Source organism: Streptomyces albireticuli, assembly GCF_002192455.1.
Taxonomy (GTDB): domain Bacteria; phylum Actinomycetota; class Actinomycetes; order Streptomycetales; family Streptomycetaceae; genus Streptomyces; species Streptomyces albireticuli_B.
The window spans coordinates 6,063,027-6,119,039 of the sequence record NZ_CP021744.1 but is presented as its reverse complement, the minus strand read 5'-3'; the positions used below and the strand labels follow the sequence as shown (position 1 = coordinate 6,119,039).

Below are 56,013 nucleotides of genomic sequence, written 5' to 3'. Positions count from 1 at the left end.
AGGAGGCCGCGGCCACGTCGTCCGCGTACTGCTCCAGGCAGCGGCCGCGGAAGTAGGCGCGGGTGTCCTCCGGCGGCGCCGTGCGGGCCCGCTCCACCTCGGTCTCCTCCAGGAGCCGCTTCATCCTGCCGCGGGCCACGAGGCGGTTGTAGAGGCCCTTGTCCGGGCGCACGTCCGCGTACTGGAGGTCGACGAGGTGCAGCCGGGCCGCGTCCCAGTCCAGGCCGTCGCGGCGGCGGTAGCCCTCCAGGAGCTCGCGCTTGGCCACCCAGTCCAGCTCGCCCGCGAGGCTCATCGGGTCGTGCTCCAGCCGGCCCAGGACGTCCTCCCAGCGGGCCAGGACGTCCTTGGTCTGCTCGTCCGCGTCGGCGCCGAAGCGGTCCTCCACGTACTTGCGGGCCAGCTCGAAGTACTCCATCTGGAGCTGCACGGCCGTGAGCGTACGGCCGCTGCGGAGCGTGATGAGGCGCTTGAGCGTGGGGTCGTGGCTGACCTGGTGGAGCGTGCGGACCGGCTGCTCCACGGCGAGGTCGGAGGCGATGAAGCCGTCCTCGATCATGGAGAGCACCAGGGCCGTGGTGCCCAGCTTCAGGTAGGTGGAGATCTCCGAGAGGTTGGCGTCACCGATGATCACATGGAGCCGGCGGTACTTCTCGGCGTCCGCGTGGGGCTCGTCCCGGGTGTTGATGATGGGCCGCTTGAGGGTGGTCTCCAGGCCGACCTCGACCTCGAAGTAGTCGGCGCGCTGGCTGAGCTGGAAGCCGTGCTCGTGGCCGTCCTGGCCGATGCCCACCCGGCCGGCGCCGGTGACCACCTGCCGGCAGACGAAGAAGGGCGTCAGGTGGCGCACGATGTCCGAGAAGGGGGTCTCCCGCTTCATCAGGTAGTTCTCGTGGGTGCCGTAGGACGCGCCCTTGTTGTCGGTGTTGTTCTTGTAGAGGTGGATCGGCTGGGCTCCGGGCAGCTGGGCGGCGCGCTCGGCGGCCTCCGCCATGATCCGCTCTCCCGCCTTGTCCCAGAGGACGGCGTCGCGGGGGTTGGTGATCTCGGGGGAGCTGTACTCGGGGTGCGCGTGGTCGACGTACAGCCGCGCGCCGTTGGTGAGGATGACATTGGCCAGGCCGATGTCCTCGTCCGTGAGCTGGCTGGAGTCGGCGGCCTCACGGGCGAGGTCGAAGCCGCGGGCGTCCCGCAGCGGGTTCTCCTCCTCGAAGTCCCAGCGGGCTCGCCGCGCCCGGTGCATCGCCGCCGCGTAGGCGTTGACGATCTGGGACGAGGTGAGCATGGCATTGGCGTTCGGGTGACCGGGGACGGAGATCCCGTACTCCGTCTCAATGCCCATTACTCGCCGTACGGTCATGCGGCCCTCCTTGCCCGGCGCCGCCCCCTGGTGGGGTCGGCGCTCAAGTACCGCCGCGCGTCCGCTCGCTGTGCGGCCCCCGATCCCGCGCTGCGCATCGCGGCGGTATCGAAGAGCCTAGAACGGCTTTGCGGCGGTGGGGAGATCATTACAGTCATTGCTCCGGTTCGTGCCGTACCAGGGCGATCGATGTCCCCGTGGCGAAATCCTGGCGGAAACATGGCCGGGATCCCGGGAAAAACACGTCCGGCCGCGGACGCCCCGGGCGTCCCCCCACCGGGGCGGGAGGGACAGGGCATCCGCGGCCGGACGACGCGCTACAGATACTGACCGGTATTCGCCACCGTGTCGATCGAGCGACCGGTGTCGGCACCCTGCTTTCCGGTGACCAGGGTGCGGATGAAGACGATCCGCTCGCCCTTCTTGCCGGAGATCCGGGCCCAGTCGTCCGGGTTCGTGGTGTTGGGCAGGTCCTCGTTCTCCTTGAACTCGTCCACGCAGGCGGCGAGCAGGTGGGAGACGCGCAGACCCTTCTGGTTGTGGTCGAGGAAGGCCTTGATCGCCATCTTCTTGGCCCGGTCCACGATGTTCTGGATCATCGCGCCCGAGTTGAAGTCCTTGAAGTACAGGACCTCCTTGTCACCGTTGGCGTAGGTGACCTCCAGGAAGCGGTTCTCCTCGGACTCCGCGTACATCTGCTCGACGACCGACTGGATCATGCCCGCCACGGCGGCCTTGCCGTCGCCGCCGTGCTCCGAGAGGTCGTCCGCGTGGATGGGCAGGGTGGCCGTGAGGTACTTCGAGAAGATGTCCTTGGCGGCCTCCGCGTCCGGACGCTCGATCTTGATCTTCACATCGAGGCGGCCGGGGCGCAGGATCGCGGGGTCGATCATGTCCTCGCGGTTGGAGGCGCCGATGACGATGACGTTCTCCAGGCCCTCCACGCCGTCGATCTCGGAGAGCAGCTGGGGGACGATGGTGTTCTCCACGTCCGAGCTGACACCGGAGCCGCGGGTGCGGAAGAGGGAGTCCATCTCGTCGAAGAAGACGATGACGGGCGTGCCCTCGCTCGCCTTCTCCCGGGCGCGCTGGAAGATCAGCCGGATGTGCCGCTCGGTCTCGCCGACGTACTTGTTGAGCAGCTCGGGGCCCTTGATGTTGAGGAAGAAGCTCTTCCCGGCGGGCTGGCCGGTGACCTCGGCGACCTTCTTGGCAAGGGAGTTGGCGACGGCCTTGGCGATCAGCGTCTTACCGCAGCCGGGCGGGCCGTACAGCAGCACGCCCTTGGGCGGCCGCAGTTCGTGCTCCTTGAAGAGGTCGGGGTAGAGGTAGGGGAGCTCGACCGCGTCGCGGATCAGCTCGATCTGGTTCCCCAGGCCGCCGATCTTCGTGTAGTCGATGTCCGGGACCTCTTCGAGGACGAGCTCCTCGACCTCGCTCTTCGGGATGACCTCGTAGACATAGCCGGAGCGGGGTTCGAGCAGGAGGGCGTCGCCGGGGCGGATGGTGGTGTCCAGCAGCGGCTCGGCGAGCCTCACCACCCGCTCCTCGTCGGTGTGCCCGATGACCAGGGCCCGCTCGCCGTCCTCAAGGATCTCCTTGAGGGTGACGATGTCCCCGGCCCGCTCGTACTCCATGGCCTCGACCACGTTGAGCGCTTCGTTGAGCATGACCTCCTGGCCGCGCCGGAGGTCCTCCGGATCGATGCTCGGACTGACATTGACCCGGAGTTTGCGGCCTCCGGTGAAGATGTCGGCCGTGCCGTCGTCGTTCGCCTGTAGGAAGACCCCGAAGCCGGCCGGCGGCTGCGCGAGCCGGTCGACCTCCTCCTTGAGCGCGACGATCTGGTCGCGGGCCTCGCGGAGGGTATTGGCGAGCCGCTCGTTCTGGGCGGACACGCCGGCCAGGTTCGTCTGGAGCTCGACGATCCGCTCTTCGAGAATCCTCGTGTGACGCGGAGAGTCGGCGAGCTTGCGCCGCAGGACGGCGATCTCCTGCTCGAAATAGGCAACCTGGCTCGCGAGGTCGTCAGACCCTCGTCCCGGCCGGATGCCGCGGTTCATGTCGTCGTCGTGGGCTGCCACGGTCCTCACCTCCTCCAAGGGGAGCTGGACGCTTCCTGACCCTACCTGGGCCGGTGCAGGTTGAAACCCCTAGATCACAAACCCGGTCGGAGTGTGTCCGATCTTCACCCTTGCGCACGTCCTCACAGCAGGGGAATACCCACCCATCAACATCGGAAAGCGGGCGGTTGTATCGTCGAGTCGGTCAACACCCGTCAGGGCTGGCTCCAATTGGTTCACGTACGCAGGAAACGGCAGGCGAGATGACCGTGCAGGAAGAAGGACTCGGCGACCTGGAAGTCTGGATCGACCAGGACCTGTGTACCGGCGACGGTATCTGTGCCCAGTACGCCCCCGAGGTCTTCGAGCTGGACATCGACGGGCTGGCCTATGTGAAGAGCCCGGACGACGAGCTCCTCCAGGAGCAGGGCGCCACCACTCCGGTGCCGTTGCCGCTGCTCGCCGACGTCCGGGAGTCCGCGAAGGACTGCCCGGGCGACTGCATCCACGTCCGCAGGGTTTCGGACAAGGTCGAGGTCTACGGCCCCGACGCGGAGTGACGGCTCACACACTCCCCGCGACGGGCAGGGCGGTCAGTACGAACTTGCCGCCCTGCCACCGCCATTCGACGGCCCGGCTGAGGTCGGGGCAGCAACGCGGCACCCGTGGGGTGGAATAGCCGAGGAGAGTGGCCGAAACGGTGCCGCCGGTCACCGCGAAGCGGGTGACGCTCATCCGCTGGGCCGGGTCGACGAGGGTCGCCGTGATCCGGGGCGGCTCGCCGGGCGACGCGGCCGGGGCGAGGACGTAGAGGCCGCTGGGGGCCGTGCCGGCGCCGGAGCGGCAGCGGACGACGGCCGCGGTCTCGGGCCGCCCGTCGCCGTCGAGGTCGGCGGTGGCCCGCTGGACGACCTCGGGACCCGTGCCGCCGCCGCAGTCCAGGGGGTAGCGCGCGGCGGAGGGGTCGGGCGCGGCCGCGGAGGCGCGCGTGGGGGCCGCGGGCGCCTCCCGTGCGGGGCCGGCCAGGGTGGCCGCGGCGATCACGGCGGCCAGCGCGGCGGCGGTGACCGCCCAGTGCGCGGGGCGCGGGCGGGCGTGCGGGAGCGGACCCGCGGCGGTGGACGGTGTGGGTCCTGCCGGTGACTGCACGCGCGCTGACTCCTGTGGGCGGTGGCTGCGGGGGATGATCCGCATCGTGCCATACGGCGCCGCGCCGGGGAACAGGGGGTTTTGCCACATGTGAGGGGCCTGCCGCGCCGGGCCCGGGCGGGGTCAACGAACGGGCGCCGCCGCCGAGTTCCGCGGTGCGGTTCCCGGCGGCGGCGCCGTGGGTGGTGATGCGGCCGGAAGGCTCCGGCCGGCGGGGGCCGGACTAGCGCTCGGCGGAGCCGCTCTGGCTGCCGGGGCCGTCGTAGTCCTCGCCGTAGGCGCCCTTCGCGGGGCGGCGGCGGCGCAGCGGCGGCTCGACGCCGTCCGCGAGGCGGCGGGCGGTGAGCAGGAAGCCGGTGTGCCCGATCATGCGGTGGTCCGGGCGGACGGCCAGGCCCTCCACGTGCCAGGTGCGGACCATGGTCTCCCAGGCCGACGGCTCGGCGAAGCAGCCGATCTCGCGGATGGACTCGACGGTCCGGGCGAGCTGGGTGGTGGTGGCCACGTAGCAGCAGAGGATGCCGCCGGGGACGAGCGCCTTACGGACGACCTCGAGGCACTCCCAGGGGGCGAGCATGTCGAGGATGACGCGGTCGACGTCCGTGTCGGACAGGTTGTCCTGGAGGTCGCCGACGGTGAGCTGCCAGGCGGGGTGCGGGCCGCCGAAGTAGCGCTCCACGTTCTGCGTGGCGATCTCGGCGAAGTCGGCACGGCGCTCGTAGGAGTGCAGCATGCCCTGGTCGCCGATGGCGCGCAGCAGGAAGCTGCTCAGGGAGCCTGAGCCGACGCCGGCTTCCACGACGCGGGCGCCGGGGAAGATGTCGGCCATGGCCAGGATCTGCCCCGCGTCCTTGGGGTAGACCACCGCGGCACCGCGCGGCATGGACAGGACATAGTCGGGGAGCAGGGGGCGCAGCGCGAGGTAGGCGACGTTTCCCGTGGTACGGACAACACTGCCCTCGGGGGCACCGATCAGCTCGTCGTGCGGGAAGGCACCCTTGTGGGTGTGGAACTGCTTCCCGGCTTCGAGCGTGAAGGTGTAGTGGCGTCCCTTGGGGTCGGTGAGCTGGACCTGGTCCCCGACCTGGAAGGGGCCGCGACGACGGGCGGCACCGGTCGGTTCGGACATGTGACCAGCCTACCGGCCCTGAGGCTGGGGTCGCGCCATGGCGGCCACGAAGGCGCGCTCGACGTCGGTGGTGGAGAGCACTCCGTAGACCTCGCCGGTCTCCTCGACGACGAGGTACTCGGTGGCGGGGGTGGCGCGCAGGGTGTCGAGGAGTTCCTCGCCGCCGAGCTCGGCGGAGACGCGCATGCCGTCCTTGAGGTCCTGGGCGAGGGCGCTGACGGCGACCCAGGGGCGGCGGTGTTCGGGGACGCCGATGATGGCGGCCTCGCGGACGAGCGCGGTGGGGGTGCCGTGGGGGTCCACGACGACGAGGGCGCGGGCGCCGGCCTCGGCGGCGCGGCGCAGGGCCTCGGAGAGCGGGGTGGCGGGCTCCACGGGCACGGCCCGGCGGGTGAGGGTGCGGGCCCGGAGGTCGGGGAGGCGCTCGCGCAGCCGGGCCATGCGGAGGCTGTTGCCGGCGCCGGTCCAGATGATGGCGGCGAGGATCGCGGCGAGCAGGGCGTCGGTGAGGGAGTCGACGCCGCCGAGGTCCTCGGAGCCGCCCGCGGCGCGGGAGAGGAGCGGCAGGCCGACGAGGACGGCGACGGCGAGCGCGCGGCCGACCCAGGCGGCGGCGACGGTGCCGGTCATAGGGTTGCCGCTGATCTTCCAGACGACGGCCCGGAGCATCCGGCCGCCGTCCAGCGGGAGGCCGGGGAGCAGGTTGAAGATCGCGACCAGCAGGTTGGAGATCATCAGGCCGGCGAGCAGGACGCCGGGGACGGTGCCGGGCTCGACGGCCTGCATGCCGAGGTAGAAGAGGCCGGCGAGGACCAGCGAGAGCAGGGGGCCGACGAAGGCGAGGACGAACTCGCGGCCGGGGGTCTCGCTCTCCTTCTCGATCTCGGAGACGCCGCCGAAGAACTGGAGCTGGATGCGGCGCACGGGGAGCTTGAAGCGCAGGGCCGCGACCGTGTGCGCCAGCTCGTGGACGAGCACGGAGGCGTAGAAGGCGACGGCGAAGAAGAGGGAGACCAGATAGCGGATGCCGCCGAGCTCGGGCAGGACGCGGTCGAGCTGGCCGCCGAAGACCCAGGTGATGAGGGCGGCGACGAGGAACCAACTGGGTGCCACGTAGACGGGCACGCCGAAGGGGCGGCCCATGAGGATGCCGCCGCCCTCGCGCGGGCGCTTCGGCCTGCGGTTCCCGGGCTCGTCCTGGGTGCCGGCGCCCCCGCCGCCGGACCGGCCCTGCCCGCTGTTCTCCACGGTGTCCCCTCGTCGGATGCGGCCCTCGCACCGGCGGTGCGCTGTCTCGATCATGCAGTGCGAGGTGCTCTGTCGTCGATGGTATGCGTCCGACTGTCAGTGACGGGCCGTAGGGTTCCTGTCATGGGTATCGCCACTGAGGAGAACGCCGGGCAGCCGGCCGAGCCGTCCGTGCCGGGCGTTTCCGAGGGATCCACCGAGGCCACCGGGGCCGCCGGGGCCCCGGAGACCGGAGGGTGCGGGGAGGCCGCCGCGTCCGGTGAGGCGGCGCGGCGGCTGCGGGTACCCGCCCGCCCCGCCGCGCTGTCGCCCTCCCGGGCGGCCGATTTCATGCGGTGCCCGCTGCTCTACCGCTTCCGGGTGATCGACAAGCTGCCGGAGAAGCCGAGCGCGGCCGCGACCCGGGGCACCGTGGTGCACGCCGTGCTGGAGCGGCTCTTCGACGCCCCGGCGGCCGAGCGCACCCCGCCCCGGGCGAAGGGCCTGGTGCCCGGCGAGTGGGAGAAGCTGCTGGCGGCCCGGCCGGAGCTGGCCGAGCTCTTCACCGGTGAGGACGGCGCGCACGACGCGGACCGGCTGGCGGCCTGGCTGGCGGACGCGGAGCGGCTGGTCGAGCGCTGGTTCACCCTGGAGGACCCCACCCGTCTGGAGCCCGCGGACCGCGAGCTCTACGTGGAGACGGTGATCGAGGGCGCGGGCTCCTCGGCGCTGACGCTGCGGGGCTTCATCGACCGGGTGGACGTGGCCCCGTCCGGCGACGTCCGCATCGTGGACTACAAGACGGGCAAGGCCCCGTCCCCGCAGTTCCGGTCGGAGCCGCTGTTCCAGATGACCTTCTACGCCCTGGTGCTGTGGCGGCTGCGCGGCCGGGTGCCGCGCCGCCTCCAGCTCGTCTACCTGGGCAGTGGTGACGTGCTGACGTACGACCCGGTCGAGGCGGAGCTGCTGGCCGTGGAGCGCAAGCTGCGGGCGCTCTGGGAGGCCATCGAGCTGGCCACCGACACGGGCGAGTGGCGCCCCCGGCCGACGAAGCTGTGCGGCTGGTGCGACCACCAGGCCGTCTGCCCGGAATTCGGGGGCACTCCCCCGCCGTATCCGCTGCCGGTCGTGGCCCCGCGCGCGGGCGGATGACCCCTCGCGGGACCGGTCAGGGCAGAATGGACGCGGTCTAACGAAGGAGTTTCCGTGGCGATCCGCGTCCTACTGGTCGATGACCAGCCGCTGCTGCGTACCGGCTTCCGGATGATTCTCGAGGCGGAACAGGATCTGGCGGTCGTCGGTGAGGCCGGGGACGGTCTTCAGGCGCTCGACCAGGTGCGGGCGCTCCAGCCCGATGTGGTCCTGATGGACATCCGGATGCCGCGGATGGACGGTGTCGAGGCGACCCGGCAGATCACCGGTCCGGAGCGGAACGGCCCGGCGAAGGTGCTGGTGCTCACCACGTTCGACCTCGACGAGTACGTGGTGGAGGCGCTCCGGGCGGGGGCCAGCGGCTTCCTGCTGAAGGACGCGCCCGCCCATGAGCTGGTCCAGGCGATCCGGGTGGTGGCGGGCGGCGAGGCGATGCTGGCGCCGAGCATCACCCGCCGGCTGCTGGACAAGTACGCGGGTCATCTCCCCTCGGGCGAGGAGCCGCTGCCGGACACGCTGCACACGCTGACCGACCGCGAGGTCGAGGTGCTGAAGCTGGTGGCGCGCGGTCTGTCGAACGCCGAGATCGCGGCGGATCTGTTCGTGAGCGAGACCACGGTCAAGACGCACGTGGGTCATGTGCTGACGAAGCTGGGCCTGCGCGACCGGGTGCAGGCCGCGGTGTACGCCTACGAGAGCGGGCTGGTGCGCCCGGGCGCGCAGTAGGCCCGGCCCCTCCCTCGCCCGCCGCCGGGCGGGAGGCGAGCGGAAAAGCGGTCCGCCCCGTACCCGATGCCCGGGTACGGGGCGGACCGCTTCACGGCCGCGGGGGCCGGGTGGGTACCCACCCGGCCCGCCGGCGGCCCGCTACTCCTTGGCGGCCTTGGCGATCTCCCAGAACCGGAAGACGGTCGAGGCGTCGAGGGTCCACTGGAGACCGGAGATCCGGTCGCTCGCCACCGCGTACTGCTTGCCCTGCCACAGCGGGAGGATGGGCAGGTCCTGGGCGACGGTGGTCTGCACCTTGGCGAAGTCGCCGACGGTCGCCGGGCGGCTGCCCTCGGCGGCGGTGGCCAGGATGCGGTTGGTGATGTCCTTGGACTCGTAGTTGTTGAGGAGGACGTTGTCCTCGCCGAAGAACGGCGCGGTGAAGTTGTCCGGGTCCGGGTAGTCGGGCACCCAGCCCTTGACGTAGACGCCGTACTTGCCGGCGGCCACGCCCGCCTCGTACTCCTCCAGCGGGACGGACTTCACGTCCGCCTCGAAGAGGCCGCTCTTGTTGAGCTGCTTGGCTATCTCCTGGAACTCCGGCACGGTGCCCGGGCCGTAACGGACCGGGGTGGCCCACAGGGTGAGCTTGACCTTGTCCTTGATGCCGGCGGAGTTCAGGGCCGCGGAGGCCTTGTCGACCTGGGGGCGGTCGCCGTAGGCGTCGAAGAACGGGGTCTTGTGGCCGGTGACGCCGCTCGGGACGATCGAGTACAGCGGCTCCGCGGTGCGCTTGTAGACGTCGCGGACGAGCGCGCTGCGGTCCACCAGGTAGGCGATGGCCTTGCGGACGCCGAGCTTGCCGACCACCGGGTCCTTGGTGTTGAAGACCAGGTGCTGGACCTCGGCGCTGGTGCCCTCGACGACCTTGAGGTGCGTCTTGGCGCCCGCGGCGTCCAGGTCGGCGATGTCCTTCATGGGAAGGCCTCGGTAGGCGAGGTCGATGGAGCCCTTCTGGACGGCGGACTTCAGCTCCGCCTGGTCGCCGTGGAAGAACTTCATCGTGACGCCGCGGTTGTTCACCGCGGTGGCCGCGCCCTTGTAGGACGTGTTGACCGAGAACTTGGCCTCCTTCTTGTCGAAGGAGTCGAGCTTGTAGACACCCGAGCCGACGGCCTTGCCGTCGGTGCGGAGCTTGTCCGCCGGGTACTCCTCGTGGTCCACGATGGAACCGGCGCCCGAGGCGATCTTCTGCGGGAAGGTGGCGTCGGAGCGGTTGAGGTGGAAGACGACCGTCAGCTTGTCCGGGGTCTTGATGTCCTTGATGGAGGACAGCAGGGAGGACGCCGGACCCTTCTTGTCGTTGATCTTGATCGTGCGACGGAAGGAGTGGGCGACGTCCTCGGAGGTGAGGTCGTGGCCGTTGCTGAACTTCAGCCCGTCCTTCAGCTTGCACTGATAGGTCTGGCTGATGTCGTCCTGGAACTTGCAGTTCTCGGCGGCGTCCGGCTGGGGGGTGATGCCCCCCTTGGGGAAGCTCATCAGCGACTGGAAGACGTTGTTGAACAGGATCCAGGAACCCGGGTCGTAGCCGGAGGCCGGGTCGGTGGCCACGACCTCGTCGGACATCCCCATGACCACGGACTCACCGGTGCCGCCCGCCTTGCCGTCTTCCGAACCGCACCCGGTGAGCAGGGCGGCGGCGAGCCCAGCGCCGAGCGGGGCGGCAAGCCACTGGTCACGTTTCCTCACGTGCACGTTCCTCACAGTTTCCTTGATCGTCCGATGAGATCGTCGGCAGAACCGGTCTGACGAAACCTATTGCCTCACACGCCGCGGCCCAGTTCCCACGGCTGCATCTCGGAGGCGGAGTTGAGCGCCCACTCGGCGCCGGTGACATTGCTGCGGACGGCGACGTACTGCTTGCCCTGCCACAGAGGCAGCACGGGCACCTCGTCGGCCACGATGTCCTGGGCCTGCTGGAAGTACTTGGCCGCGGTGTCGCGCTGTGCCGCCTCGCGGGAGTCCGGGATCAGCTGCGAGCTGATCCTGGTGTTCTGGTAGGGCGAGCGGAGGAAGTTGTCCTTGCCGAAGAACGGGGCGACGAAGTTGTCCGGGTCCGGGAAGTCGGGGAACCAGCCCATGCCGTAGACGGCGTACTTGCCCTTGGCGGCCTCGGGACGGAAGTCCGCCCACTTCACGCCCTGGATCTTGGCACTGAACAGCCCGGTGTCGTTGAGCTGCTTCCGGATCGTCTGGAAGGCCTTGGCCGTGGCCTCACCGTAGTGGTCGTCGGTGTACGTGAGGGTCAGCGGCACCGGGGAGGTGATGTTCGCCGCCCGCAGGATGGAGCGGGCCTTCTCGGCGCTCGGCTCCCCGTACTTGTTGGAGAAGGAGTTCTGGTGGCCGGTGATGCCGCTGGGCACCAGCGAGTACAGCGGGTCGCTCGTCCGGTCGTAGCCGTCGCGGGCCAGCGCCTGGCGGTCGATCACCTGCGCCATGGCCTGGCGCACGGCCTTGTTCTTCACCGACGGGTCGTCGGTGTTGAAGGCGAGGAAGCTGATCTCCTGGCCCGGCGCCTCCAGCAGGCGGACGCCCTTGTCCGAGGCGCCCCGCATCCGGCTGAGCTGCTCGGGCGCCAGGGTGCGGTTCATGATGTCGATGTCGCCGTCCTTCAGCGCCTTCTCCATCGACTTCGCGTCGTCGTAGAAGCGCATCTCGACCTTGTCGTTCTGAAGCTTCACCGACCCCTGGTAGTCGGAGTTCTTCGAGAAGACGGCCTTGACGACGCGGCCGTCCTTCTCCTCCGTCTGGAGGGTGTACGGGCCGGAGCCGACGACCTTGAAGCCCTTGCCGAGCTCCTTCTTCCCGTAGGTCTCGCTGTCCACGATGGCCGCGGCCGGGGTGGCTATCTTCTGCGGGAAGGTCGCGTCGGGGGACTTCAGGTGGAAGACGACCTCGCGCTCGCTCGGGGTCTCCACCGAGTCGATGTTGCTGAGCAGCGACACCGGGCCGTTCTCGAAGTTGATGGCCCGGGCACGGTCGATGGAGAACTTCACGTCCTCCGAGGTGAGCGCGTGCCCGTTGCTGAACTTCAGGCCGCTGCGCAGGGTGCAGCGGTACTGCTCGTTCTTGCGGTCCCCGAAGGAGCAGGTGGACGCCGCGTCGGCGACCGGGGAGGTTCCGGAGCGGGGCAGCCGCAGGAGGGTCTGGAAGGTGCTGTGCAGCACGTTCCAGGCGCCGATGTCGTACGCGGCGGCCGGGTCGAACGGCGCCGGGGCGTCGGTCGTCTCCTCGAACCGGTCCGTGGTGCCGATGACGATGGCGCCGGAGCCCTTCCCCGCCTCGTCACTCCCACCACAGGCGGCGAGTACGGGGGCCAGGAGGACTGCCAGGGTCGGCAGCGCCAACGTCTTGCGGTTCATTGTGCGGGGTTCTCCCTGTGATGCGATCGGTTCCCGGGACGATACCGACGTCTGACGCGTCGGCCCACGGGCAGCCGTGAAGTTCTCGCGAAAAGATTAGTGCGCGGCACCACTGCCCCCGGGACACGGTGAAGTTGACGCGATATCACGCCCCGATAACGGCCCCCGATTCACCGATATCCGGACGCCGGAACGATTCACGCAGGAGATCATCAAATGGGACACAAGGGTGCGCTTCCGCCCCGCGAAGGGTGCTTCAGCGTGATCGATTCCCCACCCGCCGCCTCTTGACCCGGTGACGAAGCTCACTCACGCACTTCGGCGACCGCACCCGAATTAAACCGGGCCATTCGTCACGGAAAACAATCGGACCGACGCCCAGAGTTCCTTGAACATTCTCCGGCGCACGCTCAGTGTTCGCGTCGGTGCATTCCGGTCATCGGCCCACCGGCGGCGGCGTCATCAGGCCGCGGAGAAATCCGAGATCGACTTCCTCCAGCGACCGGACGACCGTACGCCCGTCGGCGGCCGGGATCGGCGCCACCGAGGGCACCGCGACGACCCGGCAGCCGGCCGCCTCCGCGGCCGTCACCCCGGTCATGGTGTCCTCGACGACGGCGCACCGGCCGGGCTCCACCCCGAGCCGGGCCGCGGCCAGCAGATAGGGGTCCGGGTGCGGCTTCGTCCGCTCGATCTCGTCGCCCGCGACGGTCAGCGTGAAGTTCTCCGGGCCCAGGGTGGCCAGCACCCGGTCGATGATCTCCCGGTGCGAGGCGGACACCAGGGCGGTCGGCACGGAGTGCGCGGCCAGCTCCGCGAGCAGCCGCCGGGCGCCCGGCATCAGCGGCACCCCGCGGCCGATCATCTGGGAGAAGCGGGTGTTGAGCAGCACCGTCAGCTCGGTGAGGGCGATCTTCGCGCCGGTGGCCTGGATCAGGAAGGCGGCGCTGCGCGTCATGGGGCCGCCGACGACCACCTCGCGGTACTCCTCCAGCAGCTGGTGACCCAGCTCGGCGAAGACGGCGACCTCCACCTCCCACCAGAAGCCCTCGGTGTCGACCAAGGTGCCGTCCATGTCGAGCAGGACCGCCTGAAGGGCCGAGCCCGCCGCGCTACGCGTGTCGACTACGGGGATGCTGCTGGTCATCCGGGCACACCTCCATGGGGGACGCGAAGGCCGGCCCGCCACTCCCGGTTCCGGGGGTGTGCGGACCGGCCTCCACCGGACCGACCAGTGTACGGCGGACGGGCTCCGGCGTCGCTCCGATATCCGGGGGACCCCGGCCCTGGGGGCCGGGAAGGGGTCCACTCCGTCAGGTGGCGGGCCCCTCCGTCAGGTGGGGTCCGCTCCGGGGCGGTGCGTCCGCGGCCGGCCCAAGGCGGCCGCGGCGGTGGCTCAGTCCTGCTCCGCGTTCTTCTCCTTGATGCGCGCCGCTTCCTTGCGGACCTCGGCCTGGGTGGCGCGCTCCTTCTGGAGCCACTCGGGGTTCTCCGCCTTCAGCTCCGCGATCTGCTCCGTGGTGAGGGCCTCCGTGACCCCGCCGCGCGCGAGGCCGGAGATGGAGACGCCCAGCTTGGCCGCGACCACCGGACGGGGGTGCGGGCCGTTGCGCCGCAGCTCCTGGAGCCACTCCGGCGGATCGGCCTGAAGTGCGTTCAGCTCGCCGCGCGAGACGACGCCCTCCTGGAACTCTGCGGGGGTGGCCTCGAGGTACACACCCAGCTTCTTCGCCGCGGTCGCGGGCTTCATCGTCTGGGTGTTCTGGTGCGACGTCATGGTGTCAAGAGTAGCGAGCGTGTGCGATACCTCCGACCACGACCGGTAATCTGGCCGGGTGACAGGCTCGGAAGCATCCCCTTCGTTCCGGCTCGCGTACGTCCCGGGCGTGACACCCAGCAAATGGGTGCGGATCTGGAACGAGCGGTTGCCCGACGTCCCCCTGACCCTCCTCCAGGTGTCCGCCGCGGAGGCGGCCGGAGTGCTGCGGGACGGCGGCGCCGACGCGGGCTTCCTGCGGCTCCCGGTCGACCGTACGGACCTCAGCGCGATCCCCCTCTACACCGAGACGACCGTGGTCGTGATCCCCAAGGACCACGTCATGGCGGCCGTCGAGGAGGTGTCCGCCGCGGAGCTGGCCGACGAGATCGTGCTGCACCCGCTCGACGACACCCTGGACTGGGAGCGCCCGCCGGGGCGGCCCGCCTTCGAGCGGCCCGCCACGACGGCGGACGCCGTCGAGCTGGTGGCCGCGGGGATCGGGCTGCTCGCCGTCCCGCAGTCGCTCGCCCGTCTGCACCACCGCAAGGACCTCACGTACCGGCCGCTGTCGGACGTGCCCGAGTCGCGGGTCGCGCTGTCGTGGCCCGAGGAGAAGACCACCGACCTGGTGGAGGACTTCATCGGGATCGTCCGGGGCCGGACGGTCAACAGCTCGCGGGGCCGCGCGCAGCCCCAGCCGGAGCGCAAGGACAAGCGGCCCGAGGCGGGCGGCGCGCGGCGCAAGCCCGCGGCCGGCAAGACGGCGGGCAAGGCCACGGGCAAGAGCCCGCGCGGCGGTGCCGGAGGCGCCGGCAAGAGCGCCCGGGGCGCCTCCTCCGGTGGGGCCAAGGGCGCCAAGCGCGGCAAGCCCCGCCGCCGGTCGTAGCCGGGCCGCCGGGGCGCGGTTCCGGCGCCACTGACGAAGGAACGGGCCCGGAGGCTGTCGCCACCGGGCCCGTCCGTCTTCTCAGCTCTCCCCGTCCCGGGGCTCCTCCGGCTCCCGGCCGGGCCCGGAGTCGCCACCGGTGTCCTTCCCCGTGCCGTTGCCGGTGTCCTTCCCGGCGTCCTTCTCCGGGGTGGTCTCCGGGGCGTCCTTCCGGGCGTCCCCCGGAGCGCCCGCCGCGTCCTCGTCCTTGGCGGCCGGGCGCGACGGCCGGGTCCGGCCGCTGGCCGTGTCCCGGAGGTAGGAGGCGTCGCGGCCCTCGGTGAGGCCCGGTTCGGCCGCCAGGCCGCCCGGCTGGCCGGGGGCGGGGGGCTGGCCGTCGCGACGGCGCAGGTAGCGCTCGAACTCACGGGCGATGGCCTCGCCGGACGCCTCCGGGAGGTCGGCGGTGTCCCGCGCCTCCTCCAGGGACTGCACGTACTCGGCGACCTCGCTGTCCTCGGCCGCCAGCTGGTCCACGCCCAGCTGCCAGGCCCGCGCGTCCTCGGGGAGCTCCCCCAGCGGGATGCGCACGTCGATCAGGTCCTCCAGGCGGTTGAGCAGCGCCAGGGTGGCCTTCGGGTTCGGCGGCTGGGAGACGTAGTGCGGGACGGCCGCCCACAGGCTCACCGCCGGGACGCCGGCGTGGGTGCAGGCCTCCTGGAGAATGCCGACGATTCCGGTCGGGCCTTCGTAGCGCGACTCCTCCAGATCCATGGTGCGGGCCAGGTCCGGGTCGGAGGTGATGCCGCTGACCGGCACGGGCCGGGTGTGCGGGGTGTCGCCGAGCAGCGCGCCCAGGACGACCACCATCTCCACGCCGAGCTCGTGGGCGAAGCCCAGGATCTCGTTGCAGAACGACCGCCAGCGCATGCTCGGTTCGATGCCGCGCACGAGGACCAGGTCGCGCTGCGGAGCGCCTTCCGCGCCGCCGCCCGTGCGCACCACGGACAGCCGGGTGGTGGGCCAGGTGACCTTGCGGACCCCGCCGTCCAGCCAGACCGTGGGCCGGTTGACCTGGAAGTCGTAGTAGTCCTCGGCGTCGAGCGCGCCGAAGACCTCGCCCTTCCACTCCCGGTCCAGGTGCGCGACGGCGCTGGAGGCGGCGTCCCCGGCGTCGTTCCATCCCTCGAAGGCACAGATCATGACCGGGTCGATCAGCTCGGGAACCCCCTCAAGCTCGATCACCCAGCGCCTCCTTCCGACCGGGGCGGACGTGTCCGGACCACCGGTTGCCGTTCTGTGCAGTGTTGTTCCTGGCAGCGTTCTTTCTGCCGTGCGACCCCAAGACTACGACTTCCGCGCCCCCTGTTCGCAGCCCCTGTACGGGCTCTTCCTCACCTGTTGGTCACCCTCTGGCGCCCCAGCCGTTGCGATAGGCCCGCCAGTCGGCGTCGGTGGCCGCGAAGTCGACGTAGAGCGCCAGTCCGAAGCGCTCCCGGTCGCGGTCCTCCCTGCTCAGACCGAGCCGGGCGCCGCGCACCGCGGCGGCGGCCGTCTCCGCGCTCGCGTGATGGCCCCAGGAGTCGGTGTGGTAGAAGGGCAGGCCCATCAGCAGGTCCGTGTCCCGCGGCGTCACCTGGAGGGCGAGGGCCGTCTGGCGGGCCACGTAGCCGCCGTAGAGGCTCTCCAGCGGGATCCCGGTGTCGTAGGACATGACGGCGATCTGGTCCGTCCTGCGGGCGACCTGGCCGAAGTACTTCTGCGTCCACCACTTGGGGCTGCCCGCCGTGCGCGCCGCCTTGTGCATGGCCGGCACCGGGTCGATCTGCTGGGCGGCGACGGAGAACACCCCGCCGGCGGACCGGACGGCCGGCCGGAGGCCGTCCAGCAGGGCGAGGAAGGACGCGTCACCGGTGCGTACGGGTTCGACATCGAGGTGCACGCCCTCGAATCCGGCGCGCATCACCTGCCGGGCGCTGGCCACCACGGCGGCGCGCGCCGGGGCCGAGTCCAGCCGCAGGCCGGCGTCGCCCTCGCCCTTACGGACGACCTTGTCGCCCAGCCAGGCGTGGACGCGGACGCCCGGCAGCTCGCGGTGGACGGCGCCGATCAGCCAGGAGGCGCGCGGGTAGACCTTCGCGGGGAGCGTGCCGTCGTGCTCCAGGGGGCCCGTGTGCACGTAGAGGTCGCGCAGCCCGGTGCCGGCCATCTTCCGCTTGAGACCGGCCAGTTCGGCGTCGCCCTTACGGCCGTCGACCCAGGCGTGCCCCAGCCAGATCGCGTCCTTGCCCCGGGTGACCGCCTCCTCGGAGGGGGACCCGGCGTAGGCGGCGCGCAGCGCGCTGCCCGCCACCGCGAGCGGCAGGACGAGCACCACGGCCAGGGCGAGCGCGAGGCGCTTCACCAGCAGCTTGCTCGGCCGCCGGATGCGCATCTTAGAAAGCATTTTGCTCAAATCCGGTCGCTTCATGGAAAGAATCGCCCCTTCTTCTTCCCAGGGTGACGCGATCACGGGTCGGTCAGTTCCGATCAGGACCGGTCGGCGCCGGTTGGTACCGGTCTGCGGCGGCCCCCGCGCCCGGCGGGCGGACGCGCCGAGGGGAGGGACGCGCGGTGCGTCCCTCCCCTCGGGAGCGATCGAACGATCACCCGGTCACAGGGACCGGCCCGGCGGGCGTCAGCCCTTGTCGCCGAGCATGTCCTTGACGCGGGTGCGGACGTCCTCCGTGTCCAGACCGCGGATCGTCAGCGTCGTACGGCGGCGCAGGACGTCGTCCACCGTCTCCGCCCACTCGTGGTCGCGGGCGTAGGCGACCTGGGCCCAGATCTCCGGGCCGTCCGGGTGGATGCGCTCGCCGAGCTCCGGGTTCTCGTTGACCAGGCGCGCGATGTCGAAGGACAGCGAGCCGTAGTGCGTCGCCAGGTGGCGGGCGGTCAGCGGGTCCATGCGGCTGCCGGGCTCGCGGTCCACGAGCAGGCGGTGGGCGACCGCGTTCGGGTTGGCGACACCGGGCAGCGGGGTCCGGCGGACCAGGCTGGAGATGGGCTCCATCTCCTCGGTCAGCGGGCTGCCGGGCAGCTTCGCGAGCTTGGACATGACCGTACGGCCGATGTGGCGGTAGGTGGTCCACTTGCCGCCGGCGACCGACAGCATGCCGCCCTTGCCCTCGGTGACCACGGTCTCGCGCTTGGCCTGGGCGACGTCGCCGGGGCCGCCCGGCAGCACGCGCAGACCGGCGAAGGCGTACGTCATCAGGGAGCGGTCGAGGTCGGCGTCCTGGATGGAGAACGCGGCCTCGTCGAGGATCTGCTGGATGTCCTCCTCCGTGGCGCGCACGTCCGCCGGGTCACCCTCGTACTGGGTGTCGGTGGTGCCGAGGAGGAGCTGGTCCTCCCACGGGAGGGCGAAGGTGATGCGGTACTTGTCGATCGGGGTGGCCATGGCGGCCTTCCACGGCGACTTGCGCTTCATCACGATGTGCGCGCCCTTGGACAGGCGGATGCTCGGGTTGGCGCCCTTGTCTTCCAGCTTGCGCAGGTGGTCCACCCACGGGCCGGTGGCGTTGAGGACGACCCGAGCGTCGATGCCGAACTCGGCACCGTCCACCCTGTCCTTGAGCTCCGCGCCGGTGACCTTGCCGTGCGTGAAGCGCAGCCCGGTGACCTCGGCGTGGTTCAGCACGACCGCGCCGGACTCGACGGCCGCGCGGACCGTCATGACCGCGACGCGCGAGTCGTTCATCTGGTGGTCGTAGTAGACCGCGACGGCCTTGAGGTTGTCCGTGCGCAGACCCGGGTTGTCGGCCTGGGCCTTGGCCGGGGAGATCACCTTGCCGACGCCGTCGCCGAAGGCGGACAGCGCCGAGTAGGCGAACACACCGGCGCCGAGCTTGGCCGCGCCCACCGGGCCGCCCTTGTAGACGGGCAGGTAGAAGGTGAGCGGGTTGACCAGGTGCGGGGCCACGTCCTTGGCCAGCACCCGGCGCTCGTGGTGGTTCTCCGCGACGAGCTTGACCGCGCCGGTCTGGAGGTAGCGCAGACCGCCGTGGACGAGCTTGGAGGACGCGGAGGAGGTGGCGCCGGCGAAGTCACCGGCGTCCACCATCGCGACCCGCAGTCCGGACTGCGCGGCGTGCCAGGCCACCGAGGTGCCCAGGATGCCACCACCGATCACCAGGAGGTCGTATGTCGCGTTCGACAGTCGGTCCCGGGTCTCGGCGCGGCTCGGGTTGGAACCGGCAGCCGGGTGCGTTCCCAGCGTCGGAACGCTCTGCGGGGTTGTCATGATTACTCCTCGTCCTCGATCCAGCCCATGGTCCGCTCGACGGCCTTGAGCCAGCTCTTGTACTCGCGGTCACGCGTGTCCGCGTCCATGCGGGGGGTCCACTCGGCGGCCCGGCGCCAGTTGGCACGCAGGGCGTCGGTGTCCGGCCAGAAGCCGACGGCAAGACCGGCGGCGTAGGCGGCGCCGAGGCAGGTCGTCTCGGCGACCATCGGGCGCACGACCGGTGCGTCCAGGAAGTCCGAGAGGGTCTGCATCAGCAAGTTGTTGGAGGTCATGCCGCCGTCGACCTTGAGCGCGGTCAGCTCGACGCCGGAGTCCTTCGTCATGGCGTCGGTGATCTCGCGGGTCTGCCAGGCGGTGGCCTCGAGCACGGCGCGGGCGATGTGCGCCTTGGTGACGTAACGGGTCAGGCCCGCGATGACACCGCGCGCGTCGGAGCGCCAGTAGGGGGCGAACAGGCCGGAGAAGGCCGGCACGAAGTACGCGCCGCCGTTGTCCTCGACGGAGCTGGCGAGCGTCTCGATCTCGGCCGCGCTCTTGATCAGGCCCATCTGGTCGCGCATCCACTGCACGAGGGAGCCGGTGACGGCGATGGAGCCCTCGAGGGCGTAGACCGGGTCCTGGTCGCCGATGCGGTAGCCGACGGTGGTGAGCAGGCCGTTGTAGGAGTTGACGGGCTCGCCGCCGGTGTTCATCAGCATGAACGTGCCGGTGCCGTACGTCGACTTGGCCTCGCCCTCGGAGAAACAGGTCTGGCCGAAGAGGGCCGCCTGCTGGTCACCGAGCGCGGAGGCGACGGGCACACCGGCCAGGGCGCCGCCCCGCGCGGTGCCGTAGACCTCGGCGGAGGAGCGGATCTCCGGCAGGATCGCGGCCGGGATCTCCATCGACTCCAGGATGCGCTCGTCCCAGTCGAGGCTGCGCAGGTTCATCAGCATCGTGCGGGAGGCGTTGGTGACGTCGGTGACGTGCACGCCGCCGTCGACACCACCGGTGAGGTTCCAGATGACCCAGGAGTCCATGGTGCCGAAGAGGATGTCGCCGGCCTCGGCGCGCTCGCGCAGACCCTCGACGTTGTCCAGCAGCCAGCGGACCTTCGGGCCGGAGAAGTAGCTGGCCAGCGGCAGGCCGGTCTCACGGCGGAAACGGTCCTGGCCGACGTTGCGGCCGAGCTCCTTGCAGAGCCCGTCGGTGCGGGTGTCCTGCCAGACGATGGCGTTGTGGACCGGCTCACCGGTGTTCTTGTCCCACAGCAGCGTGGTCTCGCGCTGGTTGGTGATACCGATCGCCTTGACGTCGGCGGCGGTGATGCCCGCCTTCTCGACGGCACTGGCGACGACCTGCTGGACGTTGGTCCAGATCTCCGCGGCGTCGTGCTCGACCCAGCCCGGCTTCGGGAAGATCTGCTCGTGCTCCTTCTGGTCGACGGAGACGATGCGCCCGTCGCGGTCGAAGACGATGCAGCGGGAAGAGGTGGTGCCCTGGTCGATCGCCGCGATGAACGGGCCCTGGCTGTGCGCGTCGGTCATGGTGTCTCTAGCTCCTGAGGTCTGAAGGTCTCGGCGGGGGATCAGAACGCGATCTTGTGGATGCCTGCGGCCAGGGCGGCGCCGACGAGCGGGCCGACCACCGGAACCCAGGCGTAGCCCCAGTCTGAACCGCCCTTGTTGGGCAGCGGCAGCAGCGCGTGCACGATGCGCGGGCCGAGGTCACGGGCGGGGTTGATGGCGTAACCGGTCGGGCCGCCGAGCGAGAGGCCGATGCCGACGACGACGAGGGCGACCATCAGGGTGCCCGTGCCGCTCGTGGCCAGGCCCTTCGTCAGACCCATGGTGAGGATGAAGAGCACCAGTGCGGCGGTGCCGATGATCTCGGTGACGAGGTTCTGCACCGCGTTACGGATCTCGGGGCCGGTGGAGAAGATGCCGAGCACCGGGCCGGCCTGGGGCGTCGCGGTCTGGTCGACCATACCTTCGGCGGGGTTGAGGCTCGCGACGAGCTCCGGGTCCGTCAGGTGGGCCTTGAACTGGCCGTAGTAGGCGAACCAGACCAGCGTCGCACCGATCATGGCGCCGAGCAGCTGGGAGCCGATGTAGAGCGGAACGTCCTTCCACGCGGTCGCGCCGTCGATGGCGAGGCCGAGGGTGACGGCCGGGTTGAGGTGCGCGCCGGACTTGGTGCCGATGTACGCACCGGCCAGTACGGCGAAACCCCAGCCGAACGTGATGGCGAGCCAACCCGCGTTCTGTGCCTTCGAACGCTTCAGGGTGACGGCGGCGCACACGCCACCGCCGAGCAGGATCAACACTGCGGTACCGATGAGCTCACCGGTGAAGATGTCGGAGCTGGACACCCGCGACTCCTTTGTCCTTCGTCCAGGGGAAGGCGAACCCCGGGTCCCTCCGGTGGTCCGCGCCCTCCGAGAGGGCTTTGATCGGCCCGCGGCAGAGTCCACCATAGCGAATATTGTCGTTAGGTGTTCGACAATGCCGACCGATGAACGGCAGTTTTCTGCAACGTCAAGGGTGCGTCAAGGGTTCCGAGACCGAAAAGTCCCGGCCACGGGGCCGAAAGTAGACGATCGATACCCGGCAGTAACCGAACCGCGACCTGGGATCTTGTCCGAGGTGTGACGGACGGGACAGAGCGGCGGGGGCGCCGCGGGCGGCAGGCGCCCGGAGGGTGGCCCCGCGAACCGGCCGGCGAGCGGCGTCAGGGGCCGGCGGAGCGGACGCCCGGCGGCCGGCACCCGGCCGGCGCGGGCTCAGAAGCGGCCGGCCCCGAGGTCCCGGGAGACGGCGCGCGCGCAGTCCCGTACGGCCGCGACCAGCTGCGCCCGCAGCTCGCCGTTCTCGCAGACGCGCTCCACGGCGCCGGTGATGCCCACGGCACCCACCGGCATCCGCCGCCGGTCGTGGATGGGAGAGGCCACCGAGGCCACGCCCTCCCACGTCTCCTCGACGTCGGAGGCCCAGCCCCGGGCCCGGGTCAGGTCCAGGATCCCCTCGAAGTCGGCCAGACCGGTGACGGTGCGGGGGGTGAACGCCTCGCGCTCGGCCTCGGCGGCCTCGCTGTGCGCCACGGGGTCGTAGGCGGAGAGGACCTTGCCGAGCGCGGTGCTGTGCAGCGGGTGCATCGCGCCGACCTCCAGCACCTGGCGGCTGTCGTCCGGCCGGAAGACGTGGTGGATGATCAGCACGCCCTGCTGGTGGAGCACGCCCAGATAGACACTCTCGCCGCTCGACCGGGCGAGGTCGTCCGCCCAGACCAGGGCACGGGCACGGAGCTCGTGCACGTCCAGGTAGCTGTTGCCCAGGCGCAGCAGCTCGGCGCCGAGCTGGTAACGCCCGGAGGCGGGGTCCTGCTCGACGAAGCCCTCCTGCTGGAGGGTCCGGAGGATGCCGTGTGCGGTGCCCTTCGCCAGCCCCAGCGCGGAGGCCACGTCGGACAGACCCAGCCGTCGCTCTCCCCCTGCGAGCAGCCGTAGCATCGCCGCCGCTCGTTCGAGCGACTGGATGGTCCGTGCCATCGTGCAACCTCCTCCAATGCCGTTCGGCAATGCTGAACACTATCGGCCGATGCCGACCGAGAGGTAGCTGACCGCGGGCCTTTTCATGATCGCGGAGCGATCGCCGGGGTGAACACTTGCCCTGGTCACGCCCCTGCCGGAGGGCTCACGGGCCCCGCGCGGCACCCGAACGGGCCTTGCGCCGAAGGGGGGTGGGTCCCCCGATCGGACGCGGGCCGGGCACGGCCCCGGGAGGCCCTGGACCCCGTCGGCGGCCCGTACCTGACGGAGTACCGGCCGACCTGACCAAGTGCGTGATCAAGTCCTGGGCGGGCCGTATCAAGCGGTGGGACACCCGTCCATTTCCCGGGCCCGCCAGCTAGGCTTGCGGCGTGCGTTCTCCACCGGAGGACGCAAAGCCGACAGCCGTCGCAACCCCGGGAGCACTTCCATGGCCTCGTTCACGCCATCGACCGCCAGCACCGCCCGAGCCTCCGAACTGCGGGAGGCGCTCGCCTCCCGGGTCGTCGTGGCCGACGGCGCGATGGGCACGATGCTCCAGGCACAGGACCCCAGCATGGAGGACTTCCAGCAGCTGGAGGGCTGCAACGAGATCCTCAACGTCACCCGCCCCGACATCGTGCGCTCGGTCCACGAGGAGTACTTCGCGGTCGGCGTGGACTGCGTGGAGACCAACACCTTCGGCGCGAACCTGGCCGCCCTGGGCGAGTACGACGTCGCCGACCGGATCTTCGAGCTGTCCGAGGCGGGCGCGCGGATCGCCCGCGAGGTGGCGGACGAGTTCGCGGCGGGCGACGGCCGGACGCGCTGGGTGCTCGGCTCGGTCGGCCCGGGCACCAAGCTGCCGACGCTGGGCCACGCTCCGTACGACCGGCTGCGCGACGCCTACCAGCGGAACGTCGAGGGCCTGGTGGCCGGCGGCGCGGACGCGATCCTGGTGGAGACCACCCAGGACCTCCTCCAGACCAAGGCCTCCGTGATCGGCGCCCGGCGGGCGCTCCGGGCGGCCGGCGCCGACCTGCCGCTGCTGGTGCAGGTCACCGTCGAGACCACCGGCACCATGCTCCTCGGCTCGGAGATCGGCGCCGCGCTCACCGCGCTGGAGCCGCTCGGCATCGACATGATCGGCCTCAACTGCGCCACCGGCCCGGCCGAGATGAGCGAGCACCTGCGCTACCTCTCCCGGCACGCCCGTACGCGCGTGTCCGCGATGCCCAACGCGGGCCTGCCGGTGCTCGGCAAGAACGGCGCCCATTACCCGCTCACCCCGGGCGAACTGGCGGACGCCCATGAGACGTTCGTCCGGGAGTACGGGCTGTCGCTGGTCGGCGGCTGCTGCGGCACGACGCCCGAGCACCTGCGGCAGGTCGTCGAGCGGGTCCGCGAGATGCGCCCGACGGAGCGCAGCCCGCGCCCCGAGCCCGGCGCCGCCTCGCTCTACCAGACCGTGCCGTTCCGGCAGGACACCTCCTACCTGGCGATCGGCGAGCGCACCAACGCCAACGGCTCGAAGAAGTTCCGCGAGGCCATGCTGGAGGCCCGCTGGGACGACTGCGTGGAGATGGCCCGCGACCAGATCCGCGAGGGCGCGCACATGCTCGACCTGTGCGTGGACTACGTCGGCCGGGACGGCGTCGCGGACATGGAGGAGCTGGCGGGCCGCTTCGCCACGGCCTCGACGCTGCCGATCGTGCTGGACTCCACCGAGCTGGAGGTGATCCGGGCCGGGCTGGAGAAGCTGGGCGGCCGGGCCGTGATCAACTCCGTGAACTACGAGGACGGGGACGGCCCCGAGTCGCGGTTCGCGAAGGTGACGGCGCTGGCGGCCGAGCACGGCGCGGCGCTGATCGCCCTGACCATCGACGAGGAGGGCCAGGCCCGTACCGTCGAGAACAAGGTCGCCATCGCCGAGCGGCTCATCGCCGACCTCACCGGCAACTGGGGCATCCATGAGTGCGACATCCTCATCGACACCCTGACCTTCACGATCTGCACCGGCCAGGAGGAGTCCCGCAAGGACGGCATCGCCACCATCGAGGCGATCCGCGAGCTCAAGCGCCGCCACCCGGAGGTGCAGACCACCCTGGGTCTGTCCAACATCTCCTTCGGTCTGAACCCGGCCGCGCGCGTGGTCCTGAACTCCGTCTTCCTGGACGAGTGCGTCAAGGCCGGTCTGGACTCGGCGATCGTGCACGCGAGCAAGATCCTGCCGATCGCCCGCCTGGAGGAGGAGCAGGTCAAGGTCGCCCTCGACCTCATCTACGACCGGCGCGCCGAGGGCTACGACCCCTTGCAGCGGCTCATGGAGCTCTTCGAGGGCGTCAACATGAAGTCGATGAAGGCGGGGAAGGCCGAGGAGCTGCTGGCCCTGCCGCTGGACGAGCGGCTCCAGCGCCGGATCATCGACGGCGAGAAGAACGGCCTGGAGGCCGACCTCGACGAGGCGCTCCGGGACCGCCCCGCGCTGGAGATCGTCAACGAGACGCTGCTGGAGGGCATGAAGGTCGTCGGCGAGCTGTTCGGCTCGGGCCAGATGCAGCTGCCGTTCGTGCTCCAGTCGGCCGAGGTGATGAAGTCGGCGGTCGCCTATCTGGAGCCGCACATGGAGAAGAGCGACGCGGAGGGCAAGGGCACGATCGTGCTCGCCACCGTCCGCGGCGACGTCCACGACATCGGCAAGAACCTCGTCGACATCATCCTCTCCAACAACGGCTACAACGTCGTCAACCTCGGCATCAAGCAGCCGGTCTCGGCGATCGTGGAGGCCGCGGAGGAGCACCGCGCCGATGTGATCGGCATGTCCGGGCTCCTGGTGAAGTCCACCGTGATCATGAAGGAGAACCTGGAGGAGCTGAACCAGCGCAAGCTGGCGGCCGACTACCCGGTGATCCTCGGCGGTGCCGCGCTGACGCGGGCGTACGTCGAGCAGGACCTGCACGAGATCTACGAGGGCGAGGTCCGCTACGCCCGTGACGCGTTCGAGGGCCTGCGCCTGATGGACGCGCTGATCGCCGTCAAGCGCGGGGTGCCGGGCGCGGCCCTGCCGGAGCTCAAGCAGCGGCGGGTCCCCAAGCGGGCCGCGGCCCCGGTGGTGGAGGACGAGGAGCCGGAGGGCTCGGTCCGCTCGGACGTCTCGGTCGGCAACACGGTGCCCGCCCCGCCGTTCTGGGGCACGCGGGTGGTCAAGGGCATCCAGCTCAAGGAGTACGCCTCCTGGCTGGACGAGGGCGCGCTCTTCAAGGGCCAGTGGGGCCTGAAGCAGGCCCGCGCGGGCGGCCCGACGTACGAGGAGCTGGTCGAGACCGAGGGCCGTCCGCACCTGCGCGGCTGGCTGGAGAAGCTGCACACGGAGAACCTCCTGGAGGCGGCCGTCGTCTACGGCTACTTCCCGTGCGTCTCCAAGGGCGACGACCTGATCCTGCTCCACGAGGACGGCACCGAGCGCACCCGCTTCACCTTCCCCCGCCAGCGGCGCGGCCGCCGGCTGTGCCTCGCGGACTTCTTCCGCCCGGAGGAGTCCGGCGAGACGGACGTCGTCGGCCTCCAGGTCGTCACGGTCGGCTCCCGCATCGGCGAGGCCACGGCCGAGCTCTTCGCGGCCGACGCGTACCGCGACTACCTGGAGCTGCACGGGCTCTCCGTCCAGCTGGCCGAGGCCCTCGCCGAGTACTGGCACGCCCGGGTCCGCGCCGAGCTCGGCTTCGGCGGCGAGGACCCGTCGGACGTCGAGGACATGTTCGCCCTCAAGTACCGCGGCGCCCGCTTCTCCCTGGGCTACGGCGCCTGCCCCGACCTGGAGGACCGCGCGAAGATCGCGGCCCTGCTGGAGCCGGAGCGGATCGGCGTCCACCTGTCGGAGGAGTTCCAGCTGCACCCGGAGCAGTCGACGGACGCGATCGTGATCCACCACCCGGAGGCGAAGTACTTCAACGCGCGGTGACCTCGCCGGCCGGGCCGCCCGCCGGGGCGGCCGGCCGGCCCTACCCCGCGCCGACGAAGAGGCGGTTCAGCTGGTGGTCGACCAGGGCCACCGCCTCCTCCGGCGTGCGCTGTCCCAGCAGGACGCTGGTCTGGAGTCCGTCCGTCGCCGCCAGGAGGAGTTCCGCCTCGGGGCGCGGGTCGAGGTCGGCGGGGACCTCGCCGCGCTCCTGGCCCCAGGCGATCAGGCCCGCGACCAGCCGCTCCAGCGCGGGCGGGGCGTCGCGGGCGACCGCGGCGAGGTTCTCGTCGTTCAGGAAGCGGACGAAGTAGGCCACGTACACCAGATGGCGGGTGCGCCGCTCCTCGTCCAGGGGGAGCAGCTCCAGCAGGACGCCCCGCACGGTGCCGCGTGAGGTGGGCGGCTCCGCCGCGGCCTCGACGCGCTCCTTGGCGCGCCGCTCGGCGTCGGCGTTGAGGATCTCCAGCGAGGTGAGCAGCAGGCCGTCGCGGTTGCCGAAGTAGTACTGGACCAGCCGTACGGAGACGCCGGCCTCGGCGGCGACCTGGCGCAGGGTCACGTCCTCCAGGCCGCTTCGGGAGGCCAGCCGCCAGACGGCCTCGGCGATCTGGCGGCGGCGCTGGTCGTGATCGGCCTGTCGGGGCATGTCTTCCTCACTCGCCGCGTCGCCGCTCCCCCGTGCGGCGCGGCGACGAATCTCGCTCAGCGTTATGATTCGATCGTATCAACAGGCTCGGGGCGGGCCGCTCCCGGACACGAACGGGGTGTGTCATGAAGTACACCATCGGGCAGGTCGCCGGTGCGGTCCTGCTGGTGCTCGGCGCCCAGGGCGTCATCCGGCTGCTGATCGACCACGACAAGGGCGGGCTCCTCGGCTGGGTCCCGGGCGGCTTCGCGGTCCGCCTGACCTGCTACGTGGTGGTCGGCGTGGCCGGTGCCCTGCTGGCCGGGTGGGCCGAGGACCGCGCGAAGAAGGGGCGCGGCAAGCGCGCGTGACCGGGCGCCGGTGGCCGCCGCTAGCGCCGCAGCCGGCCCAGCAGTCCTGCCAGCACCACCATCAGCACCACATGGAACACCGTGGCGACCGCCAGCGCGTGGCCGTACGCCGCGGGGCCGCTGCCGTTCCGGGCGCCGAAGTACAGCGCGCCGGCCACCGCGACCCCGAGCGCGCCGCCGACCTGCTGGCCGGTGGACAGCACGCCCGAGGCCGTACCGGTGTCGGCGGGGCCGACGCGGGAGAGGACGGCCCCCAGGAGCGGCGGGACGAGAAGGCCGTTGCCGACGCCGACCGGCACCAGGGCCAGGGCCAGCTGCCAGGCGCGCGGGCCGCCGTCGGAACAGGCGGCCACGGCGACGGTCGCCCCGAACCCCGCGGCGGCGACGAGCGCCCCGCACCGCAGGGCGCCCGTCCCGGACCCGGACGTCCGCCCCGCCGCCAGATTGGTGGCGAAGAAGGCGGCGGCGAAGGGGACGTAGCAGAGCGCGGAGCCCAGCGCGCTCATCCCCAGGCCGTCCTGGAGGGTCAGCGAGAGGACCAGGAAGTACGAGTTGATGCCCGCGTAGGCCAGCACGACGAGGGACATCCCCAGGGCGAACGGCCGCGAGCGCAGCAGCCCCGGGCGTACGAGCGGTGCGCCGCCCCGGGCCTCGACGCGGCGCTCCACGGCGACGAAGACGGCGAGGGCGGCGGCCGCCGCGGCGAGACCGAGCCAGGTCCACAGCGGCCGGCCCGCCTCGCGGCCCTCGATCAGCGGCACGACGAGCAGGAACAGCGCGACGGTCAGGGCCGCCGCGCCGGGCAGGTCCAGGCGGCGGGCTCCCTCGGCGCGGGACTCCGGGACGTACCTGGCGGCCAGTGCCAGGGTGACCAGGCCGATCGGCACGTTGACCCAGAACACCGGCCGCCAGGCGGAGCCGAAGGGGTGGGCCGCGACCAGGACGCCGCCGAGCAGCTGACCCGCCGCACCGGACAGACCGATCACGGCGCCGAGGGCGCCGAAGGCCCGCGGCCGGCCCGGGGCCGGGACGAGCACCTGGATCATCGTGAGGACCTGCGGGAACATCAGGGCGGCGGTGAGCCCCTGGGCCATCCGGGCCGCGGTCAGAGCGCCCGGCCCGGGGGCGACCGCGCAGGCCGCCGACGCCAGGGTGAAGAGCGCCGTGCCGGTCATGAACATCCGCTTGCGGCCGAGGAGATCGCCGAGGCGCGCCCCGGTGATCAGGGCGACGGCGTACGTGAGCTGGTAGCCGGCCAGGATCAGCTGGAGGTCGGCGGCGGAGGCGTGGAGCTCCGTCCGGACGGCCGGTGCCGCGACGAGCACGATAAAGGTGTCGAGCACGGCCATGAAGGCCCCCGCGAGCAGCACGGACAGGGCTCGCCAGGGCGAGGCGGCCGGCGATCCCGTGGCGGCCGGAGGGGAAGAGGGAACGGAAGAGACGGCGGAGGGTTTCTGCGTCATGTCCGCGATCCTCGGGCGGCCCGGAGCGGGCCGGGAGTGGCCACTTATGCTGGTGTGAATTCCACCCCGATGCCGTGCGACGCCGTCCCGGCGCTTCGCCCACGGCCCGACCCCTGCGAGAGGGAATGCCGCCGCCCGAACAGGACATGACCCCCGATCAGGTCCGGCGGCGCGCGCTCGCCGGCTTCCTGCGGTCGCGCCGGGAGCGGCTCACCCCGCGCGACGTGGGCATCCTGGCGGGCACCCGGCGCCGTACGCCCGGCCTGCGCCGCGAGGAGGTCGCCCTGCTCTCCGGCGTGAGCGTGACCTGGTACACCTGGCTGGAGCAGGGACGCCGGATCAGCGTGAGCCGGCAGGTGCTGGAGGGCCTGGCCCGCGCGCTGATGCTCGACGCCGCCGAGCGGCGGCACCTGTTCGCGCTGGCCGGGGAGCCGCCGGAGGAGCCGGACCCCGCCGAGGGGCCGGGCGCCGCCCTCCAGCAACTGGTGGACGCGCTCGATCCGCATCCGGCGTACTGCCTCGACGCCCACTGGAACCTGGTGGCCTGGAACCGCGCCGAGGCCGCCCTGATCGGCGACCCGGCGCTGCTGCCGACCCAGGAGCGCAACCTCGTCCGCATGGTGTTCACGGACCCGCGGTTCCGGACGCTCCTGGCCGACTGGCCGGGGCAGGCGCGGCACCTGGTGGCGCAGTTCCGGGCGGACGCGCGGCACCGCGTGGGCGACCCCGGCCTGACCCGGCTCACGGACGGACTGCGGCGGGAGAGCGAGGAGTTCCGCACCTGGTGGGAGGCGCACGACATCGCGGGGTTCCGCGCCAACCGGCGGCGCTTCCACCACCCGCGGGCCGGCCTCCTCACCCTCGACTACGTGAAGCTGGCCGCCCTGGACGCACCGGGCGTCAAGCTCTTCGCCTGCGTCCCGGCGGACGCGGAGACCGCCGGGAAGCTGCCGGACCTGCTCGCTTCCGGTGCACCGGAGGCCGGGACCACCACCGGGTGAGGACGGCGCGCCTACCTCACCCGCGGCACCGCCACGGCGTCGTACTCCATGTCCGGCGTCTGCTCCTCGTTGAAGCGCGAGTTGGGGAGGTAGAGCCGGTCGCGGAAGGCGGCCACGGTGGTCGGGATCCGGAAGCGCGGGTCGGTGATCCTGGCCACCGCGCGGCCGCGCAGGCCGGTGGCGTCCAGGTGGAAGACGTCGACGGCGTTCTGGATCTGCTGGACGACGTAGAGCGTGCGGCCGAGGAGCAGGGCGCCGTCCCCGTCGGGCAGCTTCCTGCCGCCGAGGTCGACGCGGCGGGCGTCCCCGGTGCGCGGGTCCACGCGGAAGAGCGTGCCGCCGTCCGCGAAGACGTTGATGACGAGCAGCGCCGCCCCGTCGGGGGTGCGCTCGATGCCGTTGGTGGTGAAGCCGTTGTCCGGGGCCTCGGCCCACTCGCCCTTCAGCGGCAGGGTGACGATGTCGCGGGCGTGCGGCAGCTCGCCGCGCGGGCCGAACGGCAGCCCGTAGAGCTGGGACCGGGTGGAGTCGGTGAACCAGGCGCCGCCGGGGGTGAGCACCACGTCGTTGACGACCGTGAGCGCCTTGCCCACCTCGTACGTGGCGAGGGTGCGGCCGGCGCGGCCGTCGACCACGCGCAGCTGCCGGGTGGGGCCGCCGGCCAGGAAGAGCCGGCCGCGGCGGTCCGACTTGAGGCCGACGGTGGGGGTGTCGCTGCCGGTGGTGACGACCCTGCCGCGCCCCGTGGCCAGGCTCGCGCGATAGAGCGAGCCGCCGCCGAGCGAGCCGAACCAGGCGTACGGCCCGGGGCCGGTCGTGATGCCCTCGGGCCGGAAGCCGTCGGGCAGCGGGAAGCGGGTGGGCCAGGGGGCCTGGGCACGGGCCGGCGACGCCAGAGGTCCTGCGACGGCCGCCGCGCCGAGCGCCGCGCCGGCGGCCCCGAGCAGTCTTCGGCGTGCGAGGGAGCCTGCCATGGTGTGCGTCCTTCCGAGGCGTGGAGAGTGACCGGGATCACGGAAGCACAGCCCTACCCGCCGAACCCGCCCCACACGCGGATCCGGGCGGACGAAAGGGGGCGCTCCCCGATGGGGAGCGCCCCCTGAAGGACGGTGCGACCGCCCGCCGACCGGCCACGGCGGGTCGGCGGGCGCCGGTCACGACCGGCGCCGCCATGCCTCGTACGGCTACAGCGCGACGCCGAGCAGCGCGTCCGCGGTGCGGGAGACGAGGCCGGGCGCGCCCTCGTCCGTACCGCCGTCGGCGGTCTGGGCCGCGGCCCAGCGGTCGATGGCGGCCAGCGCCCGCGGTGCGTCGAGGTCGTCCGCGAGGGCCTCGCGGACCTCCTCGACCAGGGCGTCGGCGGACGGGCCGTCGGGGCGGGAGACGGCGGCGCGCCAGCGGGCGAGGCGCTCGACGGCCTCGGTCAGGACGGCGTCCGTCCACTCCCAGTCGGCGCGGTAGTGGTGGGCCAGCAGGGCCAGCCGGATCGCGGCGGGGTCGACACCGTCCCGGCGCAGCTTGGAGATGAAGACGAGGTTGCCGCGCGACTTGGACATCTTCTCGCCGTCGAGGGCGACCATGCCGGCGTGGACGTACGTCTTGGCGAAGGGGTGCTCGCCGGTGAGCGCCTGGGCGTGCGAGGCGCCCATCTCGTGGTGCGGGAAGACGAGGTCGCTGCCGCCGCCCTGGACGTCGAAGCCCATGCCGAGGTGGTCGAGGGCGATGGCGACGCACTCGATGTGCCAGCCGGGGCGGCCGGGGCCGAGCGAGGCGCCGTCCCAGCTGGGCTCGCCCGGGCGGGCGGACATCCACAGCATGGGGTCGAGGGGGTTCTTCTTGCCGGGGCGGTCGGGGTCGCCGCCGCGCTCGGCGGAGAGCAGCCGCATCGCCTCGGCGTCGAGACCGGAGACCGCGCCGAAGGAGGGGTCGGCGGCGACGGAGAAGTAGATGTCGCCCTCGAGCTCGTAGGCGGCTCCGGCGGAGAGCAGGCGCTCCACCAGGGGGACGATCTTCGGTATCGACTCCACGGCGCCCACGTAGTGCTGGGGCGGGAGCATCCGCAGGGCGGTCATGTCCTCGCGGAAGAGGGTGGTCTCGCGCTCCGCGAGCGCGGTCCAGTCCTCGCCGTCCCGCACGGCGCGCTCCAGCAGCGGGTCGTCGATGTCCGTGACGTTCTGGACGTAGTGAACCTGCCGCTTGGTGTCGAGCCACACGCGCTGCACGAGGTCGAACGCGTTGTAGGTCGCCGCGTGCCCCATGTGGGTGGCGTCGTACGGCGTGATTCCGCAGACGTAGATACGGGCGACGGGGCCGGGGACGAGGGTCACCCGTCCACCGGTCGCGGTGTCGTGGATCCGGAGGTCGCGGCCACTGCCAGGCAGGGCGGGTACCTCAGAAGCGGGCCAGGCATGCATGTTCAGAAGCGTAACCGGACGGGTGTTCCGGATACGAACCGGACTCGGGTGTTGGCCGAACAGGCCCTCTTGCGCTTGCCCCGCCCGGTGTGCATCAGCCCGTTTCCGGCGCGGACCGGAGTGGATCAGACCGGTGGCCAGGGAATAGCGGGCCACTGACCGCTCGGCTCACGGTGCCGCCCGGTCCGCAGCAGGTCCGCGACACGCGCGCGGAGCGCCTGGATTTCGGCCGGTGTGATGAGCTCCGCCAACCGGGCGGCAAGGGGGCTGCCTTCGGCCAGATCGGCCGAAAGTCGCCGCAGGGCGTCGAGGGCCTCCTCGGTCAGCGGCTCACCCGCCCAGCCCCACAGCAGGGTGCGCAGCTTGTCGTCCGCGTTGAAGGTCACACCGTGGTCGATGGCGTAGATCCGGCCGTCCGCGGCGGGCAGCAGGTGGCCGCCCTTGCGGTCACCGTTGTTGATCACCGCGTCGAGCACGGCGAGCCGCCGCAGGCGGACGTCGTCGGCGTGCACGAGCAGCGCGGTGCGCTCCTCCCCCGGGCCGCCCACCTCCGCGAAGCCCACGGCCTTCCAGCCCTCGCCGGGCTCGTCGCCGTCGACCAGGGCGAGCAGCGGGCCGCCCTCGGAGGCCTCCGCCGCCGGCCCCGGGCCCGCCGGGCCCGCCGCGCTCCCGGCGCCCGCGGCGGCCTCAGCCGTCTCCCCGGCCGTCCCGGCGGTCTCCGGTGCCTCGATCCACAGCTGGCACATGCCCTCCCCGTACGGGCCGTCCCGCAGCACCGTGGGCGGGACCAGGCCCCAGCCCATGGCCTCGGACAGCTCGTAGGCCGCGACCTCGCGCTGGGCGAGCGTCCCGTCGGGGAAGTCCCACAGGGGCCGCTCGCCGGCCACCGGCTTGTAGACGCAGGCGGCGCTGACCCCGTCGTACTCGACCGTGCAGTACAGGACGGCGTTGGACGCCCCGCGGACCTGCCCGCGTACCGTCAGCTCACCCTTGGCGAGCAGCTCCTGCGGGCTCACGCTCCGCGGCGGTATCCGTTCTGGCGCGGACATACATGTCCTTCCGGGTCGAGCGGCAGGCTGCACAGGGGGCACGGCGGACGGCCGGCGTTGACGACCTCCAGGGCACGCTTGGCGAAGGCCCGTGCCATGGTGCCGGTGAGCCGGACGCGCAGCATCGGCGGACCGTTCGTCTCGTCCTGGAGCATCCGCTCCTCGGCCTCGACCAGGTCCTCGTCGGTGTCCGCCGCCAGCTCGACGAGGGCCTGCGCCTCCACGATCATGCGCTGTCCGTCGCCGTCCCAGGCCAGGGCCATGGTGCCGACCCGGAACTCCTCCTCGACGGGGGACTCCAGGGGCCCGGTGTCGGCGAGCTCCGCGGGGGCCACGGCGGGCACCGCGGCGTTGCCGCCGGTGCGCCGGACGACCTCGTCCAGCAGCTCGTCGATCCGCTCGGCGAGCGCTTCGACCTGGGCCTTCTCCAGGGCCACGCTGGTGGTACGGCCGCCCGCGGAGGCCTGGAGGAAGAAGGTACGGCGACCCGGCAGCCCGACCGTACCGGCGACGAAACGGTCCGGCGGGTCATAGAGGAACACCTGACGGGACAACGTCCTGCTCCATTTGCTTCGGTGGTGGAGTGGTGCGGAAGTAACTGTTCCGGATGCTGCTCACGCGCGGGGAGGCGGACGGAGCCGCGCCACCACCCTACTGCGCTGGGCGATCACGGTGCCCCCGCCCCGCCTCCCACGACGCCGTCCGCCTCGGACCCCTCGGCGGGGGCCGCCGGCTCCGTGTGCGGGGCGAGGCCGCGCAGCTCACCGGTGTCGCCGAGGCGCAGCAGGAACGGCCGCAGCCGGGTGTAGCGGATGGCGGTGACCGAACAGGGGTCGACGGCGATCCGCTGGAACAGGTCGAGGTGCAGGCCGAGGGCGTCGGCGACGAGCGACTTCACGATGTCGCCGTGCGAGCACATGACGTAGACGGCGTCGGCGCCGTGCTCCTCCTCGATCCGGGCGTTCCAGTCGCGCACGGCGTCCACGGCGCGCGCCTGCATGGCGCGCACGGACTCGCCACCGGGAAAGGCGGCGGCACCGGGATGCCGCTGGACGACCTCCCACAGCGGCTCGTCGACCAGCTCGGCGATCTTGCGGCCGGACCAGTCGCCGTAGTGGCACTCCCCGATGCGCTCGTCCGTGTGCAGGGGCAGGTCCGGGCGGGCGGCGAGGAGCGGCGCCAGGGTCTCCCGGCAGCGTTGCAGCGGGCTGGTGACGGCGGCGGCCAGGGGGAGCCCGGCCAGCCGGTCCGGGAGGGCGGCCGCCTGGGCGGTGCCGCGCTCGTCCAGGGCGACGCCGGGGGTCCAGCCGGCGAGCACGCCCCCGGTGTTGGCGGTGGACCGGCCGTGCCGGACAAGGATCAGCGTGGGCATGGCCGCCAGCCTACGTCGGGGCCGTGCGGCCCGTCCCGGCCGGTGGCGAACCCGGCTCCGGGGCCGGGCTGCGGAGTCCGGTTCGCCCCCGTCCGCGCCCGCCCGCCGACCACCGCGCGGTGTACTCGGGGCCGATCGGCGGCAGAATGCCCTCCGTGATCGTGGACTGCGCTATCTACCGGGACGGACGCCGCACCGAGGGCCCCGCCGACTTCTCCGACGCGCTGGACGAGGCGCGGGCCGACGGCCGCTCGTTCCTGTGGATCGGGCTGCACGAGCCGACGGAGAAGGAATTCGAGCTGGTCACCAGCGAGTTCGGGCTGCACCCGCTGGCCGTGGAGGACGCGCTGAAGGCCCACCAGCGGCCCAAGCTGGAGGTGTACGACGACTCGCTGTTCGTCGTCCTGAAGCCGGTCGTCTACGACGACGCCGCGGACACCGTCACCACCGGCGAGCTCATGCTCTTCCTCGGCGACTCCTTCGTGGTGACCGTCCGGCACGGCGAGGGCGCCCCGCTCGCCGAGGTGCGCCGGCGGCTGGAGGAGGACCCGGAGGTCCTGCGGCACGGCCCGTCGGCGGTCGTGTACGCGGTGAGCGACGCGGTCGTCGACCACTACATCGAGGTGGCCGCCGAGCTCCAGGTGGACCTGGAGGAGCTGGAGGCGGAGGTGTTCGCGCCGGTGGGCGGCGACACCCGGAACACGGCCTCGCGGATCTACTCCTTCAAGCGGCAGGTGATGGAGTTCCGGCGGGCCTCGTGGCCGCTGACCGACCCGATGGCGCGGCTGTCGGGGGCGGGCGTGCCGTTCGTACCGGAACCCGCGCGGCCGTTCTTCCGGGACGTGGGCGACCACCTGACGCGGGCGAACGAGTCCGTGGACGGCCTGGACCGGCTGCTGACGGACATACTGTCGGCCCACCTGGCGCAGATGGGCGTCCAGCAGAACGACGACATGCGCAAGATCTCCGCGTGGGCGGCGATGGCCGCGGTGCCGACGATGGTCGCCGGCGTCTACGGGATGAACTTCGACCACATGCCGGAGCTGCACCAGCCGTGGGGCTATCCGGCGGTCGTGCTGCTCATGGCGGGGCTGGTGTTCTGGCTGCACCGCTACTTCAAGCGACGCGGCTGGCTCTGAGGCGGGCCGGGGGCGGGCTTGCCGGGGCGGGCCCCGGAGTCCGTGCGCGCCCCTGCCGCCTCGCTCCCTCTGCTCCCTCTATTGCCTCGCTTCCCGCTTCCCGCTTCCCGCTTCCCGCTCAGGCGAACTCGGCCGCCGAGGTGGCGGGGCCGCCCAGCGGGTCACGGCGCGCGGGCGGGCTCAGCGTGACCATCCGGCGCCACCCGAAGAGCCGCTCGCGGAGGTACACCGCCCGGATACCGAGGGACAGCACCAGGGCCTTCCGCCCGGACCACCCGAGAAGGGCACCCATGCGCGCCATCACGGCCAGGCTGACGTCCCTGTGGACGCGGATCTCGGCGCGGGCGCTCTCGCGCAGGACGGCCCGGATGGTCCGGCCGTGTCCGGCGCGGGCCAGCCGGAGCAGCTCCTCGTGGCAGTACGCGAGGTGGTTGTCCTCGTCGTGCGAGATCATCCTGATCGCCTTGCCGACCTCGGGGTGCTCGCCGAAGTGGGCGGTGAGCATCCGCATCTGGTCCGCGGCGCGCTGCTCGGTGACGCGGCTGTGCGCGAGGTAGACCACGATGTCCCGCTCGGTCAGCGGTTCGTCGCCGCGCAGCAGGGCGTGGGCGAGGCCGATGCCGCCGCGCTCCAGGAGCATCGTGTAGTCGGTCTCGGGCGGCACGGGCACCGGGTCGAGGCCACGCTTGCGCAGCAGGGCGTTGAAGATCCGCCCGTGCTTGTCCTCGTCCGCGCCGTGCCGGGCGATCTTCGGGGCGAGCGCGCGCTGGGTGCCGGGGACGCGGGCCGCGATCCTGCCGTTCTCCCAGCCGCCCTGCGCCTCGCCGCTGGCGGCGATGGAGCAGAAGAGCCGGTAGGACTCGTCGTCGTCGAGGATCTCCTGGAACAGGCTCCTGGCCGAGAGCATGGGCGTCACCTCCCTGCGTCCGCGGCACGGGTTACGCGCGTTTCGCATGTTTCGCGCGCGGTTGCGTGTGTCCGCGTGTGCCCCGCGAGGTGAAAGTCAAGTACCCGGCGGACGGGTCGGCAACAGGAGGTGACGGCCGCTGGGCCGAACGGGTGGAGCCGCGGTGGCGGCTCGCACGGGATTCCGGGGCCTCGGCGCGTAACCCCGCGCGCGTACGGGCGTTGTGTTCTGTACCGGCCGTGGCGGGGAAGACACCCCGAGCCCCCACCACGGCCGCAGGTTTCCCTCCGCTACGCCAGGCCGGCGCGCTCCATCGCCTCGACGCCGGCCCGCAGGGCGGCGATCCGCTCGTCGAGGGTGAACCCGGCGGGCAGCAGCGACAGCGTGGTGACGCCCGCGTCGGCGTAGGCCTGCATCCGGTCGGCGATGCGCTCCACGGGGCCGAGCAGGGTGGTGGAGTCGATCAGCTCGCGCGGTACGGCCGCCGCGGCGCCGGCCTTGTCACCGGCCAGGTACTTCTCCTGGATCTCGGCGGCGGCCTTCTCGTAGCCCATGCGCTGGGCGAGCTTGTTGTAGAAGTTCTGCTTGGCGCTGCCCATGCCGCCGACGTAGAGGGCGGTGTGCGGGCGGAAGATGTCGGCGAGGGCGTTGACGTCGTCGCCGACCGCGATGGAGACGCTCGGGGCGAGGTCGAAGCCGTCGAGGGTCTTGCCGATCTTCTCACGGCCCGCGCGGATCGCGCCGAGCGTGGTCTCCTCGGCGTGCTCCGGGGCGAAGAAGACGACGAGGGCGCCGTCGGCGATCTCGCCGGTCTGCTCCAGGTTCTTCGGGCCGATGGCGGCGATGTAGAGCGGAACGCGCTCACGCACCGGGTGGACGGTCAGCTTGATGGGCTTGCCGGGGCCGCCGGGGAGCGGCAGCGTCCAGTGGTCGCCGTCGTGGGTGACGCGCTCGCGGGACATGGCCTTGCGGACGATGTCCACGTACTCGCGGGTGCGGGCGAGCGGCTTGTCGAACTTCACGCCGTACCAGCCCTCGGAGACCTGCGGGCCGGAGACGCCGAGGCCGAGCCGGAAGCGGCCGCCGGAGAGGGAGTCCAGGGTGGCCGCGGTCATCGCCGTCATCGTGGGCGTACGGGCCGGGATCTGGAAGATGGCCGATCCGATGTCGATCCGCTCGGTCTGCGCCGCGACCCAGGACAGCACGGTGGGGGCGTCCGAGCCGTACGCCTCGGCGGCCCAGCAGACCGAGTAGCCCAGCCGGTCGGCCTCGCGGGCGACCGCGAGGTTGTCGGCGTCCATCCCGGCGCCCCAGTAGCCGAGGTTGATTCCGAGCCTCATTCGACCCATGCCGACTCCCCTTACTGATCAGTAACGTCGTTGTCCCGGGGACTGTAGCGCGCCGGACCGGAGTACGTCATCGGTGTGCCGGCACCACGTCGCCGCCCGCCCGGCCCGCCACCCGGCCGGTTGTCGGGCCGATTACCTGGTCAACGCCTCGGCCGCGGGGTTATCCACAGGGCGCCACGGGGTGTGCCGCGGCCAGTAGGGTCAGCGCTCATGGAGCTAAGGCATCTCGGCCGCACGGGGCTGCGGGTATCCCGGATCGGGCTCGGCACGCTCACCTGGGGCCGGGACACGAGTGAGCACGACGCCGCCGAACAGCTCAAGACGTTCTGGGAAGCGGGCGGCACCCTCGTCGACACCGCGGATGTCTACGCGGACGGTGGCGCGGAGTATCTCCTGGGGCAGCTGATGGAGGAGCTCGTCCCGCGCCGCGATCTGGTCATCGCGACCAAGTCGGGCAGCGTCCCCGACCCCGACCGCCGCTTCGACGGCTCGCGGGGGCATCTGCTCTCGGCGCTCGACGCCTCCCTGGAGCGGCTCGGCACGGACCATGTGGACCTGTGGCAGATCCATGCCTTCGACCCCTGGACACCGGTCGAGGAGACCCTCCAGGCGGTCGACATCGCCGTCAGCAGCGGGCGGGCCCGCTATGCGGGCGTCTCCAACTTCAGCGGCTGGCAGCTCGCCAAGGCCGCCACCTGGCAGCTCGCCGCGCCGGGCATACGGACCCGGCTGGCCGGCACGCAGATGGAGTACTCACTGCTCCAGCGCGGCATCGAGCGCGAGGTGCTGCCCGCCGCGCTCGACCTGGGCATCGGGGTGCTGCCGTCCTCGCCGCTCGGCCGCGGCGTCCTCACCGGCAAGTACCGCCACGCGACCCCCGCCGACTCGCGGGGCGCCTCGGAGAGCCTCGCGCCCTTCGTCGCCCCGTATCTGGACGAGACGGCGGGCCGGGTCGTGGACGCCGTCGCCACGGCGGCGGACGGGCTCGCGACGACGTCCCTGAAGGTCGCGCTGGCGTGGGTGCGCGACCGCCCCGGGGTGACCGCCCCGATCGTCGGCGCGCGGAACGCCCAGCAGCTGCGGGCGGCGTTGTCAGTGGAGGCGCTTACGCTTCCGGACGAGATCTGCCAGGCGCTCGACGACGTGTCGGCCCCTGTGCACCGCTATCCCGATCAGGACTGGAGCACCCTGTGAGTACCGATCGCCCCGCCGGCGAAGCCGCACCGGCGGAGCCGGAGAAGGCCGCCCCGGCACCGCCGCCCGCCGAGCGAGAGGCGCCCGGGGGCGCGGGTGCGGAGGCGGCGTCCGCCGCGGGTGCCGGTGCGGAGGCGGCGTCCGGCCCGACGGGCGGGGCCGACGCGGCGGGCGCGAGCCCGGAGGCGACCGCGAACACCGGGGAGCCGGACGCGGACGCGCGCTCGCGGGGCACGGACCCGCAGGGGGCCGAGGGCGGCACCGCCGCCAAGCGGTCCGCCGTCGCGGAGGCGCTGGCCGCCGCGGTGCGGGCCGTCGAGAGCGGGGAGAAGCCCGCGACGGCGTTCTTCAACGATCCGCGCAGGCAGGCGCCCCCGGCCCGGCCGGCCCCGCAGCGCGCGGGCGCGCCCGTGGCCCCCGCCGCACCGACGGCACCCGTGGCCGAGCGGCCCGCACGTCCCGTCGTCAGCGCCGAGGGGCTCGGGAGCGTGCGTGAGGTGCTGGCCGCGGGCGGCGCCCCCGAGCAGCTCACCGGCCCGGTGACCGAGGCGCTCGGCGAGCACGCCGCGGAGGCGCTGCGCGCCGACCCCTGGCAGCTGCTGGCCGTCCCGGGCGTGCGGCCCGAGCAGGCGGACGGCTTCGCGCGGGCCCTGCTCGGCGCCGAGTGCGGTCCGGACGACGAGCGCCGGGCCCAGGCCCTGACGGTCTGGCTGCTGGAGCGCGCGGCGGACGCCGGGCACACGGTGCTGGAGGCGTCGGTCCTGCGCTCCGCCCTCACCCGGCACGCGGTGCCGGACCCGGACGAGGCCCTTCAGAGCGCCCTCGCGGAGGGCGCCGTCCTGGTCTTCGAGGAGGCGCTGGAGAACCCGGCCGCCGCCCGCGCCGCGCGCGAGGCCGACCCGGACGCGGAGGTCCCGGTCCGGCTGCTGCTGGGCCTGGACCGCTTCGCCATGGCCGAGGAGAGCCTCGCGGACGGCCTCGGCCGCCTGATCAACAACTTCGAGCCGGAGCCCGCCGTCACCCCGGACGAGCCCGGGGCGACGGGTGACGGGACGGAGGAAGCCGGCTCCCGCACGCCGGAGGCCGCGGCATCCAAGGCCCCGGCCGACCCGACGGGCGAGCCGGAACCCGACGCGGCGGACGCCGTGACCCCGGACGCGCCCGGGGTCGCGAGTGACCAGGCGAAGGAAGCCGGCTCCCACACGCCAAAGGCCGCAGCCTCCGCCGACCCGGCGGACGGGCCGGACACCGACGCGGCGGACGAGAACGCGGAGCCCGCCGGCGCCCCGGACGCGCCCGAGGTGACGGGTGACGGGACGGAGAAGGTCGGCTCCCGCACGCCGGAGGCCGCGGCATCCAAGGCCCCGGCCGACCCGACGGGCGAGCCGGAACCCGACGCGGCGGACGCCGCCGACGCCCCCGAGCAGGCGGAAGCCGCTCCCGGTGGCGTCGGCACCACTCCCTCCCCCGACTGGGAGGCCCTCGCGGCCGCCACCGTGTCGGCGTCCGGTGCCGAGCTGGTCCGCGCGGTCGCGGGCGCCGGCGTCGTGGCGCACAGCGGCGGCGAGGCCTCGCGCGCCGAGGTCGTGGCGGCGGTGCTCGCGGCGCGGGCGGCGGGGGTGCGGGCGTGCGTAGCCGTGCACACCGAGGACGGCAAGCGGCGGGCCGCCGGGCTCGGTGACGGCGCGGCCGTCACCGTCGCGGGGCTGCTGGCCGGGCGGGAGGGCCCGGGCCGGGACGCCGACGGCGCGCTCGCGCTCGACCTGCTCGCCGTGCTGGACGCCCCGCAGCTCGACGTCGAGGCCGCCGCGATGCTCGTGGAGTCGCTGGCGGACGGCACCCGGCTGGTGCTGAGCGGCGACCCGGGCGTGCTGTGGTCGGCGGGCCCCGGCAGGGTCTTCGCGGACGTCCTCGCGGCCCAGGCCTGCCCGGTGGTCGTCTCGCGCACCCCGGACCCCGGCCCGATCGGCGAGCTGGTGTCGGGGATCGGCGTCGGGGAGCTGAGCCAGGTCGAGGCCCCCGGCAAGGAGGTCGTGATCGTGCCCGTGCGGGAGCCCGCGGAGGCCGTGCACCGCACGGTCCAGCTGGTCGCGGACTCCGTCCCGCGCGCGATCGGCGTGCCGGCCGAGCGGACCCAGGTCATCACCCCGGGCCACGGCGGCCCCGCCGGCACCCGCGCGCTCAACGCGGCGCTCAAGGAGCGGCTCAACCCCGGCCCCGGCCGGTTCGGCGGCTTCGACCCCGGCGACCGGATCGCGTACGTCCCGGCGCCCGGCCGGACGGTGACCGGCACCGTGGTCTCCGCGGACGCGGAAGGGCTGCGCCTGGACTGCGGCGGCACGCCCGTGGTCGTGCCGAGGGAGCGGGTCGGCGAGGAGGTCCGGCACGGCTGGGCGGTGACGGCGCACCAGGCCGCCGGGGTGCGCTGGCCGGCCGCCGTGGTGGTGCTGCCGGGCGACGCCGCCCGGACGCTCACGCGGTCGTGGGTCTACACCGCGTTCGGCAGGGCGGAGCGGCATCTGTCGGTCGTGCACGGCGTCGAGCAGGCACTGCCCCGTGCCGTCGCCGAGGTCCCCGCGAAGGAGCGGACGACGCGGCTCCGTTCGCTGCTGCGGGCACAGGGGCGCCCGGCGGAGTGACGCCGGGGCCTGCCGGTGTCCCGGGAGGGCCCGGTCAGGGCCCGGCCCCGACGCCGGAGCGCCCCGGGGCGTACGGGCTCACCGCCGGGGTGAGCCCGTACGCGCGAGGTCAGCGCCCCGGGGCCCCGGGGCCTGCCCCGCCGGCCGCCTCACGGCCGCCGTCCTCGGCCTCGTCACCGTCGTCGTCGAGGTCCAGGTCCTCGTCGAAGACGGCGCTGACGTCGAAGCGGCAGATGACGCGCTGCGGGTCGGCCTGGTCGAAGGGCGCGCCGAGCCACTCCCCCGGCTCCGCCTGGTCCTCGGCGGCGGCGACCCAGAGCGTGGAGTCGCCCTCCTCCAGGCCGAACTCCTTGTGCCGGGAGGCGATCTCGTCGGGTTCGTACTCGCCGAAGAGCACGCCGAGCGCGGCGTGCACACTGCTGCCGACGATGCCCGCCGCGCCGCCCGGCATCCCCGCGTCCGCGGCGACGTCCGGATCGAGGTCGGCGACCCGCTGGGCCTGGGCGAGGAGCCGCTGGGGCTCGACCACCGCGTAGTCCCGGCGGATCAGGACGCTCAGGGCGCTGGGCTCCTCCGGCCCCGCGTAGGCGGGCAGCGCGTCGTCGCCCGGGATCTCGAAGGGGGTCACCTCGTCATAGACGTCGTACAACAGTTCGTCGTACGCCTCCGCTGTCGCGGCCAGCTCGTTGAACGCGGCGTAGACGGCCGGGTCGTCCTCCCCCGACCGGCGTTCGACGGCGGCGAGGTGACGGTCCAGCGCGGCTTTGACCGCCTCGGCGGCGGCGCGTACCTCGGCAGCGGTTGGCTGCGCAGCATCAGACATAGTGCAGACGCTATCCGCACCGGGGCCGTTCCCGCACAATAGATGCGATGCCGGAATACGAATTCTGTGATGTGTATGTGCCTCGCGGGGTCTCCCGAGGGGCGGCCACACGCCTGCTGACCGACCATGCCGAGTACAGACACTGGGAGTTGGACCGACTGCGACTCTATCCCGACGGCAGCCGCCGGGTGCGGCTGCGACGCCGGATCATCCGCCAGCTGCGTGCCACATGGTGAACGCATACGGAGCGGGGCCCGCGGCCGCGGGCCCCGCTCCGTGCTGTGTGCCTGGTGCGCTCCGTCCGGGGTGAGCCGGATCAGTTCTGCGCGGCGCGGGCGCGGCGGTAGATGACCGCCCCGCCCAGGAGCAGTCCGGCGCTGGCGGCGCCGGCCATGCCGAGCTGACCCGCGCCGGTGTGCGCGAGCTCGACGGCCTTGGCCGCCGGGGCCGCGAGGACGCCACCGTCACGGTGGGCGTCCTTCACCTCGGCCGGGGTGCGGTGCGCAGCGGGGGTGATGTGCGCGGGGTGCTCCCCGGTGGGCTTGTGACCCGTGGGGTGTCCGCCCGGCTTGTGGCCGGCCGGGTGCTCGGCGGGCTTGTGGTCCGCCGGCTTGTGGGGGTGGGCAGGCGGCTTGTGGCCGGGCTGCTCGTGCCCCGGGGTGTGGTGCGTGGGGGGCTTGTGCTCCCCCGGCTTGCCCGGAGGCTGGTGGGGCGGGTTCTGGTGCCCGGGGTGACCCGGCCACTGGTGGTCGTGACCACCGACGTGGCCACCGGCGTTGGCGCAGCCGTTGCCGGTGGCGGAGTTCCCGATGCCGACGACGCTGACGCTGTTGCCGCAGGCGTTCACCGGGACGTGCACCGGGACCTGGACGGTGTTACCGGAGGCGACGCCCGGGGAGTCGGAGGCCGCGCCGTGCGCGCCCCCTCCGCCGTGGTTGCCGCCGCCCTTGCCGTGGCCGCCCTTGCCGTGGTCGCCGCCGTTGGCACAGCGGTTGCCCGAGGCCGGGTTGAGCGCACCGATCACGTTCACGGTGTTGCCGCAGGCGTTCACCGGGACGTGCACGGGGACCTGGACGGTGTTACCGGACGCCACACCCGGCGAGTGGGAGGCCGCGCCGTGGGCCCCCGAGTCCGCGTAGGAGTACGCGCCGGTCATGGCGATCACGCCACTTGCCGCCGCCGCGGTGATCAAGCTCTTCTTGGCCACCTGTCGCATGACGTTACTGCCTCTCTTGCCTTACCGTGCGGAACACGCGTGGGCGCACGAGGCCCACGCGCAGGAAGACCGGACGGCTCCGGAGGCGCGCACGCAGCGCACCCCGGAGCCGCCCTTCACACCCTTTACGGGATGAGGCACAACGTCAGTTGTTGACGCACTTGTTGCCGAAGGTGGGGTTCAGCAGCCCGACGACGTTGATCGAGTTGCCGCAGAGGTTCACCGGGACCTGGACAGGCACCTGGATGACGTTCCCCGACACGACGCCGGGGGAGTTCACCGCGGCGCCCTGCGCACCCGAGCTGGCCATGGCGATGCCCGAGCCCGCCAGTACGACGCCACCGGTGACCGCCGCAGCAGCGACAACCTTCTTGAGCATGGATTCCTCCTAGTTGGCAAGCGGTCCCAGCCGCGGACCGCACACCTGTAACGACGAGGAGGTAATCGGGCTACGCAACCCTCAATTCATTCACCCTTTCCGGTGGCGAAGAAACGAACTTACGATGTTTCAGCACTGATCGATGAACCGGTCGAGCACCCGTGCGCCGAACTTCAGGCCCTCCAGCGGTACCCGCTCGTCGACGCCGTGGAACATCCCCGCGAAGTCGAGCTCCGGCGGCAGCTGGAGCGGCGCGAAGCCGAAGCAGCGGATGCCGAGGTCGTCGAAGGACTTGGCGTCGGTGCCGCCGGAGAGCATGTACGGCACGGCCCGCGCGATCGGGTCCTCGGCCTTGAGCGCCGACTGCATCGCGTCGACGAGGGCGCCGTCGAAGCTCGTCTCCAGCGCCTTGTCCGCGTGGACGTCCTCGCGCCTGACCCGCGGCCCGAGGATCCGGTCGAGGTCGGCGAGGAACTCCTCCTCGTACCCCGGCAGGAACCGGCCGTCGACGTGCGCGACGGCCTGGCCCGGGATGACGTTCACCTTGTACCCGGCGCCGAGCATGGTCGGGGCCGCGGTGTTGCGCAGGGTGGTGCCGATCATCTTGGCGATGCCGCCCAGCTTGGCGAGCGTCGTCTCCATGTCCTCGGGGTCGAGCGGGGTGCCGAGCGCGTCGGAGAGCTCGTCGAGGAAGGACCGCACGGTCTTGGTCACCCGGACCGGGAACTCGTGCCGCCCGAGCCGGCCGACCGCCTCGCACAGCTCCGTGATCGCGTTGTCCTTGTTGGTCATCGAGCCGTGCCCGGCGGTGCCGTCCACGGTGAGCCGCATCCAGTGCATGCCCTTCTGGGCGGTCTCGATCAGATAGAGCCGCAGGTTCTCGTTGACGGTGAAGGAGAAGCCGCCGACCTCGCCGATCGCCTCGGTCACCCCCTCGAAGAGCCCGGGGTGCTTGTCCACCAGGTGGCGGGCGCCGTAGACGCCGCCGGCCTCCTCGTCCGCGAGGAAGGCCAGCACGATGTCGCGCGGGGGCTTGCGCCCGGAGCGCATCCGGTCGCGGACGACCGCGAGGGTCATCGCGTCCATGTCCTTCATGTCGACCGCGCCGCGCCCCCACAGGCAGCCGTCGGCGATCTCGCCCGCGAAGGGGTGGTGGGTCCAGTCCTCGGCGTTGGCCGGGACGACGTCGGTGTGGCCGTGGATGAGCAGGGCCGGGCGGGACGGGTCCTCGCCCTCGATCCTCGCCACCGTCGAGGCGCGGCCCTTGTGGGACTCGAAGATCTGCGGCTCGAGACCGACCTCGGCGAGCTTCTCGGCCACGTACTCGGCGGCGGCGCGCTCGCCCGGCCCGGAGTGGTCGCCGTAGTTACTGGTGTCGATCCGGATCAGATCGCGGCAGAGGTCGACGACCTCCCTCTCGGCGTCCCCGGCGCTCCTGCCCTTACCGGCGCCGGCCGGCTTCGACTCGCTCACGCTGCCTCCTCTGGTTCGCTGCCGCGCGCCCGCCCGGAGGAGGCCGGGCCCGCGGCGTGGTCCATCGCCATCCTCTCTCTCCGTCCGCCTCAGCCCAAGGCCGCAATGCTGCCGACATCCGCCCGTCACAGAGCCCGCCGCGGGGGCCGTCGACGAGCCCGCCGCGCGGGCCCGCGGACCGGGCCGCCGTGGCCCCGCTGAGCGGGTGATCGAGCACCCCCAGATCTTTGGTATTGTTTTCCTCGTCGGAAGGGGAACAGCCCGGAAGACAAAACACCTGGTCCGGGTGGCGGAATGGCAGACGCGCTAGCTTGAGGTGCTAGTGCCCTTTATCGGGCGTGGGGGTTCAAGTCCCCCCTCGGACACCGAAGGAAAGCCCCAGCATTTGCTGGGGCTTTCCTGTGTTTGGGAGCCCACACGACCATCCGCGTGACCGGCACCCCAGAGAAATGACCCTTTTGACCGGAGTCGGTATCTTTGACCACTCCGGTAGCAGCCGCTTCGCTGCGCTCGCAGAGATCCACGAGGCATGAACCCTTCCCGCACTGACCGCACCCCCGGCGACCGGCCCACCGGCGCGACCAGCAGTCGCCCCACCCGAGTGGCGGTGCTGGTCACCGCACTGCTCACGGCCTGTGTCGCCTTCCAGCTCAACGCCAGCATGCTCAGCCCGGCGCTCAAGAGCATCGAGGACAGCCTCGGTGCCAGCTCCGCCGAGATCGGGCTCACCCAGACCGCGTTCTTCACCTCGGCCGCCCTGTTCTCGCTCTTCCTGCCGCGGCTGGGCGACGTCATCGGCCGCCGGAAGGTCCTGGCCGGGATGCTGGCCCTGATGGCCGTCGGCTGCGTGGTCGCCGCGCTGGCGCAGAGCGTGCCCATGCTCTTCGTCGGCCGGGTGATCCAGGGCGTGTCCGGCCCGACGGTCCCGCTCTGCCTGATCATGCTGCGGGTGGAGGTCACCGAGCCGAAGCGGTACGGCACCCTGCTGGGCGTGATCACCGCGGTGAACGGCGGCATCGCCGGCGTCGACTCCCTCGCGGGCGGCTTCCTCGCCGACAACCACGGCTTCCAGGCGGTCTTCTGGGCGATGGCCGTCGTGGCCGTCGTCGCCACCGTCCTCGTCGCGACGCTGACCCCCGAGTCCAAGGTGCCCGCCGCGAACCGGATGGACTGGCCCGGCGTCGGCCTCCTGGTCGTGTCGGTCGGCTCGCTGCTCGTCGCGCTCAACGAGGCCGGCAAGCTCGGCGCCGCGAACTGGGCGCTCGTCGGCGTCCTGACGGCCGTCGCCGCCGTCGCCTTCGCCCTGTTCTGGCGGACCGAGGACCGCAGCGGTCACCCGCTGGTCGCCACGCACCACCTGCGCCGGCGCGCGACCTGGGCGACCCTGCTGACCACCGTGCTCACCATGACGGGCGTCTTCGCCGTCATGAACGGGCTGATCCCGTCGTTCGCGCAGGACGCCGAGGCCGGTCTCGGCATGACCGCCGAGCAGTCCGCGTGGTGGACGCTGACGCCCTACGCCCTCGCCGGACTGGCCATGGGCCCGATCGCCGGGCGGCTCGCCGCCACCTTCGGATACGGGCGCGTCCTGCGGATCGGGCTCGTCGGCGCCGCGGCCTCCGTCGTCCTGATGATCCTCACGCTCCCGTCCCACTCGCGCGTCATGCTGCTGGTGGCCTCGCTGCTGGTGGGCATCACCTACGCGGGCGTGGCGAACATCGTGCTCAACGGCCTCGGCATCGTCCTCTCCCCCGAGGACAACCCGGGCTTCCTCCCCGGCCTCAACGCGGGCGCCTTCAACCTGGGCGCGGGCCTGAGCTTCGCCCTCCTCTACGCCGTGAAGACCGCGACCGCCCCTCGGACGCCTCCTCGTCCACGGGGTACACCTCCGGCATGATCGCCGGAGTCGTCATCCTGGCGGCCGCGCTCGCGACGTCCTTCCTGATCCCGAAGCCGGTGACGGCGGAGGCGCACGACTGACGCGCGACCGGGGCCTTCCCCTTTTGATGTGACGCGTCCCCCACGGGCTCCCCTTGGGGGACGCGTCACATCCCGGCGCGTTCACCGCTGCGTATCATCGCCCGATGATCACCAACCGCTCCCGCCGTGCCGTGCCCGCTCCCGCCTCCGCGCCCTGCCGGATCACGGTGTGCCGGGGCTGCTGCTGCGGCGACCCGCGGAAGGTGCCCGGCGTCGACCACGCCGGGCAGATCGCCCGCCTGCGCGCGGCGGTGGGGGACGCGGCGCGGGTCCGGGCCTCGGAGTGCCTGGACGTCTGCGAACAGGCGAACGTCGTGGTCGTCCAGCCCTCGGCGGCCGGCCGCGCGGCGGGAGGCCGGCCGGTGTGGCTGGGCCTGGTCAACGACGACGACGCGCTGGCGGACATCGCGGAGTGGGTACGGAGCGGGGGGCCGGGCGTCGCGGAGGCGCCGGGGGTGCTGGATCTGTACGCGTTCACGGCTTCGCGTCGGGTGGGCAAGGGGCTGGAGGAGTGACCCCCGCCCGTCCCGTCCGAGGACACCGGGCGGAGCGCGGGATCAAGAACACGGGCGGACCGTACGGGGTCGCGGCGCGCTCAGGCGGCGCCGAGCGTGGCGCGGCGCGCGGCCTGGAACGCCTTCCGGGGGTCCCGGCCGGGGTACGACCAGGGGGCGCGGGTGGCGTGCGGGCCGATGCGCGTGAGCAGGGCGGCCGCCTCGGCCGGGCGGCCTTCGTGGAGCTTGGCGTGCGCGAGGTAGTTGAGGTCGATCTTGCGCCGGGGGTGGGCGGTGCCGTCGTCGACGTCCCACTCCAGCCACCAGTCGAAGGCGGCCTTCATCACCTGGCGCGCGCGGCGGCCCGTCCAGTGGCCGGAGCGGGCGGGGTCGCGGGGTTCCAGACCGGCGCGGGCGAGGACGCGGTACCGCTCGGCGTGGGCGACGACGGGGAGCACGGCGAGGGGCGAATCGGCGGGTGCCTGTTCGGCGGCCCAGGAGGCGAAGTCGTAGACCTCGTGGAGGGGGTCGTCCCGGTCGCCCTGCCGGCGCTCGGCCAGGCAGGCGGCCATCAGGTGGTGCGCGTGGTGGTGGTCGCGGTGCCGGGCCCGCACCTGGTCGAAGGCGCGGACGCGTTCGTCGTGGGTGCCGGTGCGGTGGGCGAGGAGGAGGACGCCGAGCCAGGGCGAGGGGTCGGCGGGCGCCGCCCGGGCGGCGGCGAGGCAGGCGGCACGGGCCGCGTCGGGGCTCTCCCGGCCGTCGACGGCACGGCGGACCGTGGCGCAGGCGAGGAGGGCGGCGGCGTCGGGGCTGCCGGGCTCGGCGCGCTGCCACTCGCGGGCCCGGGCGGCGCTTCCGGCCTCTTCGGCGAGGACGACGAGGCGGTGGCCGCGGCGGTCCCAGTCGTCGCCCGTCCCGGCGAGGAGGTTGCGGGCCTCGGCCCAGCGACCGCGGGCCAGGGCGTCACGGGCGGTGGCGAGCTCGGCGTCGTCGAGGGCGGGGTCGAAGGCCGGTCCGTCCTTGCGGCGCCGGCGGCCCAGCGGTGGCGGGGGCGTCATCTGCGGGCTTCCTCCACGGCGTGCGTCCCCTCCGGCCGCCGGGACGGGGCGCCCGCGGACCGACCATGTCAGTCACGCACAGCAAAGCGGTAGTCACAGCTCCGAGTCAAGACCGATCTTGGGCTCCGCCGGCAATCAACTCACCTTCTGTCAGGTGCGGTTACCAGGACGCGGGAGCGGGGGCAGCGCCTCACGAGATGCACGGGAACCCATTTTCGACGAACTTTTATTCGGAAATTTCCTCCCCTCTTTCCCGTCCTCCCGGGCACTTCACCGCCGTCCCGCTCGTTGTCCGGGGATGGACGGCGTGAAGAGGGGTACTCAGCCGTCGCACCGCCCCCGCGGCGGCTATCGTTTTTCTGTCAAGTTCCCTACGACCACCTGGTCTTGAGGTGCGCGACGTGATGGTCTTCGCCTTCGCTCTGGGTGCCGCCTGCTGCCTCGGCATCGGGTTCGTCTTCCAGCAGAACGCCGCCCAGCGGGCCCCGATGAGCGACTTCCTCTCCCCGCGGCTGCTGCTCGACCTCATGCGCATGCCCCGCTGGCTGGTGGGCATCGGGCTGATGGTCGTCGGCATGGTGCTCGGGGCGATCGCGCTCGGCCACGGCGAGGTGTCGCTGGTGGAGCCCCTGATGGCGACGAACCTGCTGTTCGCGATGGCCCTGTCGCGCTGGCAGACGCGTGAGCGGCTGGGCCGCACGGGCTGGTGCGGGCTGTGGCTGCTGGCCGGCGGTGTGGCGGCCTTCGTCGTCGCGGGCCGCCCGCGCGGCGGCGAGTCCGTCACCGATCCCCTGCGGCACTGGCTGATCGTCGGCCTCATGGTGGGCGGGGCGATCCTGCTGGCGGCGATCGCGAAGCGGCTGCGGATGAGCGCGGAGGCGGCCCTGCTGGCGGTCGCGGGCGGGATGCTCTACGGCGTTCAGGACGCGCTGACCCGGATCAGTGGCGAGCGGCTGAAGGAGGGCGGCTGGACCGCACTCGTCACCAGCTGGCAGCCCTACGGGGTGCTGGTGCTCGGGGTCACGACGCTGGTGCTGGTGCAGAGCGCCTTCGAGACGGCGCCGCTGCGGATGTCGCTGCCCGCCCTGACGGCGGCGCAGCCGCTCTCGGGCATCATCTGCGGGGTCGGCTTCCTGGGCGACCGGCTGCGGACGACGCCGGGGGCGCTGGCCTGGGAGGCGGCGGGGCTGGCCGCGATCGTCCTGGGCATCGTGCTGATCGGCCGCCATCCGGCGATGCCGTCGGGGTCGGCGGAGCCGGGCCGGGTGCGCGACCTCCAGCCGCACTGAGGCCCGCCCGCCCGGGGTGCCGCCGGACGGGATCGCGTACGAGCCCGGGGCGGCCGGGTCCGCCCGCCGGGGGCCGCTGGTTGGATGGGCCCATGAGCGATCAGCGGCAGTCGCCGGCCCCTTCGCCGGCGGACGAGGTACTGGACATCGTGGACGCGCGGGACCGGGTCGTGGGCCGGGCGCCGCGCGGGGAGGCGTACGCGCGGGGGCTGCGGCACCGCTGCGTGTTCGTGCTGGCCCGGGACGGGCAGGGGCGGATCTTCGTCCATCGCCGCACGCCGGGCAAGCTCGTCTTCCCGTCGTGCTACGACATGTTCGTCGGGGGTGTGGTGGCGGCGGGCGAGTCCTACGACGAGGCCGCGCTGCGGGAGGCCCAGGAGGAGCTGGGCGTCTCGGGGCTGCCGGCCCCGACACCGCTCTTCCGCTTCCTCTACGAGGGGCCCGAGGGGCAGTCGTGGTGGTCGGCGGTCTACGAGGTGCGGTGGGACGGGCCGGTCGAGCCGCAGGTGGAGGAGGTGGCCTGGCACGCGTTCCTCTCCGAGGAGGAGGTGGCGGCCAGGCTCGGGGAGTGGGACTGGGTACCGGACGGCTTCGAGGCCTACCGCTTGCTGCGGGAGCGCGGGGCGGAACGGGCGTAGGCACCGTACGGGCGTCGCGGCGCCGCACCGGGCGGGGTCCCCTCGGGCTCCGGGCGGGCCGGATTCCGTACCTCGGGCGCCGGCTCGGCCGGATCCCGCGCCCTCGGACCGCCAGGCGCCCCGGACGTACGGGCCACCGGCAAGAGCGGCCCCGGCCGCCGGACGCCCCCCCATGGGAGCCGTCCGGCGGCCGGGGCCGCCCCCGCGTGCCCGGTCGTCCGTCCCGTCTAGTCGACGGTCACCACGATCTTGCCCCTGGTGTGGCCCTCGGCGTTCAGGCGCTGGGCCTCCGCCGTCTTCTCCAGGGGGAAGGTCCGCGCCACCTCCACCGTGAGCGCGCCGCTCTCCGCGAGCTCGGTCAGGGCCGTGAGGTCGGCCGCGTCGGGGCGGACGAAGACATAGCGGCCGCCGAGGCCGAGGACGGACGGGTCGGCGATGGACGCGAGGCGGCCGCCGTCCTTGAGGAGGGCCGGGGAGACCGTGAGGGCCTCGCCGCCGGCCAGGTCGAGCGCGGCGTCGACGCCCTCCGGGGCCAGGGCCCGCACCCGGTCGGCGAGCCCGTCGCCGTAGACGACCGGCTCGGCGCCCAGGCCGCGCAGGTAGTCGTGGTTGCGCTCGCTCGCGGTGCCGATGACGCGGGCGCCGAGGTGGACCGCGATCTGGACGGCCATCGAGCCGACGCCGCCGGCCGCCGCGTGGACGAGGACGGTGTCGCCCCGCGTCACCTTCAGCGCCTTGACGAGCGCCTGGTAGGCGGTGAGACCCGCGAGGGGCAGGCCGGCGGCCTGCTCGAAGCTCAGGTTGGCCGGCTTGCGGGCGAGGGTCCGCACCGGGGCCGCGACGTACTCGGCGAAGGTGCCCCGGGAGAGGAAGTCCTCGCGGACGTAGCCGATGACCTCGTCGCCGACCTGGAACTCGGAGGCGTCCACCCCGGGCTGGACCACCACGCCGGAGACGTCCCAGCCGGGGACGACGGGGAAGACCGGGGTCAGGACGGAGTCGAGGTAACCGGCCTGGGCCTTCCAGTCGACGGGGTTGACCGCGGCGGCCTTGACCTTGATGAGGACGGCGTCGGGGCCGACCTTGGGGTCGGGCAGCTCGCCGAACTCCAGGACCTCGGGGCCGCCGTAGGCGCGGTAGCTGATGGCCTTCATGGTGATTGCGCTCCTCGTGGGGGGGTGTGGGCGGGGGTCAGGCGCGGGCGGGTGCGGTCCCAGCGTCCTTCGCGGCGGGGCCGCCCGCCACCTCGGCGGCGCGGGGTCCCTGGACCTTCCGCAGGCCGAACCGGGCGACGAAGGCGACGAGCAGGAACGCCGTGCCGGCGATGACGAAGGTGAGCGAGAACTGGCTCTCGGCGGGCAGCTTCGGCGCGCCCGGCGGCAGGTGCTCGATGCTCTTGGAGGCCAGCACCGTGGTGATCATCGCGCTGCCGATGGCGCTGCCGGTGGAGCGGGAGATGGAGTTGATGCCGTTGGCGATGCCGGTCTGATGGTGCGGCACGCTGGCGACGATCACGGCGGGCATGGCGGCGTAGCCGAAGCTGATGGCCGCGCCGACGAACATGCCGGCGGCGATCACGGAGAAGGCGTGCTCGTGGTCGAGGGCGATCCAGACGAAGCCCACGGTGCCGATGAGCGAGGCGAGCAGCAGGACCAGGCGCGGGCCCTTGTGGCGGACGAGCTGGCCGCCGACCGGGGCGGCGAGCAGCGAGACGATCGTGCTGGGCAGCAGGAACTCGACGGAGGCGCGCAGGACGCTGGCGTCGAAGCCGTAGCCCGCGATCTTCGACGGCATCTGGACGAGGTACGAGACGCCGATGAAGAGGGCGAAGGAGCCGAAGCCGACGAGCAGGCCGGCGATGTTGGCGAAGAGCACCGGGCGGTGGGCGAACATCTTCATGTCGACGAGCGGCTCGCGGACCTTGCGCTCGACGAACGTCCACAGGGCGGCCATGACCACGGCGCCGGCGAAGCAGCCGATCGTACGGGCGGAGGACCAGCCCCACTCGTGGCCCTGGGTGATGGGCAGCAGGAGCAGGACGAGGGTCGCCGCGAGGGTGAGCGCGCCGAGGACGTCCGTGCGCCCGCCGGTGGTCTCCTTGGTGGCGGGCACCAGGGTGGCGACGGCTATGAGCGCGAGGGCGGCGAGGCCGGTGGCCAGCCAGAAGGCGCTGCGGTAGTCGGGGTTGTCGCCCGAGGTGAGCAGGCCGGTGGCGACGAGCGCGAGGCCGCTGCCGAAGGCGAGGGTGCCGCTGACCATGGCCATGGCGCCGGGCAGCTTGGCGGGGCGCACCTCCTCGCGGAGGACGGACAGGGCGAGCGGGAAGATCGCGGTCGCGGCGCCCTGGAGGACGCGGCCGACGATCAGCCACAGGAGGGAGTGGGTGACGGCCGCGAGGACGGAGCCCGCGACCATCACCATCAGCACGCCGACGAGGGTCTTCTTCTTGCCGTGCTGGTCGCCGAAGCGGCCGAGCAGCGGGGTGAAGACGGCGGCGGAGAGCAGGGTGGCGGTCGTGACCCAGCTCACGTTGGAGGAGGTCGTCTCCAGGTCGTTCTGGATGAGGCCGAGGATCGGCACGACCAGCGTCTGCATCATCGAGACGACCATGGCGGCGAGGCTCAGGGCGAAGACGATGACCGTCTCGTTGCCCTGCCCGCCGGCGGACCGGCTCTGGGTGGCGGTGGCTGGGGAGCTCATGGGTGGCGGGGTCCTTCGAGTTGCTTCATGACCGGGATGTTTCACGACCGAATTGATTCAGCACATGGATGCTTGATGTGGTCAAGCAACTCGACAGAGGCTAGGCCGAAATACTTCAGGTAGTCAAGTTAATGTTTTAAGACCTCAACCTCTTGAGTACACTCCACGTCATGACCGCCACCACCCCCCAGCCCCCGACCAAGGCCCAGCTCCTGGAGCTGGTGGCGGCGCTCGGCACCGCCCAGTGGCAGGACTTCGCCACCGCCGCGGGCCGCCACGGCCTGACCTCCGTCCAGGCCAAGCTGCTCGCCCAGCTCAAGGGCCCGGTCCCGATGCGCGGCCTCGCCACCCTCCTGGTCTGCGACGCCTCCAACGTCACCGGCATCGTCGACCGCCTGGAGGCGCGCGGCCTGGTCCGCCGCGAGCCCGACCCGGCCGACCGGCGCGTGAAGAACGTCGTGGCCACCGACGAGGGCCGCGAGACCATCCACCGCGTCCGGGCCGAGATGCAGGCCACCCACACGGCCCTCGACGCCCTGGACGAGGAAGAGCGCGCCACCCTCTTCGGCCTGCTGGAGCGGCTGCGGCCGGGCATGGAGCACCGCGCCTGAGACCGGCCGGCGCCGGACCGCCGGCCGCGCGCCGTCTCCCCGGCACCTGCACAAGCGGACGGACAGCGCCCGTATTCTGACGGGCAGTCCGATCCGCGCACCCCGCGCGGACGGCGAGGGGAGGCCACGATGACCATCACGCCCACCACGGACCTCGCGGAGGGGACGGAGCCCTACACCGTCCCCCTCGCCCCCGGCGTCCGCGCGTTCGTCCAGCCCGACGGCGGCTGGTGCCTGAACAACGCGGGGATCCTCACGGGCGGCGGCCGCACGGCGCTGATCGACACCGCCGCGACCGAGCGCCGGGCCCGGCTGCTGCGGGACGCCGCGCTCGCGGAGGGCGCGGCGCCGCCCACCACGGTCGTCAACACCCACCACCACGGCGACCACACCTACGGCAACTTCGTCTTCCCCGAGGCCACGGTCGTCGGGCACGCCGCCTGCCGCACCGAGACGCTCGCCGCGGGGCTCCAGCTGCACGCCATCTGGCCGGGCGTCGAGTACGGCGACGTGACCGTGGCGCCGCCCACCGTCACGTACACCGAGGAGATGGCCCTGCACCTCGGCGACACCGAGGTGCGGCTGATCCACCCCGGCCCGGCCCACACCGTCGGGGACACCATCGCCTGGCTGCCCGAGCAGGGCGTCGTCTTCACCGGCGACCTCGTCTTCAACGGCGGTACGCCCTTCCTCCTCATGGGCTCCCTCAGCGGCTCGCTGCGCTCGCTGGAGATCCTCCGCGGGCTCGACGCCCAGACCGTCGTGCCCGGCCACGGCCGGGTCACCGACCCCGGCGTGTACGACACGCTGGAGCGCTACTTCCGCTGGGTCGAGGAGCTCGCGCGCGACGGGCGCGCGGCCGGGCGCACCCCGCTGGAGGTCGCCCGCGCCACGGACCTCGGCGAGTTCGCGGAGCTGCGCGAGGGCGAGCGGCTGGTCGCCAACATCCACCGCGCGTACGCCGAGCTGGACGGCCTGCCGCTGGGCTCGCCGCTCGACCTGCCCACCGTCCTCGGCGACATGCAGACCATGAACGGCGGGCGGCCGATGGCCTGCCACGCCTGAACCCGGCGCTCCAGGGCCAGTTGGGGGACGCGGGGAAGGGATGCCCTCTGGACGGCATACCGACTGGTCGGCATGATGATCCCGAACGGTACCGCCCGCGGGCCCGATCCCCCTGGAGGAGCAGTCGATGAGCCATCCGCCGAGCCGCCCGACCAGCCCCGCGGCAACCCCTC

General features: G+C 72.5%; 48 protein-coding genes, 1 tRNA gene and 1 pseudogene (2 of these 50 running past the window's edge). 19 read left to right on the top strand and 31 right to left on the bottom strand.

Going from position 1 to position 56,013, the window contains the following annotated elements; genetic code table 11:
- Together dop and arc are read right to left on the bottom strand one after the other, a co-directional pair.
- Positions 1-1,360, bottom strand: the 5' portion of a protein-coding gene (gene dop, locus SMD11_RS26510) for a depupylase/deamidase Dop (RefSeq protein WP_349294356.1). The gene continues 152 nt to the left of window position 1, outside the view; only the first 1,360 of its 1,512 coding nucleotides appear in the window; the start codon lies at positions 1,358-1,360; its stop codon lies off the left edge, out of view.
- Positions 1,361-1,677: 317 nt separating this feature from the next.
- The gene (gene arc / locus SMD11_RS26505; protein WP_087930745.1) at positions 1,678-3,444 is read right to left on the bottom strand and encodes a proteasome ATPase; all 1,767 of its coding nucleotides are present in this window, start codon (positions 3,442-3,444) and stop codon (positions 1,678-1,680) included.
- 242 nt (positions 3,445-3,686) lie between these two features.
- Here arc and SMD11_RS26495 point away from each other — a divergent pair, with 242 nt between their 5' ends.
- Positions 3,687-3,983 (top strand): ferredoxin, encoded by a 297-nt coding sequence (locus SMD11_RS26495; protein ID WP_087928844.1) that lies wholly within the window; start codon positions 3,687-3,689, stop codon positions 3,981-3,983.
- Between the two features lie 4 nt (positions 3,984-3,987).
- On the opposite strand, the gene SMD11_RS26490 is transcribed toward SMD11_RS26495, so the two are convergent.
- The 3 genes from SMD11_RS26490 to SMD11_RS26480 form a co-directional block, all read right to left on the bottom strand.
- A complete protein-coding gene (locus SMD11_RS26490) occupies positions 3,988-4,572 on the bottom strand; it encodes a hypothetical protein (RefSeq protein WP_087928843.1) in 585 nt (194 codons plus the stop codon).
- Between the two features lie 223 nt (positions 4,573-4,795).
- Complete coding sequence (locus SMD11_RS26485; protein ID WP_087928842.1) at positions 4,796-5,701, bottom strand: tRNA (adenine-N1)-methyltransferase; 906 nt, start codon at positions 5,699-5,701, stop codon at positions 4,796-4,798.
- A gap of 9 nt (positions 5,702-5,710) precedes the next feature.
- The gene (locus tag SMD11_RS26480) at positions 5,711-7,003 is read right to left on the bottom strand and encodes a site-2 protease family protein (protein WP_107421976.1); all 1,293 of its coding nucleotides are present in this window, start codon (positions 7,001-7,003) and stop codon (positions 5,711-5,713) included.
- A gap of 69 nt (positions 7,004-7,072) precedes the next feature.
- Here SMD11_RS26480 and SMD11_RS26475 point away from each other — a divergent pair, with 69 nt between their 5' ends.
- Both SMD11_RS26475 and SMD11_RS26470 read left to right on the top strand, forming a co-directional pair.
- Positions 7,073-8,080: a RecB family exonuclease gene (locus SMD11_RS26475; RefSeq protein ID WP_087928840.1), complete on the top strand. Its 1,008-nt coding sequence runs from the start codon at positions 7,073-7,075 to the stop codon at positions 8,078-8,080.
- Positions 8,081-8,134: 54 nt separating this feature from the next.
- On the top strand, positions 8,135-8,806 hold the full coding sequence (locus SMD11_RS26470) for a response regulator (protein ID WP_087928839.1): 672 nt from the start codon (positions 8,135-8,137) through the stop codon (positions 8,804-8,806).
- A 141-nt stretch (positions 8,807-8,947) separates the two neighbouring features.
- Here the strand turns inward: SMD11_RS26470 and SMD11_RS26465 are convergent, their stop codons facing one another.
- The 4 genes from SMD11_RS26465 to SMD11_RS26450 all read right to left on the bottom strand — a co-directional run bounded on the left by SMD11_RS26465 (position 8,948) and on the right by SMD11_RS26450 (position 13,990).
- Positions 8,948-10,540, bottom strand: a complete 1,593-nt coding sequence (locus SMD11_RS26465; RefSeq protein ID WP_087930744.1) for an ABC transporter substrate-binding protein — start codon at positions 10,538-10,540, stop codon at positions 8,948-8,950.
- Between the two features lie 74 nt (positions 10,541-10,614).
- The gene (locus SMD11_RS26460; protein WP_087928838.1) at positions 10,615-12,213 is read right to left on the bottom strand and encodes an ABC transporter substrate-binding protein; all 1,599 of its coding nucleotides are present in this window, start codon (positions 12,211-12,213) and stop codon (positions 10,615-10,617) included.
- Positions 12,214-12,649: 436 nt separating this feature from the next.
- Positions 12,650-13,360: an HAD family hydrolase gene (locus SMD11_RS26455; RefSeq protein ID WP_087928837.1), complete on the bottom strand. Its 711-nt coding sequence runs from the start codon at positions 13,358-13,360 to the stop codon at positions 12,650-12,652.
- A gap of 249 nt (positions 13,361-13,609) precedes the next feature.
- Complete coding sequence (locus tag SMD11_RS26450) at positions 13,610-13,990, bottom strand: DUF5997 family protein (RefSeq protein WP_087928836.1); 381 nt, start codon at positions 13,988-13,990, stop codon at positions 13,610-13,612.
- Between the two features lie 58 nt (positions 13,991-14,048).
- Between SMD11_RS26450 and SMD11_RS26445 the strand changes: the two genes are divergently transcribed.
- Positions 14,049-14,858, top strand: a complete 810-nt coding sequence (locus SMD11_RS26445; RefSeq protein ID WP_199843957.1) for a LysR family substrate-binding domain-containing protein — start codon at positions 14,049-14,051, stop codon at positions 14,856-14,858.
- A gap of 81 nt (positions 14,859-14,939) precedes the next feature.
- Here the strand turns inward: SMD11_RS26445 and SMD11_RS26440 are convergent, their stop codons facing one another.
- The 6 genes from SMD11_RS26440 to SMD11_RS26415 form a co-directional block, all read right to left on the bottom strand.
- A complete protein-coding gene (locus SMD11_RS26440; protein WP_087928835.1) occupies positions 14,940-16,082 on the bottom strand; it encodes a PAC2 family protein in 1,143 nt (380 codons plus the stop codon).
- A gap of 160 nt (positions 16,083-16,242) precedes the next feature.
- Positions 16,243-17,271 (bottom strand): hypothetical protein, encoded by a 1,029-nt coding sequence (locus SMD11_RS26435; protein ID WP_234366171.1) that lies wholly within the window; start codon positions 17,269-17,271, stop codon positions 16,243-16,245.
- A 243-nt stretch (positions 17,272-17,514) separates the two neighbouring features.
- Entirely contained in the window at positions 17,515-19,122 is a 1,608-nt protein-coding gene (locus tag SMD11_RS26430) for a glycerol-3-phosphate dehydrogenase/oxidase (RefSeq protein WP_087928833.1), read from the bottom strand.
- Positions 19,123-19,124: 2 nt separating this feature from the next.
- Positions 19,125-20,651, bottom strand: coding sequence for a glycerol kinase GlpK (gene glpK / locus SMD11_RS26425; RefSeq protein ID WP_087928832.1), 1,527 nt, complete (start codon positions 20,649-20,651; stop codon positions 19,125-19,127).
- A 41-nt stretch (positions 20,652-20,692) separates the two neighbouring features.
- The gene (locus SMD11_RS26420) at positions 20,693-21,475 is read right to left on the bottom strand and encodes an MIP/aquaporin family protein (protein ID WP_087928831.1); all 783 of its coding nucleotides are present in this window, start codon (positions 21,473-21,475) and stop codon (positions 20,693-20,695) included.
- Positions 21,476-21,886: 411 nt separating this feature from the next.
- A complete protein-coding gene (locus SMD11_RS26415) occupies positions 21,887-22,651 on the bottom strand; it encodes an IclR family transcriptional regulator (protein WP_087928830.1) in 765 nt (254 codons plus the stop codon).
- A 430-nt stretch (positions 22,652-23,081) separates the two neighbouring features.
- Between SMD11_RS26415 and metH the strand changes: the two genes are divergently transcribed.
- Positions 23,082-26,591, top strand: coding sequence for a methionine synthase (gene metH / locus SMD11_RS26410; RefSeq protein WP_087928829.1), 3,510 nt, complete (start codon positions 23,082-23,084; stop codon positions 26,589-26,591).
- A 40-nt stretch (positions 26,592-26,631) separates the two neighbouring features.
- Here metH and SMD11_RS26405 read toward each other — a convergent pair whose 3' ends face one another.
- A complete protein-coding gene (locus SMD11_RS26405; protein WP_087928828.1) occupies positions 26,632-27,237 on the bottom strand; it encodes a TetR/AcrR family transcriptional regulator in 606 nt (201 codons plus the stop codon).
- Between the two features lie 125 nt (positions 27,238-27,362).
- On the opposite strand from SMD11_RS26405, the gene SMD11_RS26400 reads away from it, so the two are divergent.
- Positions 27,363-27,587, top strand: coding sequence for a hypothetical protein (locus SMD11_RS26400; RefSeq protein WP_087928827.1), 225 nt, complete (start codon positions 27,363-27,365; stop codon positions 27,585-27,587).
- A 20-nt stretch (positions 27,588-27,607) separates the two neighbouring features.
- Here SMD11_RS26400 and SMD11_RS26395 read toward each other — a convergent pair whose 3' ends face one another.
- The gene (locus SMD11_RS26395) at positions 27,608-29,050 is read right to left on the bottom strand and encodes an MFS transporter (protein ID WP_087928826.1); all 1,443 of its coding nucleotides are present in this window, start codon (positions 29,048-29,050) and stop codon (positions 27,608-27,610) included.
- A gap of 146 nt (positions 29,051-29,196) precedes the next feature.
- On the opposite strand from SMD11_RS26395, the gene SMD11_RS26390 reads away from it, so the two are divergent.
- Entirely contained in the window at positions 29,197-30,051 is an 855-nt protein-coding gene (locus SMD11_RS26390) for a helix-turn-helix transcriptional regulator (RefSeq protein WP_087928825.1), read from the top strand.
- Between the two features lie 11 nt (positions 30,052-30,062).
- On the opposite strand, the gene SMD11_RS26385 is transcribed toward SMD11_RS26390, so the two are convergent.
- From SMD11_RS26385 to SMD11_RS26365, 5 genes are all read right to left on the bottom strand, one after another.
- On the bottom strand, positions 30,063-31,025 hold the full coding sequence (locus SMD11_RS26385) for an SMP-30/gluconolactonase/LRE family protein (protein WP_087928824.1): 963 nt from the start codon (positions 31,023-31,025) through the stop codon (positions 30,063-30,065).
- A 210-nt stretch (positions 31,026-31,235) separates the two neighbouring features.
- A complete protein-coding gene (gene mshC / locus SMD11_RS26380; RefSeq protein ID WP_087928823.1) occupies positions 31,236-32,465 on the bottom strand; it encodes a cysteine--1-D-myo-inosityl 2-amino-2-deoxy-alpha-D-glucopyranoside ligase in 1,230 nt (409 codons plus the stop codon).
- A 125-nt stretch (positions 32,466-32,590) separates the two neighbouring features.
- Positions 32,591-33,514 carry an SCO1664 family protein gene (locus SMD11_RS26375; protein ID WP_087928822.1) on the bottom strand — a complete coding sequence of 308 codons (924 nt, stop codon included), beginning with the start codon at positions 33,512-33,514 and terminating at the stop codon, positions 32,591-32,593.
- Entirely contained in the window at positions 33,478-34,068 is a 591-nt protein-coding gene (locus tag SMD11_RS26370) for a DUF3090 domain-containing protein (RefSeq protein ID WP_087928821.1), read from the bottom strand. Before SMD11_RS26370 ends, SMD11_RS26375 begins: the two co-directional genes overlap by 37 nt.
- Before the next feature lie 113 nt (positions 34,069-34,181).
- Positions 34,182-34,886 carry a histidine phosphatase family protein gene (locus SMD11_RS26365; RefSeq protein ID WP_087928820.1) on the bottom strand — a complete coding sequence of 235 codons (705 nt, stop codon included), beginning with the start codon at positions 34,884-34,886 and terminating at the stop codon, positions 34,182-34,184.
- 146 nt (positions 34,887-35,032) lie between these two features.
- On the opposite strand from SMD11_RS26365, the gene corA reads away from it, so the two are divergent.
- Positions 35,033-36,025: a magnesium/cobalt transporter CorA gene (gene corA, locus SMD11_RS26360; protein ID WP_087928819.1), complete on the top strand. Its 993-nt coding sequence runs from the start codon at positions 35,033-35,035 to the stop codon at positions 36,023-36,025.
- 118 nt (positions 36,026-36,143) lie between these two features.
- Here corA and SMD11_RS26355 read toward each other — a convergent pair whose 3' ends face one another.
- Positions 36,144-36,932, bottom strand: coding sequence for a hypothetical protein (locus SMD11_RS26355; protein ID WP_087928818.1), 789 nt, complete (start codon positions 36,930-36,932; stop codon positions 36,144-36,146).
- 290 nt (positions 36,933-37,222) lie between these two features.
- A complete protein-coding gene (locus SMD11_RS26350; protein WP_087928817.1) occupies positions 37,223-38,272 on the bottom strand; it encodes an LLM class F420-dependent oxidoreductase in 1,050 nt (349 codons plus the stop codon).
- A 219-nt stretch (positions 38,273-38,491) separates the two neighbouring features.
- Here SMD11_RS26350 and SMD11_RS26345 point away from each other — a divergent pair, with 219 nt between their 5' ends.
- Positions 38,492-39,475 carry an aldo/keto reductase gene (locus SMD11_RS26345; RefSeq protein WP_087928816.1) on the top strand — a complete coding sequence of 328 codons (984 nt, stop codon included), beginning with the start codon at positions 38,492-38,494 and terminating at the stop codon, positions 39,473-39,475.
- The gene (locus SMD11_RS26340; RefSeq protein ID WP_087928815.1) at positions 39,472-42,114 is read left to right on the top strand and encodes a helix-hairpin-helix domain-containing protein; all 2,643 of its coding nucleotides are present in this window, start codon (positions 39,472-39,474) and stop codon (positions 42,112-42,114) included. The genes SMD11_RS26345 and SMD11_RS26340 overlap by 4 nt, the downstream gene beginning before the upstream one ends.
- 109 nt (positions 42,115-42,223) lie before the next feature.
- Here SMD11_RS26340 and SMD11_RS26335 read toward each other — a convergent pair whose 3' ends face one another.
- Positions 42,224-42,937, bottom strand: coding sequence for a hypothetical protein (locus SMD11_RS26335; RefSeq protein ID WP_087928814.1), 714 nt, complete (start codon positions 42,935-42,937; stop codon positions 42,224-42,226).
- 47 nt (positions 42,938-42,984) lie between these two features.
- On the opposite strand from SMD11_RS26335, the gene SMD11_RS26330 reads away from it, so the two are divergent.
- Positions 42,985-43,173 (top strand): DUF5703 family protein, encoded by a 189-nt coding sequence (locus SMD11_RS26330; RefSeq protein ID WP_087928813.1) that lies wholly within the window; start codon positions 42,985-42,987, stop codon positions 43,171-43,173.
- Between the two features lie 80 nt (positions 43,174-43,253).
- On the opposite strand, the gene SMD11_RS37120 is transcribed toward SMD11_RS26330, so the two are convergent.
- From SMD11_RS37120 to SMD11_RS26315, 3 genes are all read right to left on the bottom strand, one after another.
- The gene (locus tag SMD11_RS37120) at positions 43,254-44,153 is read right to left on the bottom strand and encodes a chaplin (RefSeq protein ID WP_087928812.1); all 900 of its coding nucleotides are present in this window, start codon (positions 44,151-44,153) and stop codon (positions 43,254-43,256) included.
- Between the two features lie 145 nt (positions 44,154-44,298).
- On the bottom strand, positions 44,299-44,532 hold the full coding sequence (locus SMD11_RS26320) for a chaplin (protein WP_087928811.1): 234 nt from the start codon (positions 44,530-44,532) through the stop codon (positions 44,299-44,301).
- 129 nt (positions 44,533-44,661) lie between these two features.
- Complete coding sequence (locus SMD11_RS26315) at positions 44,662-46,005, bottom strand: M20/M25/M40 family metallo-hydrolase (RefSeq protein WP_087928810.1); 1,344 nt, start codon at positions 46,003-46,005, stop codon at positions 44,662-44,664.
- A 280-nt stretch (positions 46,006-46,285) separates the two neighbouring features.
- On the opposite strand from SMD11_RS26315, the gene SMD11_RS26310 reads away from it, so the two are divergent.
- The 3 genes and pseudogenes from SMD11_RS26310 to SMD11_RS26300 all read left to right on the top strand — a co-directional run bounded on the left by SMD11_RS26310 (position 46,286) and on the right by SMD11_RS26300 (position 48,500).
- Positions 46,286-46,370 (top strand) — tRNA-Leu (locus SMD11_RS26310).
- Positions 46,371-46,534: 164 nt separating this feature from the next.
- A pseudogene (locus SMD11_RS26305) lies at positions 46,535-47,985 on the top strand (MFS transporter).
- A gap of 104 nt (positions 47,986-48,089) precedes the next feature.
- Positions 48,090-48,500, top strand: a complete 411-nt coding sequence (locus SMD11_RS26300; protein WP_199843956.1) for a (2Fe-2S) ferredoxin domain-containing protein — start codon at positions 48,090-48,092, stop codon at positions 48,498-48,500.
- A gap of 80 nt (positions 48,501-48,580) precedes the next feature.
- Here SMD11_RS26300 and SMD11_RS26295 read toward each other — a convergent pair whose 3' ends face one another.
- Positions 48,581-49,537: a hypothetical protein gene (locus SMD11_RS26295; protein WP_087928809.1), complete on the bottom strand. Its 957-nt coding sequence runs from the start codon at positions 49,535-49,537 to the stop codon at positions 48,581-48,583.
- 404 nt (positions 49,538-49,941) lie between these two features.
- On the opposite strand from SMD11_RS26295, the gene SMD11_RS26290 reads away from it, so the two are divergent.
- Positions 49,942-50,826, top strand: coding sequence for a DMT family transporter (locus tag SMD11_RS26290; RefSeq protein WP_087928808.1), 885 nt, complete (start codon positions 49,942-49,944; stop codon positions 50,824-50,826).
- Between the two features lie 92 nt (positions 50,827-50,918).
- Positions 50,919-51,464, top strand: a complete 546-nt coding sequence (locus SMD11_RS26285; protein WP_087928807.1) for an NUDIX hydrolase — start codon at positions 50,919-50,921, stop codon at positions 51,462-51,464.
- A gap of 227 nt (positions 51,465-51,691) precedes the next feature.
- On the opposite strand, the gene SMD11_RS26280 is transcribed toward SMD11_RS26285, so the two are convergent.
- A complete protein-coding gene (locus SMD11_RS26280; protein ID WP_087928806.1) occupies positions 51,692-52,618 on the bottom strand; it encodes an NADP-dependent oxidoreductase in 927 nt (308 codons plus the stop codon).
- Positions 52,619-52,655: 37 nt separating this feature from the next.
- Positions 52,656-54,164, bottom strand: coding sequence for an MFS transporter (locus tag SMD11_RS26275; protein ID WP_087928805.1), 1,509 nt, complete (start codon positions 54,162-54,164; stop codon positions 52,656-52,658).
- Between the two features lie 170 nt (positions 54,165-54,334).
- Between SMD11_RS26275 and SMD11_RS26270 the strand changes: the two genes are divergently transcribed.
- The 3 genes from SMD11_RS26270 to SMD11_RS26260 all read left to right on the top strand — a co-directional run.
- Entirely contained in the window at positions 54,335-54,775 is a 441-nt protein-coding gene (locus tag SMD11_RS26270) for a MarR family winged helix-turn-helix transcriptional regulator (RefSeq protein WP_087928804.1), read from the top strand.
- Between the two features lie 129 nt (positions 54,776-54,904).
- Positions 54,905-55,840 (top strand): MBL fold metallo-hydrolase, encoded by a 936-nt coding sequence (locus tag SMD11_RS26265; protein ID WP_087928803.1) that lies wholly within the window; start codon positions 54,905-54,907, stop codon positions 55,838-55,840.
- A gap of 127 nt (positions 55,841-55,967) precedes the next feature.
- Positions 55,968-56,013, top strand: the beginning of a protein-coding gene (locus tag SMD11_RS26260) for a phosphotransferase family protein (protein WP_087928802.1). The gene runs 1,037 nt beyond the window's last position; 46 of the gene's 1,083 nt are visible here — the first part of the coding sequence; its start codon is at positions 55,968-55,970; the stop codon falls past the right edge of the window.

What these genes read in the sequence shown, in the direction of transcription:
- SMD11_RS26265 (WP_087928803.1), top strand. Translation starts at nt 54,905, where the DNA reads ATGACCATCACGCCCACCACGGACCTCGCGGAGGGGACGGAGCCCTAC.
- SMD11_RS26450 (WP_087928836.1), bottom strand. Translation starts at nt 13,990, where the DNA reads ATGACGTCGCACCAGAACACCCAGACGATGAAGCCCGCGACCGCGGCG.
- SMD11_RS26455 (WP_087928837.1), bottom strand. Translation starts at nt 13,360, where the DNA reads ATGACCAGCAGCATCCCCGTAGTCGACACGCGTAGCGCGGCGGGCTCG.
- SMD11_RS26295 (WP_087928809.1), bottom strand. Translation starts at nt 49,537, where the DNA reads ATGACGCCCCCGCCACCGCTGGGCCGCCGGCGCCGCAAGGACGGACCG.
- SMD11_RS26365 (WP_087928820.1), bottom strand. Translation starts at nt 34,886, where the DNA reads ATGCCCACGCTGATCCTTGTCCGGCACGGCCGGTCCACCGCCAACACC.
- glpK (WP_087928832.1), bottom strand. Translation starts at nt 20,651, where the DNA reads ATGACCGACGCGCACAGCCAGGGCCCGTTCATCGCGGCGATCGACCAG.
- SMD11_RS26400 (WP_087928827.1), top strand. Translation starts at nt 27,363, where the DNA reads ATGAAGTACACCATCGGGCAGGTCGCCGGTGCGGTCCTGCTGGTGCTC.
- SMD11_RS26395 (WP_087928826.1), bottom strand. Translation starts at nt 29,050, where the DNA reads ATGACGCAGAAACCCTCCGCCGTCTCTTCCGTTCCCTCTTCCCCTCCG.
- SMD11_RS26405 (WP_087928828.1), bottom strand. Translation starts at nt 27,237, where the DNA reads ATGCCCCGACAGGCCGATCACGACCAGCGCCGCCGCCAGATCGCCGAG.
- SMD11_RS26430 (WP_087928833.1), bottom strand. Translation starts at nt 19,122, where the DNA reads ATGACAACCCCGCAGAGCGTTCCGACGCTGGGAACGCACCCGGCTGCC.
- SMD11_RS26475 (WP_087928840.1), top strand. Translation starts at nt 7,073, where the DNA reads ATGGGTATCGCCACTGAGGAGAACGCCGGGCAGCCGGCCGAGCCGTCC.
- SMD11_RS26280 (WP_087928806.1), bottom strand. Translation starts at nt 52,618, where the DNA reads ATGAAGGCCATCAGCTACCGCGCCTACGGCGGCCCCGAGGTCCTGGAG.
- SMD11_RS26355 (WP_087928818.1), bottom strand. Translation starts at nt 36,932, where the DNA reads ATGCTCTCGGCCAGGAGCCTGTTCCAGGAGATCCTCGACGACGACGAG.
- metH (WP_087928829.1), top strand. Translation starts at nt 23,082, where the DNA reads ATGGCCTCGTTCACGCCATCGACCGCCAGCACCGCCCGAGCCTCCGAA.
- SMD11_RS26415 (WP_087928830.1), bottom strand. Translation starts at nt 22,651, where the DNA reads ATGGCACGGACCATCCAGTCGCTCGAACGAGCGGCGGCGATGCTACGG.
- SMD11_RS26495 (WP_087928844.1), top strand. Translation starts at nt 3,687, where the DNA reads ATGACCGTGCAGGAAGAAGGACTCGGCGACCTGGAAGTCTGGATCGAC.
- SMD11_RS26350 (WP_087928817.1), bottom strand. Translation starts at nt 38,272, where the DNA reads ATGAGGCTCGGAATCAACCTCGGCTACTGGGGCGCCGGGATGGACGCC.
- SMD11_RS26300 (WP_199843956.1), top strand. Translation starts at nt 48,090, where the DNA reads ATGATCACCAACCGCTCCCGCCGTGCCGTGCCCGCTCCCGCCTCCGCG.
- SMD11_RS26270 (WP_087928804.1), top strand. Translation starts at nt 54,335, where the DNA reads ATGACCGCCACCACCCCCCAGCCCCCGACCAAGGCCCAGCTCCTGGAG.
- SMD11_RS26330 (WP_087928813.1), top strand. Translation starts at nt 42,985, where the DNA reads ATGCCGGAATACGAATTCTGTGATGTGTATGTGCCTCGCGGGGTCTCC.
- SMD11_RS26385 (WP_087928824.1), bottom strand. Translation starts at nt 31,025, where the DNA reads ATGGCAGGCTCCCTCGCACGCCGAAGACTGCTCGGGGCCGCCGGCGCG.
- SMD11_RS26335 (WP_087928814.1), bottom strand. Translation starts at nt 42,937, where the DNA reads ATGTCTGATGCTGCGCAGCCAACCGCTGCCGAGGTACGCGCCGCCGCC.
- corA (WP_087928819.1), top strand. Translation starts at nt 35,033, where the DNA reads ATGCCCTCCGTGATCGTGGACTGCGCTATCTACCGGGACGGACGCCGC.
- SMD11_RS26375 (WP_087928822.1), bottom strand. Translation starts at nt 33,514, where the DNA reads ATGTCCGCGCCAGAACGGATACCGCCGCGGAGCGTGAGCCCGCAGGAG.
- SMD11_RS26435 (WP_234366171.1), bottom strand. Translation starts at nt 17,271, where the DNA reads ATGCGCATCCGGCGGCCGAGCAAGCTGCTGGTGAAGCGCCTCGCGCTC.
- SMD11_RS26290 (WP_087928808.1), top strand. Translation starts at nt 49,942, where the DNA reads ATGGTCTTCGCCTTCGCTCTGGGTGCCGCCTGCTGCCTCGGCATCGGG.
- SMD11_RS37120 (WP_087928812.1), bottom strand. Translation starts at nt 44,153, where the DNA reads ATGCGACAGGTGGCCAAGAAGAGCTTGATCACCGCGGCGGCGGCAAGT.
- SMD11_RS26320 (WP_087928811.1), bottom strand. Translation starts at nt 44,532, where the DNA reads ATGCTCAAGAAGGTTGTCGCTGCTGCGGCGGTCACCGGTGGCGTCGTA.
- SMD11_RS26390 (WP_087928825.1), top strand. Translation starts at nt 29,197, where the DNA reads ATGACCCCCGATCAGGTCCGGCGGCGCGCGCTCGCCGGCTTCCTGCGG.
- mshC (WP_087928823.1), bottom strand. Translation starts at nt 32,465, where the DNA reads ATGCATGCCTGGCCCGCTTCTGAGGTACCCGCCCTGCCTGGCAGTGGC.
- SMD11_RS26275 (WP_087928805.1), bottom strand. Translation starts at nt 54,164, where the DNA reads ATGAGCTCCCCAGCCACCGCCACCCAGAGCCGGTCCGCCGGCGGGCAG.
- SMD11_RS26485 (WP_087928842.1), bottom strand. Translation starts at nt 5,701, where the DNA reads ATGTCCGAACCGACCGGTGCCGCCCGTCGTCGCGGCCCCTTCCAGGTC.
- SMD11_RS26460 (WP_087928838.1), bottom strand. Translation starts at nt 12,213, where the DNA reads ATGAACCGCAAGACGTTGGCGCTGCCGACCCTGGCAGTCCTCCTGGCC.
- SMD11_RS26285 (WP_087928807.1), top strand. Translation starts at nt 50,919, where the DNA reads ATGAGCGATCAGCGGCAGTCGCCGGCCCCTTCGCCGGCGGACGAGGTA.
- SMD11_RS26480 (WP_107421976.1), bottom strand. Translation starts at nt 7,003, where the DNA reads ATGATCGAGACAGCGCACCGCCGGTGCGAGGGCCGCATCCGACGAGGG.
- SMD11_RS26345 (WP_087928816.1), top strand. Translation starts at nt 38,492, where the DNA reads ATGGAGCTAAGGCATCTCGGCCGCACGGGGCTGCGGGTATCCCGGATC.